49 protein-coding genes (2 of these 49 running past the window's edge) are annotated in these 57397 nt (G+C 62.2%); 32 read left to right on the plus strand and 17 right to left on the minus strand.

Annotation, left to right across the window (positions count from 1 at the left end; genetic code table 11):
- A protein-coding gene (locus tag K0F86_RS14170; RefSeq protein WP_219134962.1) for an IPT/TIG domain-containing protein crosses the window boundary here: on the plus strand, positions 1 to 867 show its 3' end. It extends 1569 nt beyond the left edge of the window; the window shows 867 of its 2436 coding nt (coding positions 1570–2436); its start codon lies beyond the left edge, outside the window; the stop codon is at positions 865 to 867.
- Positions 868 to 930: 63 nt separating this feature from the next.
- Here the strand turns inward: K0F86_RS14170 and fmt are convergent, their stop codons facing one another.
- Positions 931 to 1887 (minus strand): methionyl-tRNA formyltransferase, encoded by a 957-nt coding sequence (fmt, locus tag K0F86_RS14175; protein ID WP_219134963.1) that lies wholly within the window; start codon positions 1885 to 1887, stop codon positions 931 to 933.
- Between the two features lie 96 nt (positions 1888 to 1983).
- Positions 1984 to 2526: a peptide deformylase gene (gene def, locus K0F86_RS14180; RefSeq protein WP_219134964.1), complete on the minus strand. Its 543-nt coding sequence runs from the start codon at positions 2524 to 2526 to the stop codon at positions 1984 to 1986.
- A 304-nt stretch (positions 2527 to 2830) separates the two neighbouring features.
- On the opposite strand from def, the gene dprA reads away from it, so the two are divergent.
- From dprA to K0F86_RS14195, 3 genes are all read left to right on the plus strand, one after another.
- Positions 2831 to 3934 carry a DNA-processing protein DprA gene (gene dprA, locus K0F86_RS14185; RefSeq protein ID WP_219134965.1) on the plus strand — a complete coding sequence of 368 codons (1104 nt, stop codon included), beginning with the start codon at positions 2831 to 2833 and terminating at the stop codon, positions 3932 to 3934.
- Positions 3935 to 4028: 94 nt separating this feature from the next.
- On the plus strand, positions 4029 to 4493 hold the full coding sequence (locus K0F86_RS14190; protein WP_219134966.1) for a DUF494 family protein: 465 nt from the start codon (positions 4029 to 4031) through the stop codon (positions 4491 to 4493).
- A 274-nt stretch (positions 4494 to 4767) separates the two neighbouring features.
- A complete protein-coding gene (locus tag K0F86_RS14195; RefSeq protein ID WP_219134967.1) occupies positions 4768 to 7434 on the plus strand; it encodes a DNA topoisomerase III in 2667 nt (888 codons plus the stop codon).
- 72 nt (positions 7435 to 7506) lie between these two features.
- On the opposite strand, the gene K0F86_RS14200 is transcribed toward K0F86_RS14195, so the two are convergent.
- The 3 genes from K0F86_RS14200 to K0F86_RS14210 form a co-directional block, all read right to left on the minus strand.
- Entirely contained in the window at positions 7507 to 8232 is a 726-nt protein-coding gene (locus tag K0F86_RS14200; RefSeq protein ID WP_219134968.1) for a hypothetical protein, read from the minus strand.
- 76 nt (positions 8233 to 8308) lie between these two features.
- Positions 8309 to 9718, minus strand: coding sequence for an alkaline phosphatase (locus tag K0F86_RS14205; protein ID WP_219134969.1), 1410 nt, complete (start codon positions 9716 to 9718; stop codon positions 8309 to 8311).
- Positions 9719 to 9747: 29 nt separating this feature from the next.
- The gene (locus tag K0F86_RS14210; protein WP_219134970.1) at positions 9748 to 11199 is read right to left on the minus strand and encodes an alkaline phosphatase; all 1452 of its coding nucleotides are present in this window, start codon (positions 11197 to 11199) and stop codon (positions 9748 to 9750) included.
- Between the two features lie 269 nt (positions 11200 to 11468).
- On the opposite strand from K0F86_RS14210, the gene K0F86_RS14215 reads away from it, so the two are divergent.
- The 4 genes from K0F86_RS14215 (at position 11469) to K0F86_RS14230 (ending at position 15127) form a co-directional block, all read left to right on the plus strand.
- Entirely contained in the window at positions 11469 to 12338 is an 870-nt protein-coding gene (locus tag K0F86_RS14215) for an MBL fold metallo-hydrolase (RefSeq protein ID WP_219134971.1), read from the plus strand.
- Between the two features lie 20 nt (positions 12339 to 12358).
- A complete protein-coding gene (locus K0F86_RS14220) occupies positions 12359 to 13015 on the plus strand; it encodes a DsbA family protein (protein WP_219134972.1) in 657 nt (218 codons plus the stop codon).
- 93 nt (positions 13016 to 13108) lie between these two features.
- Positions 13109 to 14572, plus strand: a complete 1464-nt coding sequence (locus K0F86_RS14225; RefSeq protein WP_219134973.1) for a catalase — start codon at positions 13109 to 13111, stop codon at positions 14570 to 14572.
- Positions 14573 to 14740: 168 nt separating this feature from the next.
- Positions 14741 to 15127, plus strand: coding sequence for a hypothetical protein (locus K0F86_RS14230; protein WP_219134974.1), 387 nt, complete (start codon positions 14741 to 14743; stop codon positions 15125 to 15127).
- A gap of 53 nt (positions 15128 to 15180) precedes the next feature.
- On the opposite strand, the gene K0F86_RS14235 is transcribed toward K0F86_RS14230, so the two are convergent.
- The 4 genes from K0F86_RS14235 to K0F86_RS14250 all read right to left on the minus strand — a co-directional run bounded on the left by K0F86_RS14235 (position 15181) and on the right by K0F86_RS14250 (position 21812).
- Positions 15181 to 18759 (minus strand): M1 family aminopeptidase, encoded by a 3579-nt coding sequence (locus K0F86_RS14235; protein ID WP_219134975.1) that lies wholly within the window; start codon positions 18757 to 18759, stop codon positions 15181 to 15183.
- A gap of 10 nt (positions 18760 to 18769) precedes the next feature.
- Complete coding sequence (locus K0F86_RS14240; RefSeq protein WP_096233797.1) at positions 18770 to 19663, minus strand: ABC transporter ATP-binding protein; 894 nt, start codon at positions 19661 to 19663, stop codon at positions 18770 to 18772.
- 169 nt (positions 19664 to 19832) lie between these two features.
- Positions 19833 to 21029, minus strand: coding sequence for an ABC transporter permease (locus tag K0F86_RS14245; protein WP_219134976.1), 1197 nt, complete (start codon positions 21027 to 21029; stop codon positions 19833 to 19835).
- Between the two features lie 3 nt (positions 21030 to 21032).
- The gene (locus K0F86_RS14250) at positions 21033 to 21812 is read right to left on the minus strand and encodes an ATP-binding cassette domain-containing protein (RefSeq protein ID WP_219134977.1); all 780 of its coding nucleotides are present in this window, start codon (positions 21810 to 21812) and stop codon (positions 21033 to 21035) included.
- A gap of 148 nt (positions 21813 to 21960) precedes the next feature.
- Between K0F86_RS14250 and K0F86_RS14255 the strand changes: the two genes are divergently transcribed.
- A complete protein-coding gene (locus tag K0F86_RS14255) occupies positions 21961 to 22392 on the plus strand; it encodes a hypothetical protein (RefSeq protein WP_219134978.1) in 432 nt (143 codons plus the stop codon).
- 87 nt (positions 22393 to 22479) lie between these two features.
- Positions 22480 to 23124, plus strand: a complete 645-nt coding sequence (coq7, locus tag K0F86_RS14260) for a 2-polyprenyl-3-methyl-6-methoxy-1,4-benzoquinone monooxygenase (RefSeq protein ID WP_219134979.1) — start codon at positions 22480 to 22482, stop codon at positions 23122 to 23124.
- Between the two features lie 95 nt (positions 23125 to 23219).
- On the opposite strand, the gene K0F86_RS14265 is transcribed toward coq7, so the two are convergent.
- On the minus strand, positions 23220 to 23642 hold the full coding sequence (locus K0F86_RS14265) for an OsmC family protein (protein WP_071079492.1): 423 nt from the start codon (positions 23640 to 23642) through the stop codon (positions 23220 to 23222).
- A gap of 225 nt (positions 23643 to 23867) precedes the next feature.
- Here K0F86_RS14265 and rplM point away from each other — a divergent pair, with 225 nt between their 5' ends.
- From rplM to erpA, 5 genes are all read left to right on the plus strand, one after another.
- On the plus strand, positions 23868 to 24296 hold the full coding sequence (gene rplM / locus K0F86_RS14270; RefSeq protein WP_010393282.1) for a 50S ribosomal protein L13: 429 nt from the start codon (positions 23868 to 23870) through the stop codon (positions 24294 to 24296).
- A 9-nt stretch (positions 24297 to 24305) separates the two neighbouring features.
- On the plus strand, positions 24306 to 24698 hold the full coding sequence (gene rpsI / locus K0F86_RS14275) for a 30S ribosomal protein S9 (protein ID WP_010393285.1): 393 nt from the start codon (positions 24306 to 24308) through the stop codon (positions 24696 to 24698).
- A gap of 176 nt (positions 24699 to 24874) precedes the next feature.
- Complete coding sequence (gene argC / locus K0F86_RS14280; protein ID WP_219134980.1) at positions 24875 to 25912, plus strand: N-acetyl-gamma-glutamyl-phosphate reductase; 1038 nt, start codon at positions 24875 to 24877, stop codon at positions 25910 to 25912.
- A gap of 90 nt (positions 25913 to 26002) precedes the next feature.
- Positions 26003 to 26392 (plus strand): polymer-forming cytoskeletal protein, encoded by a 390-nt coding sequence (locus K0F86_RS14285; protein ID WP_071079490.1) that lies wholly within the window; start codon positions 26003 to 26005, stop codon positions 26390 to 26392.
- A 94-nt stretch (positions 26393 to 26486) separates the two neighbouring features.
- Positions 26487 to 26849, plus strand: coding sequence for an iron-sulfur cluster insertion protein ErpA (erpA, locus tag K0F86_RS14290; RefSeq protein ID WP_029496047.1), 363 nt, complete (start codon positions 26487 to 26489; stop codon positions 26847 to 26849).
- 64 nt (positions 26850 to 26913) lie between these two features.
- On the opposite strand, the gene K0F86_RS14295 is transcribed toward erpA, so the two are convergent.
- Positions 26914 to 28008, minus strand: coding sequence for an anhydro-N-acetylmuramic acid kinase (locus K0F86_RS14295; protein ID WP_219134981.1), 1095 nt, complete (start codon positions 28006 to 28008; stop codon positions 26914 to 26916).
- Positions 28009 to 28131: 123 nt separating this feature from the next.
- Positions 28132 to 29499, minus strand: a complete 1368-nt coding sequence (locus K0F86_RS14300; protein WP_219134982.1) for a M23 family metallopeptidase — start codon at positions 29497 to 29499, stop codon at positions 28132 to 28134.
- A gap of 154 nt (positions 29500 to 29653) precedes the next feature.
- Between K0F86_RS14300 and tyrS the strand changes: the two genes are divergently transcribed.
- The 11 genes from tyrS (at position 29654) to K0F86_RS14355 (ending at position 38822) form a co-directional block, all read left to right on the plus strand.
- Positions 29654 to 30919 (plus strand): tyrosine--tRNA ligase, encoded by a 1266-nt coding sequence (gene tyrS / locus K0F86_RS14305; protein ID WP_219134983.1) that lies wholly within the window; start codon positions 29654 to 29656, stop codon positions 30917 to 30919.
- Positions 30916 to 31365 (plus strand): D-aminoacyl-tRNA deacylase, encoded by a 450-nt coding sequence (dtd, locus tag K0F86_RS14310; protein ID WP_219134984.1) that lies wholly within the window; start codon positions 30916 to 30918, stop codon positions 31363 to 31365. The genes tyrS and dtd overlap by 4 nt, the downstream gene beginning before the upstream one ends.
- 19 nt (positions 31366 to 31384) lie before the next feature.
- Complete coding sequence (locus K0F86_RS14315; protein ID WP_219134985.1) at positions 31385 to 32017, plus strand: YbhB/YbcL family Raf kinase inhibitor-like protein; 633 nt, start codon at positions 31385 to 31387, stop codon at positions 32015 to 32017.
- Positions 32018 to 32020: 3 nt separating this feature from the next.
- Positions 32021 to 32665, plus strand: a complete 645-nt coding sequence (locus K0F86_RS14320; protein WP_219134986.1) for a histidine phosphatase family protein — start codon at positions 32021 to 32023, stop codon at positions 32663 to 32665.
- A gap of 107 nt (positions 32666 to 32772) precedes the next feature.
- Positions 32773 to 33825 (plus strand): tRNA dihydrouridine synthase DusB, encoded by a 1053-nt coding sequence (dusB, locus tag K0F86_RS14325; RefSeq protein WP_219134987.1) that lies wholly within the window; start codon positions 32773 to 32775, stop codon positions 33823 to 33825.
- Between the two features lie 168 nt (positions 33826 to 33993).
- A complete protein-coding gene (locus tag K0F86_RS14330; protein WP_008445162.1) occupies positions 33994 to 34227 on the plus strand; it encodes a helix-turn-helix domain-containing protein in 234 nt (77 codons plus the stop codon).
- A 102-nt stretch (positions 34228 to 34329) separates the two neighbouring features.
- Complete coding sequence (gene purH, locus K0F86_RS14335; protein WP_071079484.1) at positions 34330 to 35916, plus strand: bifunctional phosphoribosylaminoimidazolecarboxamide formyltransferase/IMP cyclohydrolase; 1587 nt, start codon at positions 34330 to 34332, stop codon at positions 35914 to 35916.
- A 190-nt stretch (positions 35917 to 36106) separates the two neighbouring features.
- A complete protein-coding gene (gene ruvC, locus K0F86_RS14340) occupies positions 36107 to 36646 on the plus strand; it encodes a crossover junction endodeoxyribonuclease RuvC (protein ID WP_141171710.1) in 540 nt (179 codons plus the stop codon).
- Positions 36647 to 36681: 35 nt separating this feature from the next.
- On the plus strand, positions 36682 to 37260 hold the full coding sequence (gene ruvA, locus K0F86_RS14345) for a Holliday junction branch migration protein RuvA (RefSeq protein WP_219134988.1): 579 nt from the start codon (positions 36682 to 36684) through the stop codon (positions 37258 to 37260).
- Positions 37261 to 37266: 6 nt separating this feature from the next.
- On the plus strand, positions 37267 to 38322 hold the full coding sequence (ruvB, locus tag K0F86_RS14350; protein WP_219134989.1) for a Holliday junction branch migration DNA helicase RuvB: 1056 nt from the start codon (positions 37267 to 37269) through the stop codon (positions 38320 to 38322).
- Positions 38323 to 38354: 32 nt separating this feature from the next.
- Positions 38355 to 38822 carry a YaiI/YqxD family protein gene (locus tag K0F86_RS14355; protein ID WP_219134990.1) on the plus strand — a complete coding sequence of 156 codons (468 nt, stop codon included), beginning with the start codon at positions 38355 to 38357 and terminating at the stop codon, positions 38820 to 38822.
- A gap of 51 nt (positions 38823 to 38873) precedes the next feature.
- On the opposite strand, the gene K0F86_RS14360 is transcribed toward K0F86_RS14355, so the two are convergent.
- From K0F86_RS14360 to K0F86_RS14375, 4 genes are all read right to left on the minus strand, one after another.
- On the minus strand, positions 38874 to 40019 hold the full coding sequence (locus K0F86_RS14360; protein ID WP_219134991.1) for an OmpA family protein: 1146 nt from the start codon (positions 40017 to 40019) through the stop codon (positions 38874 to 38876).
- Positions 40020 to 40032: 13 nt separating this feature from the next.
- Positions 40033 to 41808 carry an ice-binding family protein gene (locus tag K0F86_RS14365; protein WP_257572159.1) on the minus strand — a complete coding sequence of 592 codons (1776 nt, stop codon included), beginning with the start codon at positions 41806 to 41808 and terminating at the stop codon, positions 40033 to 40035.
- Between the two features lie 275 nt (positions 41809 to 42083).
- On the minus strand, positions 42084 to 42512 hold the full coding sequence (locus K0F86_RS14370; protein ID WP_374197293.1) for a DUF2147 domain-containing protein: 429 nt from the start codon (positions 42510 to 42512) through the stop codon (positions 42084 to 42086).
- A 152-nt stretch (positions 42513 to 42664) separates the two neighbouring features.
- On the minus strand, positions 42665 to 45472 hold the full coding sequence (locus tag K0F86_RS14375) for a valine--tRNA ligase (protein ID WP_219134993.1): 2808 nt from the start codon (positions 45470 to 45472) through the stop codon (positions 42665 to 42667).
- A gap of 170 nt (positions 45473 to 45642) precedes the next feature.
- Here K0F86_RS14375 and K0F86_RS14380 point away from each other — a divergent pair, with 170 nt between their 5' ends.
- Together K0F86_RS14380 and K0F86_RS14385 are read left to right on the plus strand one after the other, a co-directional pair.
- Positions 45643 to 49464, plus strand: coding sequence for a tetratricopeptide repeat protein (locus K0F86_RS14380; RefSeq protein ID WP_219134994.1), 3822 nt, complete (start codon positions 45643 to 45645; stop codon positions 49462 to 49464).
- Between the two features lie 441 nt (positions 49465 to 49905).
- The gene (locus K0F86_RS14385) at positions 49906 to 50946 is read left to right on the plus strand and encodes a porin (RefSeq protein WP_219134995.1); all 1041 of its coding nucleotides are present in this window, start codon (positions 49906 to 49908) and stop codon (positions 50944 to 50946) included.
- Here the strand turns inward: K0F86_RS14385 and K0F86_RS14390 are convergent.
- Positions 50943 to 53024, minus strand: coding sequence for a bifunctional diguanylate cyclase/phosphodiesterase (locus tag K0F86_RS14390; RefSeq protein ID WP_257572160.1), 2082 nt, complete (start codon positions 53022 to 53024; stop codon positions 50943 to 50945). The genes K0F86_RS14385 and K0F86_RS14390 overlap by 4 nt on opposite strands.
- A gap of 238 nt (positions 53025 to 53262) precedes the next feature.
- On the opposite strand from K0F86_RS14390, the gene K0F86_RS14395 reads away from it, so the two are divergent.
- The 4 genes in view from K0F86_RS14395 to K0F86_RS14410 are tightly spaced (at most 45 nt apart) and all read left to right on the plus strand, a layout consistent with a single transcriptional unit that may run on beyond the window.
- Positions 53263 to 54003: a Crp/Fnr family transcriptional regulator gene (locus K0F86_RS14395; RefSeq protein WP_219134997.1), complete on the plus strand. Its 741-nt coding sequence runs from the start codon at positions 53263 to 53265 to the stop codon at positions 54001 to 54003.
- A gap of 45 nt (positions 54004 to 54048) precedes the next feature.
- Complete coding sequence (locus K0F86_RS14400) at positions 54049 to 56292, plus strand: PAS domain-containing hybrid sensor histidine kinase/response regulator (RefSeq protein ID WP_219134998.1); 2244 nt, start codon at positions 54049 to 54051, stop codon at positions 56290 to 56292.
- Positions 56293 to 56320: 28 nt separating this feature from the next.
- The gene (locus K0F86_RS14405) at positions 56321 to 57127 is read left to right on the plus strand and encodes a response regulator (protein WP_219134999.1); all 807 of its coding nucleotides are present in this window, start codon (positions 56321 to 56323) and stop codon (positions 57125 to 57127) included.
- 39 nt (positions 57128 to 57166) lie between these two features.
- A protein-coding gene (locus K0F86_RS14410; protein ID WP_219135000.1) for a hypothetical protein crosses the window boundary here: on the plus strand, positions 57167 to 57397 show its 5' portion. 24 nt of this gene lie beyond the right edge of the window; 231 of the gene's 255 nt are visible here — the first part of the coding sequence; the start codon lies at positions 57167 to 57169; its stop codon lies beyond the right edge, outside the window.

Genomic DNA, 57397 nt, shown 5'->3' on the forward strand with positions numbered 1-57397 from the left:
CATGAACTGGGCCACAATCACTCGCTGCAGCACGTTCCCTGCGGTAGCCCGGCTGGTGCCGCTGCCGATTACCCGTATGCAAATGGTGAATTGGGCCCGCAACCGCTGTACAACAGCGACTATGCGGGCAACATCGGCCAGCTGAGCAAGGCAGTCAATGGCGGCACGCCGATGAAGGACGTGATGAGCTATTGCAGCGGCGCCTGGTTCTCCGACTACAGTTATGCGCGGGTGCAGCAATTCCTGGAAAAACGCAGCACGCAAATAACGGGCAGCAATGTGCTGGCCGCCAGCATGTCCGTGGCCGAAAATGGCTACCTGACCATTTCCGGCCGCATCACGCCGGCCGGCGTGGGGCTGCGTCCCGCCATTGCCTCGTCCACGCGTGTGGGCGCAGCGGCCAGCGGCAGCGGCCAGGCGTACACGCTGCGGGTTTTGACGGCATCGGGAACGACTATCGACTTGCCCTTCGACGCGGTCACCGTGGCCGACCATGGCGGCAGCGCCATGCGCCACTTCCGCGTCAGTTTCGCCAACCCGGGCGATATCAGCGACGTGGAAGTATTGTCAAATGGTAAGCCATTGCCCCGGCTGGAGCGTTCGGCGCGCCACAGCAAGGCCGCCAACGATGGCAGCTTTGAGGCAGCGCAAAGCGCTGGCAAGCTGGCGCTGGTCTGGGATGCCCAGGCGGAACCGTACGCCGCCGTGCTGCACGTGGCCGCCGATGGCCGCAAGACGGTGGTCGCCAGCGGCTTGACGGGTGGAAATGCCAGCGTCGACGTCAGCGCCTTGCCGGCCGGTGGCCGCTTTGAGGTCAGCCTGTCGTCGTCCGTGGGTGGACGGTTGATGAAGGTGCAGCGCCGCTAAGGCCGTGGCTGGACGTAAAAAGGGCTTGCCGCGGCAAGCCCTTTTTTTTATGGCGCCAGGTTCTTAAACGAAGCGTTTGCCTTCGAGCGGGAAGCCCTTGATGAATTCGGCCGCGGGCAGGCGCTTGCCGCCCGGCTTTTGCAGTTCCGTCAGGCGCAGCGAGCCATTGCCGCAGGCCACGACGATGCCGAGCTGGGCGTCGGCCGCCAGCACCTGGCCCGGCGCTTCCTTGCTGTCCGCTTCGAGTACCTCGGCGGCCCAGATCTTGATGGTCACGCCATCGACCTGGCCGCAGGCGCCGGGAAACGGATTGAAGGCGCGGATTTTCAGGCCCAGTTCCAGCGCGGGCTGGCTGAAATCGAGCGCCGCCTCGTCCTTGGCGATCTTTGCCGCATAGGTGACGCCCGCTTCCGGCTGCGGCACGGCTTCCAGCGGCTGCTGCTGCATCTTGCGCAAGGTCTCGACGATCATCTTGCCGCCCAGCATGGCCAGCTTGTCGTGCAGGCTGGCGGTGGAGTCGCCCGCTTCGATGGGCGTGCGCTCGATGGCCAGCATGGGGCCTGTATCGAGGCCTTCTTCCATTTGCATGATGGTCACGCCCGTTTCATCGTCGCCGGCCTCGATGGCGCGGTGGATGGGCGCCGCACCGCGCCAGCGCGGCAGCAATGAACCGTGGATATTGATGCAGGGTTTGATATCGAGCGTGCTGCGCGGCAAGATCAAGCCATAGGCCGCCACTACCATCACGTCGTAATCGGTGGCCAGCAGGCGCTCGTGGGCCGCCTTTGCCTCGGCGGCGCGCTGCGGGTCCTTGCTGTCCATGCGCAGGGACAAGGGCTGCAGCACTTCGATGCCGTGTTCCTGCGCGTATTGCTTGACGGCCGAGGCGTGCAGTTGCATGCCGCGTCCGGCCGGGCGGTCGGGCTGGGTCAGCACCAGCGGAATGTCGAAGCCCGCTTCGTGCAAGTCTTTCAGGGCCGTGGCGGCGAATTCAGGCGTGCCTGCGAAGATCACTTTCATATGGTTCCTTGACGTGAGGTGCGCAGGCCCGCGCCGGAGGCGCCAGGCTGGCATGGTGTAACGACGACTGTTGCTGCTTAGTCTACCAGCAGTGGCTTAGAAGCGGCGGTTCTGAGCGCGCAGGCTCGCTTCGCGCTCGAGACCACGGACTTCCTTGATCATCTTGGCCTTGATGCGGTTGCGCTTGAGCGGCGACAGGTATTCGACGAATACCTTGCCCAGCAAATGATCCATCTCATGCTGGATGCAGACGGCCAGCAAGCCATCGGCTTCCAGCTCGAACTGCTTGCCGTGGCGGTCCAGGGCGCGCACCTTGATGCGGGCCGGACGCTCGACGCCATCGTAGACGCCGGGCACGGACAAACAACCTTCGTCGTAGACCTGCTTTTCTTCGCTGGCCCAGGTGATCTCCGGGTTGATGAATACTTGCAGCTGGTTTTTCTCTTCGGTGATGTCGATCACCATCATCTGGATATGCGCGTCCACTTGCGACGCGGCCAGGCCGACGCCGGGGGCGTCGTACATGGTTTCGGCCATGTCGTCGATCAGGGTTTGCAGGCGCTCGCCAAATTCGGTGACGGGCTTGGCGATCGTGTGCAGGCGAGGATCGGGGTAACGCAGGATATTTAATATGGACATACGGATTCGACTGGTTAAGGTGGGCGCCGGTGCGCCTGATTATTCATGCCTGGGCCATGCGGACGATGGCAGGGCTATTTTATTTGAATGCGCTACGGTGGGGCGCGTATGGCGCAACGGCGCGGCAGATGCGTTTGCCAGTGCGCTATTCGTTTGCTGCAAAGGGAAATTTTATCACAGACGCCCATGACGCTGTGGATGCGGGGCCGTTTTGCGGCGCCATTGCGCGCATTGTTGCGCGCGTCGGTATCGCGTGCCTGCCAGGGCGCTAGCATGGGAGGGCACAGTACACAGCGAGGTTGTCATGCATGCACTTGCCACAACGGCGGACACGGCCACGGAACTGGCGGGTTGGCTGCGCCTGCAGCATCTGCCCGGCGTGGGGCCGGTGGCGGCGCGCGCCTTGCTGACCCGCTTCGGCTTGCCGCCGGCCATTTTCGCCGCATCATTCGATGCCTTGCGCGAGGTGGTGCCGACCAGCGTGGCGCGCGCCATCGTGCAAGCGCCCAAACCGGTGGCCAACAGCCAGCTGGCGCTCACCCTGCAGTGGCTGCAGCGGCCCGGTAATGCCGTGCTGACCCTGGCCGATGCCGCGTATCCGCCGCTGTTGCTGGAAATCGCCGATCCGCCGCTATTGTTATATGTACGGGGGCGAACGGAACTGCTGTCGCGTCCCGGCGTGGCCATCATCGGCAGCCGCAATGCCAGCGCGCAAGGCATGCAGAATGCGGCCGCTTTTGCGCACGCCCTCAGCGCGGCGGGCTTGACCATCATTTCCGGGCTGGCGCTGGGCATCGACACGCACGCGCACGAGGGCGGCTTGCGCGGCGCGGGCGCCACCGTCGCCGTGATCGGCACGGGCGCCGATTTGGTATATCCGCGACGCAACCTTGATCTGGCACAAAGAATTGCCGAACAAGGTTGCATCGTCAGCGAGTACGCACTGGGCTTGCCGGCCATGCCGGGGAACTTTCCGCGTCGCAACCGGCTCATCAGCGGCCTGGCGCGCGGCGTGCTGGTGATCGAGGCAGCCGCGCAATCGGGCTCCCTGATCACGGCGCGCCTGGCCGGCGAGCAGGGGCGCGACGTGTATGCCTTGCCCGGCTCCATCCATGCGACTTTGGCCAAGGGCTGTCATGCGCTCATCAAGCAGGGCGCCAAGCTGGTCGAGTCGGCCGATGACGTACTGCAAGAGTTGCAGTGGCTGGGCGGCGTTCCCCTCGTGCCGCCAGCGGTGGCAGACGAGACGCCGCTGCAGGCCGCGCTGGGCCACGATCCCGTCGACGCCGATACCCTGGCCGCGCGCAGCGGCCTGGCCATGGGCACGCTGATGGGGGAATTGCTGGCGCTGGAGCTGGCGGGCCTGGTGGAACGCTTGCCGGGAGGATTGTTTCAACGCTGCAAATGACAGCTTGTCACTTGTGTGGCGGCCTTGCCGCACAGGGAGGCTTTGTCGGCGCGCACTCTTGTGTCGTAGCGAACTTAGCTGATAGAGTAGAGCCATGTTCGATATCCTGGTGTACCTCTACGAGACTTACTATCGCCCCGACGCCTGCCCCGAGCCGGCCGTCCTGGCGCGCAAACTGTCGGCCGTCGGTTTCGACGACGTGGAGATTTCCGAAGCGCTGGTCTGGCTGACGGACTTGAACGCCATGGCGGGCGCCGAGCAAACCCTGACGGCCAGCTCCACGGGCACGCGCTTCTATGTCAAGCAGGAAAGCGACGTGCTGGGCACGGCCGCCATCGGTTTCATCCAGTTCCTGGAAAGCGCCAAGGTGCTCTCGCCGCTGCAGCGCGAAATCGTCATCGAACGGGCGCTGGCGCTCGACGAGGCGCCCGTGTCGCTGGGCAAGCTGAAAGTCATCGTGCTGATGCTGCTGTGGAGCCAGGGCAAGGAACCGGACGCGCTGATGTTCGACGATTTATTCGTCGACGACGAAGATCTCCCGCCGCGCCTGCTGCACTAGTATATAAACACCCCCGGTCGTACCTGGCGCCGCTGCCGCGCCATCTCCCTTACTTATATGCGGCGGCACCGCGCCCGCCAGCCCATTGTGTTTGCGCTGGCGCATTCTTGCTTGCAGATAACTTGCCGAATTCTTCAATAGGCGCTTATCATTGGCCGCTTGACAAGACCACAAGTCACAAGGCATTGCGCAGACAAAAGCGTCGGTGCCTGGCAATGCACTGTATGATGCGCATGCTGAAACTATCCTAGAGCATTTTTCGAGACCACAAAATATGACAAAAACCCTCATCATCGCCGAGAAGCCTTCTGTCGCGAACGATATCGCGAAGACGCTTGGCGGCTTCACCAAGCACGATGAGTACTTTGAATCGGACGAGTACGTCCTGTCGTCGGCGGTCGGCCACTTGCTGGAGATCGCCGTACCGGAAGAATTCGACGTGAAGCGCGGCAAATGGAGTTTCGCGCACTTGCCGATGATTCCACCGTATTTCGCGCTGAACCCGATCGCCAAGACGGAAGCGCGCCTCAAAGTATTAAACAAGCTGATCAAACGTAAAGACGTCACCACCCTCATCAACGCATGCGATGCGGGGCGCGAAGGCGAGCTGATTTTCCGCCTGATCGCGCAAAACGCGAAAGCCAAGCAACCGGTCAAGCGCCTGTGGCTGCAGTCGATGACGCCGGGCGCCATCCGCGACGGTTTCTCGCACCTGCGCAGCGATGAAGAAATGCTGCCGCTGGCCGATGCGGCCCGCTGCCGTTCGGAAGCCGATTGGTTGATCGGCATCAATGGCACGCGTGCCATGACGGCGTTTAATTCGAAAGAGGGCGGCTTCTATCTGACCACCGTGGGCCGCGTGCAGACGCCGACCCTGTCCATCGTCGTTGAACGCGAAGACAAGATCAAAAAATTCGTGCCGCGCGACTTCTGGGAAGTGCGCGCCGAATTCGTTTGCGCGGCCGGCATCTATGAAGGCCGCTGGCTCGACACGAAGTTCAAGAAAGACGAGAACGACCCCGAGAAGCGCGCCGAGCGCCTGTGGAGCAAGACGGCTGCCGACTCGATCGCCACCGCCTGCCGCGGCCGCCAGGGCATCGTCACGGAAGAATCGAAACCGACCACCTCGATGGCGCCGGGCCTGTTCGACCTGACCAGCTTGCAGCGCGAAGCGAACTCGCGTTTCGGCTTCTCGGCCAAGAATACCCTGGGCCTGGCCCAGGCGCTGTATGAAAAGCATAAAGTGCTGACGTATCCGCGTACCGATTCGCGCCACCTGCCGGAAGACTACATCCCGACCGTGCTGCAGGCGCTGGAAACGGTCAAGGAAAACAGCAACTACCACCAGTTCGCCAAGCAGATCGTCGACAAGGGCTGGGTCAAGCCGAACAAGCGTATTTTTGATAACACGAAGATCTCGGATCACTTCGCGATCATCCCGACGACGATCGCGCCAAAGAATTTGTCCGAGCCGGAACAAAAATTGTACGACCTGGTCACGCGCCGCTTCATGGCCGTGTTCTTCCCGCCTGCCGAATTCCAGGTCACCACGCGCTACACGGAAGTGTCCGGCCATCAGTTCAAGACTGAAGGCAAGGTCATGACCAATCCGGGCTGGCTGGCCATCTACGGCAAGGAAGCATCGACGGACGCCGACAAGGAAAGCAATGGCAACGGCAACCTGGTGCCGGTCGCCAAGGGCGAGAAAGTACAGACGGAAAGCGTCAACGCCAACGGCCTGGTCACCAAGCCGCCAGCGCGATATACCGAGGCGACCTTGCTGTCGGCCATGGAAGGCGCCGGCAAGCTGATCGACGACGACGAGTTGCGCGATGCGATGGCCGGCAAGGGTCTTGGCACCCCGGCGACGCGCGCGGCCACCATCGAGGGCTTGCTGACGGAACGCTATCTGATCCGCGAAGGCCGCGAACTGATCCCGACGGCCAAGGCCTCGCAGCTGATGACGTTGCTCAAAGGCCTGGGCGTCAATGAATTGACGGCGCCAGAGCTGACGGGCGAGTGGGAATACAAGCTGTCGCAGATGGAAAAAGGCAAGATTTCGCGTGAAGAATTCATGCGTGAAATCGCGCAGATGACGCAAATCATCGTCAAGCGCGCCAAGGAATACGACAACGACACGATTCCCGGTGATTACGCCACCCTGGAAACGCCCTGCCCGAATTGCAGCGGCGTGGTGAAGGAAAACTACCGTCGTTTCGCTTGCACCAAGTGCGAATTTTCGATGAGCAAGACACCGGGTTCACGCCAGTTCGAAATCGCCGAAGTGGAACAATTGCTGAAGGACCGCACCATCGGCCCGCTGCAAGGCTTCCGCTCGAAGATGGGCCGTCCGTTCGCCGCCATTCTGCGCATCGTGCGCGATGAAGAGATCAAGAATTTCAAGCTGGAATTCGATTTCGGCCAGAACGACGAGAGCGAAGATGGCGAAGGCGTCGATTTCACGGGCCAGACGCCCGTGGGACCTTGCCCCAAGTGCAATGCCGGCGTGTACGAAATGGGCCTGGCCTATGTGTGCGAACACAGCATGGCCAAGCCGAAGACGTGCGATTTCCGCAGCGGCCGCATCATCTTGCAGCAGGAAATCTTGCCGGAACAAATGGCAAAACTGCTCAACGATGGCAAGACGGACCTGCTGCCGGGCTTTGTGTCGCAGCGTACCCGTCGCCCGTTCAAGGCTTTCCTCGTGCGCGGCAAGGATGGCAAGGTGAGCTTCGAGTTTGAAGAGCGCAAGGCCAAGCCGGGCGCCAAGGTCAAGGCGGCAGCGACCGAGGTCGAAGGCGAAGAAGGCGCGGCGCCGGCGAAGAAAACGGCCGTCAAGAAAGCGGCAGCCGTCAAAAAGGCGCCAGCGAAGAAAGCCACGGCCGTGAAAAAGCCGGCCGCCAGGAAGGCGCCGGCGAAGAAAGCGGCAGCGGCGGAGTAATCGGGCGCCAGCCAGACAGGCAGACAAAAGCCAGGGATCGCTCCCTGGCTTTTTTTACGTCCCGAGGCTAGCTTAGTCCAGGTAGTCGGAATACTCGCGCTGCGCGTAATTCTGCAAATTCGCCCACGGCTGCGCCTTGCTGACGGTCGGCTGCAGCTTGACGTCGACCCGGCGATAAAAAGTGTTGGCGCGGTCGCCGCTTTCGATGATCAGGGGAATCTGTTTTTGCTCATCCCACAGGATGCGCTGGAACACGCCATTCTTTTCCACTTCGCGCCAGCGCGCGCCCGTCACGTTCGACGCCTGTTTCGACAGTGGCATGGCGGTGATCAGTTTCGGGTCCAGCAAATAAAAACTGTTTTCCCAGGAACCGTCGAAATTGACGTTTTCGTACTCGGCCTTGGGAATCGAGACGACGATCTTGTCGTGTGCATCGATGTATTCCACGCGCACGGTGTTCTTTTCCAGCATCACGTGACGCGGTATCAGCACGGGATTGAAGTGCTTGTGCTCATGCTGCGTGGCCTTCAGCGCGACTTTGGTATTTTCGCCATGCTTGTGGCCGGCATGCGCGTCGGTCGAGGGCGCCAGCACGCGCTCGACCCACACGTGGCCGGGGCGGCGCAGCATTTTTTCTTCGTAGCGGCTTTCGCGCGTCACGCCTTCCGGCGTCAGCACGCGGCTGTAATAAGTGATGCCCAGGTCCAGGTCGGCGGGAGCGGAAGGGGTTGCAGGAGCGGCTTGCGCGCTGGCGGCAAAGCCGGCGGCCAGGAGGACGGCGATCAGGGTCGATTTCATGGTGTTGCCTTTACGTGCAGAGGGGCGGAGGGCAAAACTGCCATCCGCCCCGGTGGGGTTACCGTGTTGATGCAGATCAGAAGCCGAATGCCGCCTTCAGCAAGTCAAATACCTTGGTGTTGTCCAGCGTGCCCTTGAAGGCCTTGGCGCCGGCGCCCGTGGCCAGCAGCTTGACGTCGCCGCCGCCGTGGGTTTCGCTGGCCAGGCGCACGCCTGTTTCTTGCAGGTAGTTGTCGGACAGGGCCGTGGCGCTGTCGACGTTGGTGCGCAGGTCAGGGCGGTTCGGGCCGTTGCCGAACACCAGGGTGGTATAGGTATTGCCGTCTTCATCCTTGCTTGGCGCGTTATCCTTGTAGCTGCGGTTGATGTCGAGGATAGGGTTGCCGCGCTTGCCGTAGCCGTTGAACGCCAAGGTGTGGTCGTGGTCGGCCGTGACGACGATCAGGGTATTTTCCAGCTTCGGATCGGTTTCCCTGACCTTGTCGATGGCCGCCTTGATGGCGTCGTCGAAGGCGATGGTGTCGACCAGCGCGCGCTTGGCATTGATGCCGTGCAAAGCGTGGTCGATGCGGCCGCCTTCGACCATCAGGAAGTAGCCAGCATTGTTTTTCGACAGCAGGTCGATGGCTTTCAGCGTCATTTCCGACAGGCTAGGCTGGTTGGCGCCGTCGGCCGATGGCTTGGACGAGGTGCGGTCCAGTTCATAGTCGAGGTGGCTCTTCGCGCTGTACAGGCCGATGAACTTCTTGTTGGCTGGCGCGGCAAGCATTTCCGCTTTCGTCGCGGCCACGGTATAGCCCTTGGCCGCGAATTCCGTCAACAGGTTGCGGCCGTCGGCGCGGCCGCCCTTGTTGCTGGCCGACCATGGCGTGAAGTGGTTGCGTCCGCCACCCATCAGCACGTCCACGCCGTCGCCCAGGGCCGTGTTGTAGCCGACGCCGCCCGGCGCCGTTTGCGCGGCGATCGCGTATTGCGCATTGCGGTTGCAGATGTGCGAGAAGGTCGTCGCCGGCGTGGCATGCGTCAATTCCGTGGTGGTGATGGCGCCCACGGCCTTGCCCTTGGCTTTCGCCAGTTCCAGGATGGTCGGCACGCTCTTGCCGCCAACCGGGCAGTTGTCCACGCCCAGGTTGCCGTTGGCGTCGCGGCCCGGTTCCTTGGCGATGGTTTCCTGCGCCATCGAGATGACTTCATTGTTCATCTTGACGCCGGTCATGTAGGCGGCCATCGATGGGGCGCTGTCCGTCGTTTGCGCATCGTGCGAGAACGTCTTGATGCGCGCCGTGCGTTCCAGCTTGTCCATGTTCAGGCTGCCCTCTTCCTTGTACTTGAAGATGCGCGCCGCCGTCACGACGGAAGGGCCCATGCCGTCGCCGAGGAAGAAGATGACGTTCTTGGCGTCGGCGGCATAGGCGCTGGCGACGCTGGCGGCCACGAGCGTGGTCAGCAAGGAGAGTTTCAGGGCGGGTTTCAATGCGAGTTTCATGTGCTTGTCCAATTCTTGTCTCTTGGGGATTACAGACCGCCGGCGGTCTTGACCAGGCCGAATACTGTGGTGTTCTCGATGGTGCCCAGGAAGGTTTCCGAACCCTTGCCGATGGCGCCCAGGAAGACGTCGGTGCCGCCGTGGGTTTCATTGCCGACCGAGGTGCGGATCACCGCTTCCTGATGGTAATCATTGGCGCTGGTGACGGTTTCATCGAGGCTGGCCATGGTGGCGCGGCTCGATTGCGTGCGCTTTTCGCCATTGCCGAAGCCGATGATCGAATACGGTGCGCCGTCCAGGTCTTTTTCGACCGCGCCGGTGACGTAATTCTTCACCACGCCCAGCACGCCAGGGTTGCCGGCAGCCGTCTTGCCCGTGCGCTTGGCATAGCCGTTCAGCACCAGGGTGTGGTCATGGTCGGCCGTGACGACGATCAGGGTATTGGCCAGGGTCGGATCGGTGAGCTTGGCTTTTTCGATGGCCGCCTTGATGGCGTTGTCAAAAGCAACCGTGTCTTGCAGGGCCTTCTTGGCCGTCGTTTCGTGCAGCGCATGGTCGATGCGGCCGCCTTCGACCATCAGGAAATAGCCCTTCTTGTTCTTGGCCAATACATCCATGGCCTTGGTGGTCATTTCCGCCAGGCTAGGTTCCTTGGCCGCATCGCGGTCCAGGTCGTAGCTCATGTGGCTGGAGGTGAACACGCCGAACAGGCGCTCCGTCTTGGCCGGATCGACAGCCTTGAAGTCGGTGGCGTTGTTGGCGATGGTGTAGCTCTTCGCTTTCAGCTCGGCCACCAGGTCGCGGTCGTCGGAACGCTTGCCGCCGTTCTTGAATGGCGTAAAGAATTGCGCGCCGCCGCCGAGCACCACTTCCAGGCCGGTGGTGCCCAGGGCGCTGTTGTAGCCCGTGCCGCCTGGCACGAGCGCTGCGGCGATATCGTTTTCCAGGTCGCGGTGGCAGATGTGCGAGTAGGTAGCCGCCGGCGTGGCGTGCGTCACGCGCGTCGTGCTGACGACGCCGGCCGCGTAGCCCTTGGCCTTGGCCAGTTCCAGCAAGGTGGTGGCGGGCGTGCCGTTGCCGGTGCCGCATTTGTTGACCAGCTTGTTGCCGTTGACATCCTTGCCTGGATCGATGGCGAGCGTGTTGGTCGACATGGAAATGACTTCATTGTTCATCTTGACGCCCGTCATGTAGGCGGCCATCGATGGCGCGCTGTCGGTGACTTGCGCATCGTTCGAGAAGGTCTTGACGAAGGCCGTTTCTGGCAAGGTGTCCATGGTCAGTGCGCCCTCTTCGCCTACCGAGTAGATGCGCGCGGCCGTCATGGTGGTCAGGCCCATGCCATCGCCGAGGAAGAAAATGACGTTTTTCGGCGGGGCCTCAGCCACTACCTCTTCTTTTTTTGCATCACTGCCGCAAGCGGCCAGCATCAGGGTGATGGCGACGCTGCAGCCAGCGACGGAAATTTTTCTGCGTGTCATGTGGTTCATCCGGCTAGGTTTGAAAGAGCTAGCAAGATAGCAATCCAATGTGACACCCTGATGACGCTGTGACATGTTTTGTGACGCTGCTGCGCAGGCGCAGGTGGCGCGGCTTTTGCGCACGTCATTGCTGGAAAAATACACCGTATCGTGCCGCCTTCGGTATATTGCATCGAAATATGCAACAAACTATTGCATTTTATTGGGTTTTTCTACCGAATGAAGCAACGTAAGATGCATGTATCCCAATCATCTTGTGAAGGCGCATCATGTTCTCCAAATCCATCAGCAGCGTTCTTGTTTCCACCCTGTTTGCCGCCGGCGCCGCCTCGACCGCCGCCAGCGCCCCCCTGACCCTGGAAGTCTTCAACCCAGGCGAAGCGGCCATCTTCCCCGTCGCTTCCGTATTGGTCGCGGGCAAGCACGACGCCGTGCTGATCGATGCCCAGTTTTCGCGCGCCGAAGCGCAAAAGCTGGTGGAAAAGATCCGCGCCAGCGGCAAGAAACTGACGACGGTGTACATCAGCCACAGCGATCCCGATTTCTACTTTGGCCTCGACGTGATCAAGGCAGCTTTCCCACAGGCAAAAATCGTCGCCACGCCGGACACCGTGGCCGAGATCCGCCGCAAGGCTGACGCCAAGGTCGCCTACTGGGGCCCGATTTTGAAAGACAATGCGCCGCACCGCATCGTCATTCCCGAAGCATTGAAAGGCCAGCGCATCACGCTGGAAGGCCAGTCGCTCGATATCGCCGGCCCGACGCCATCGCGCACCTATGTGTGGATTCCGTCGATCAAGGCCGTCGTCGGCGGCGTGGTGCTGTTTGGCAACCTGCACGTCTGGACGGCCGATACGCAAAGCGTGCAATCGCGCCAGGACTGGCTCAAGACGCTCGATGGCATCGCCGCGCTGAAACCCGTCACCGTCGTGCCCGGTCACTTCAAGGTGGGTTCGCCCCTGACGCCCGACAGCATCGGTTTTACGCGCGACTACCTGGTGACGTTCGAAGCGGAAACGGCCAAGGCCGCCAATTCGGCCGCACTGATCGAGGCCATGAAAATGCGCTATCCGAAGCTGGGCCTCGATGGCGCGCTGGAAACGAGCGCGAAAGTCGCCAAAGGTGAAATGAAATGGTAAGCGGCAACAAGGAGGTCTCCATGCCCACACTGCACTACATTTTCGACCCGCTGTGCGGCTGGTGCTACGGCGCCGCGCCGCTGGTCGAGGCGGCGCGCGCCGTGCCCGGCCTGACGGTGGCCTTCCACGGCGGCGGCATGATGACGGGCAGCAATCGCCGCCAGATCACGCCCGCATGGCGCGGCTATGTGCTGCCGCATGACCGGCGCATCGAGCAACTGTCGGGCCAGCCTTTCGGCGACGCCTATGTCAATGGCTTGCTGAACGACACCACGGCCATGATGGATTCCGAACCGCCGATCACGGCCATCCTGGCGGCGGAAGTCCTGGCAGGCAAGGGCCTGGACATGCTGCAGCGCGTGCAGCGCGCCCATTACGTGGACGGCTTGCGCATCGCCGACCTGCCCGTGCTGCTGGCGCTGGCGCAAGAACTGGGCATGGATGGCGCCGCCTTCCAGGCCGAGTATGCGCGGCAGGCGGGTGCCGCCACGCAGCGGCACATCGACGCCAGCCGCGCCTTGCTGGCGCAGGTGGGCGGCCAGGGCTTTCCCACATTCGTGCTCGACGATGGCAGCGGCAAGCTGTCCGTGATCGATATCGGCGATTATCTGGGCCAGCCGGCGAAGTTGCAGGCGCAACTCGGTGGCGTGTGCGACGCCCATGGCTGTACATTGTAAATATCTATCGATTCGATAAAATCAATTATCTTTTCCTTTGTTGTTGACTTCATTACACTGCTTCCATCAGTCAACAACGAAGGAAAAGCAGTCATGAGTCAACAGCCGCCATTCAGCACCGCCTCGGGCATCCCCGTCGCCGACAACCAGAACTCCATCAGCGCCGGCCCCCGCGGCCCCCTGCTGCTGCAAGACTTTCACCTGATCGAAAAACTCCAGCATTTCAACCGCGAGCGCATCCCCGAGCGCGTGGTGCACGCGAAAGGCTCGGGCGCCTACGGCACCTTTACCGTCACGCACGACATTTCGCGCTACACGAAGGCCAGGCTGTTCAGTGAAGTGGGCAAGCAGACAGCCACTTTCGCCCGCTTTTCCACCGTCGGTGGCGAGCGCGGCAGTGCAGATACGGAACGCGACCCGCGCGGCTTCGCCGTGCGTTTTTATACGGAAGAGGGCAACTGGGACCTGGTCGGCAACAACACGCCGATGTTCTTCATCAAGGACCCGATCAAGTTTCCTGACTTTGTCCACACGCAAAAGCGCGATCCGCAAAGCAACTTGAAATCGGCCGAGATGATGTTCGACTTCTGGAGCCATGCGCCGGAAAGCTTGCACCAGGTCACCATGCTGTTCTCGGACCGGGGCACGCCGGACGGCTACCGCCACATGGATGGCTTCGGCAGCCACACGTATAGCCTGATCAATGCGGACGGCCAGCGCGTGTACGTGAAATGGCACTTCAAGACGCGCCAGGGCATCAAAAATTTACCTGCGGCGGAAGCGGGCCGCCTGGCCGGTGCCGACCCCGACTACGCCCAGCGCGACCTGTTCGGCGCCATCGAACGCGGCGATTTCCCGCAGTGGGAAGTCAAGCTGCAGGTGGCGACGCAGGAGCAACTTGATGCTTGGGAGCAGCGTACGGGCTGGAACCCGTTCGACCTGACGAAAGTGTGGCCGCACGCGGACTTCCCGCTGCTGCCCGTGGGTATTTTCGAGCTGAACCGCAACCCGGACAATTACCACGCGGAAGTCGAGCAGGCGGCGTTTTCGCCGGCCAATGCCGTGCCGGGCATGGGATACTCGCCGGACAAAATGCTGCAAGGCCGCTTGTTCGCCTACCACGACGCCCAGCTGTACCGCGTCGGCACCAACCACCAGCATCTGCCCGTGAATGCGGCCCGCTGCCCCTTCCATAACCAGCAGCGCGACGGCGGCATGGCGATCCACAATGGCAGTTCGGCGCAGAATTACGCCAACGTGGCGGCGGCAGGCACGCAGCCGCAAGGGCTGGGCCATGGTGAACCGGCGCTGGCGCTCGACGGCGGCGCGGCCCGTTATGATGGACGCGGCGTGGAAGACGATTACACGCAGGCCGGCAATCTGTTCCGGTTGATGTCCACCCAGGCGCAGCAAAACCTGTTCGACAACCTGGCAGGACCGTTGAGTCTGGTGCGACCGGAAACCTTGCAGCGCCAGCTGGCCCACTTCGACCAGGCTGATGCCGCCTACGGTGCCGGCGTGCGGGCCGCCTTGCAGGCACGCGGCGTCTCCCTGTAATGGAGTGTTGCAGGCGGAACAAGCTTGTTCCGCCTGTTTGATGCAGCACAAATTAGTGCTCGATATAAAATATTGCCGTATGGACATATTTGCCTTGCATGCGTAGACTTGTCGGTCTGATGATCGCGCCGCCTTCCTGGCGGCGTCCTGACTAGAAAGTCTTGCAATATGAATATGGTGAAGCTGTCGGTGCATGGGGACGATCCCACGCTCAAATCCATTCTCGAAGTCTTGCCCACCGATCCGGAGCGGCAATGGCGCAAGGGCGAGGCGAAGAGCACGGCGGGTCGCGTGCATCTCGATTCCGGCTTCGAAGTCGTCATCGCGCAGGCCACCAAAGCGCAAGTGTTGCCCTCGCGCATACGCAGCTACCTGGCCGAATGCCGTTCGCGCGGCGTCAGCTTCACCATGCCGCGCATCGTGGCCGAGCTGCAACTGGAGTTGAACGGCGACGACACGGTCGATGCACCGCTGGACCTGACCCTGGCCGACATGCAGCACCTGACGGAGATGGGCATCAGCCTGAGCCTGGTGACGCGCTGCGCCGCGGCCTGATTCCCGTGCGACACTGAAAAAAATGGCCACCTGTCCAGGGTGGCCATTTTTCGTCACGGTTCGTCGAGCTCGACGGTGACCATATTGTCATCGGGCTTGCGGTCGATCAACTTGTTGTCGGGGTCGATGCCCGCCTTGCCGGGCCGGCTGCCGACGATGACGGTATAGCTCGCTTCGCGCGCCGTCATGCGCAGGCGTTCGCGCAGCAGCGGTTGGCCATTCGCATCGTCGACGCCGATCTCGATCCAGTCATGCAGGGGCGCATCGTGTTCCTCTCCCTGTTCGCCGGCCATCAATTTGCTCGCCTGCACCTTGAGGGTGACGGCGTACTTGCCATCGCCGCGTTTGGTGGCCTTGGCCGACAGGGCGCGGTTGTCGAACAGCACGATTTTCTCGAACAGGTCGTCGATCAGGTAAGCCTGCTCGGGCGGCGTGACCTGGCGCAAGCCCTGGACCAGCGCCGTCACGCTCGCATACGGCGGTCCCTTCTGGCCGTAGGTCTTCAGCAGCTCGCGCAGCACGCCGTTGACCTTGTCTTCGCCGATCATGTCCTGCAGCAAATACATGGCCAGGCTGCCCTTGTGGTAATGGATGTAGGCCTGGTTTTCATTCTCGGCCAGCGGCAGCTCCTTCTTGCTTTCTTCGCTGCGTCCCATCAGGTATTGATTCAGGTCATAGCGCAGGAAGCGGCGCATCTTGGCCGGTCCCGTGGTTTTTTTCATCACCATCAGGGCCGAATATTCGGCCAGGGTTTCGCTGAGCACGGTGGCGCCACGCGTGTTGCCGCCCACCAATTGATGCGCCCACCACTGGTGCGCCACTTCATGCGCCGTGACGTAGAACGGATAGTCGAGGTCCTTCGGATTCTTGTCGTCCACCTTGGCGATGAAACCCAGGCCTTCCGAGTATGGAATCGTGTTCGGGAACGACTGCGCAAACGTGGCGTAGCGGGGGAATTCCACGATGCGCAGGACCTTGTGCTGGTAGGGGCCGAAGTTTTTCGTGTAGTAATCGAGCGCTTCCTTGCTGCCACGCACGAAACGATCGAGGTTGTATTCATGGCCAGGATGGTAATACACGTCGATGGCCACGTCCTGCCAGCGCTCGTGCCTGACGGCGTAGCGCGCCGACTGGAACGCGTAGAAATTCAGGATAGGCTGGTCCATCGTGTAATGGAAGTAATGGCGGCCCTTGGCGATCCAGTCGTTGTCCAGCATGCCCGGCGCGATGGCCGTCTGGCCGTCGACGGTGCTGACGGTGGCGTCGAAGTTGATGCGGTCGGCGTCAATGCTGACGTAATTGTCGGCCAATCCCTTCGCATCGTCGCGCGGCAAGGCCCGTTCGCGCGCCGGCAAGCCGTGTTTCTTGCGGTCGCGCGGGTCCGTCAATTCCAGCTGCGCCTGGTAGCCGATGTGCGGCAGCACGGCATTCGTGAAGAAGGTGCCGTTGGCCACGACGGGCGTGTCCTGGCCCAGGCCGAAGATGCCGCGCGGCGCATAGGCAATGTCGAAATCGAGGCCCAGGCTGGCGCCCGGCGCCAGCGGCGCGGCCAGGCGGTAGCTGTAAAAGCCCAGCTTGCCGTCATCGATGCCGGGGTGCACGCGCGCATCGAAACGCAGCCGCATGGTGGCGGTCGGGTCTTGCTGCACAAAAATGTGGCTGATCGGCAGGCTAGTCTTGTTTTGCAGCAGATAGCGGCCCGTGACGGCCAGGGTGCGCTGCGCCGGGTAGATGGCTACATCGAGTTTCACGTCGGTGATTTTCGGCTGCGGCGTGGCGGCAAACTTGCGGTACTGGCGCTCGACACTGGCTCGGTCCGCATCGCGGGAAAATTCGGACTTGTAATCGTTGGCCACGTGAAAGACGTAGAACAGCACGCCGCCGGCGCCGACGAAGATCAGGGCGCCGATGGCAAAGCTGGCCAGCACGCCTTGCGTCAGGCCGTGGCGCGCCAGGCGCAATCGGATGCGCCAGCTATCCTGCGCGCCACGGGGCCAGAACAGCAGCGACAGCAGCGTCAGCATGACGGCCGCGCCGCTCCAGTACAGCAAGTACCAGCGCTCGCGCAACACATAGTGGCCGGCGCCGTTCATGGCTGAATAGATGAAGTCCGGCGTGCTGCCGTACAGCAGCAGCGGGTCGCCCAGGCCCAGCGAGGCAAAGCTGATGCTGGCGATGTGGTACAGAATCATGGCGAAATACGCCAGGTACTTGTGATTGATCACTACCTGCAAAAAGATGGCCAGCACGGCGATCAATGCGTAGTAGGGCAGGTGCGACAGGAACAGCGATTCCAGGTACAGGCCGGGGTCGAGGCGGTAATAGCCCTTGAAGACCTGGATCGACATGCCGCACAGCATGATGACCAGGCTCAGCAATGCTTGCAGGCCGATCAGGGCGAACAGCTTCGACAGCAGGGGCAGCCAGTTTGGCACGGGCAGGGCGTCGAGCATCAGCTCGATGTGCGTTTCCCGTTCGCGCCACACCAGTTCGCCCGCATAGAAGGTGGTAATGACCAGCATGAACAGGGCGAACGAGGCGCTGACCATGTCCAGCACTTTTTCCGTTACGGGATAGGTATTCGTGCCGTACATGGAACCCATGTCCAGCGCGCCCGCATACATGGTCAGCACGCCAGCGAGCACGATGACGACAAAATAGATGTTCTTGATGGTTTCGCGCAGGTTCAGCCAGCTCATCTTGACGAGCAGGGCGGCCAGGTTGCGCTGCGCAAAATCAGGTGCTTCCTGCGTGGACAGCGAAGCGCTCGACAGGCGCAGCGGTACATCGCCCTCGCTGCGGCGCTTGCTGGCGCCCGCGTCCGTCGTGGCGTGGAACTGGAAGCGCCAGTAGCCGAGCAGCAAGGCCACCAGGGCGAAGCCGGACCAGATGGCGCGGTTCAGCAAATACACGCCTTCCAGGGTCACCAGGCGCGTGTTGCGCTCCGCATTCGGCCAGTATTCCGTCAGGCGTATCAGCGCCGTGGTACCGAAGGGGTCGATCAGGGCGGCCAGGGTCTTGTAGTCGAGGTCGCGCGCCAGCGAGGGCGCCACCAGGTAGCCGATCAGCATGACCACCGAGCTGATGTACACGGGCAACATGCGCCGCGTCAGGGCCGCGATGACGAAGAAGATGGCGCCGAAGATGAACAGGTTCGGCAGCAGGGTAAATACATATGGCATCAAATAGGCCAGCGCGCGCTGCGGCCCCAGCCGTTCGGGATCGATGCCGGGCAGCCAGGCGCCCAGCCAGGCCCCGATGACGATGCTGGAAAACACCACGGCCAGCACCAGATAAGCGCCGAGGAAGCGACCGAAGACATACTGGTATTTTTTGATCGGCGCGCTGAAGAAGAAATGCTGCATGCCGTGCTCGAAATCCTGCTGTACCGAGCGGCCCATCATGGCGGCCACCACCACGGCGCCGAAGCAGCCCAGCACGCTGCACGTGAATGCCAGCGAGCGGGGCGCGTTGATCAGGAACTTGCCGCCGAAGCTGATGCTCGCTTCCTTGAAGACACCGCCGGCGGCGGCCATCCACAGCATGGCCAGCGCCAGGAACATGGCGAAATACACCCAGGTGGACAGCAGCTTGAGCCGCTGTCGCGCTTCAAATCGGGCGATGGCAAACATGGCCGCCCCCTCAGTCGCACTGCGGGGCGACGCGGTGGCGCCCGGCAATGGTGGCGAAATACAGGTCTTCCAGGTCGCCGATGGCTTCCTCGAAGCCGTCGCCCGGGTCGTCGTCGCTGTAGACGTGGATCAGGGTGCGGCCCGACAGCAAGCGCGTGGAAATGACGGCGTGGCGCTGCTGGAAGCTGGCGAGTTCCTTTTTTTCGACAAAGCGCGCCCAGATCTTGCAGCTGACTTCATCGATCAGTTCCTGGGTCTTGCCGCACAGCAGCAAATGCCCTTTGTTGATGATGGCCATGTTGGCGCACAGATCGGCCACGTCGGAGACGATGTGGGTCGACAGGATCACCGTCTTGTCTTCGCCGATATCGGACAGCAGATTATGGAAGCGCACGCGCTCCTGCGGGTCGAGGCCGGCCGTCGGCTCGTCGACGATGATCAGTTTCGGGTCGCCCAGCAGGGCTTGCGCGATGCCGAAGCGCTGGCGCATGCCGCCGGAAAAGCTGCCCAGGCGCTGGTGGCGCACGTCGAACAGATTGGTTTGCTGCAACAGGCCATCGACGACCTCGCGCCGGCGCGCCCGCTGCGACAGCCCTTTTAGCATGGCGAAGTGGTCGAGCAATTCGTAGGCCGTCACTTTCGGGTACAGGCCGAAGTCTTGTGGCAGGTAGCCCAGCATGCGGCGGATCTCGTCCTTGTCGTCGAGCACGTCGTAGTCGCCGAAGAAGATGGAGCCGGAATCGCATTCCTGCAGGGTGGCCAGGGTGCGCATCAGGGTCGACTTGCCCGCGCCATTCGGGCCCAGCAAGCCAAACATTCCGGGCGGTATCGTCAGCGACACGTTATCCAGCGCCACCACGCCATTCGCGTAGGTTTTCGACAATTTGCGAATCTGCAATTCCATACAACTCCTGACTCATGCGTTGCTGCCCGATGCTACAGGGCTACTCTATGCTGGCATTGTATTGAATTTACGACGTACTGGGCAGTTGCATGCGATACACGGCATTTTCGCGTGGCCAGAGTGCGGATGGGCGGGGTGGATGGCACCCCGCCGCGAGTCATTTGCAAGCTTAATTGCGGAACAGAACCGATTCGCGGTTAAACCACCAGCGGCACAGCATCAGCAGCGCGCCCGCGATCACCGTGGTCGAGGCCAGGATGACGCCGAACATGCGGTAATCCATGGTGCCCTTGACCAGCTCCTTCATGGCCAGCGATACATTCGTCAGCGGCACCATGGCCCACATCCAGTTCAGCTCGACGCCTGGCAGCATGGCCGCCACCGTGGGCAGGATGACGAACAGCATCAATGGCGTGATCATGCCGGCTGCTTCCTTGTAGCTTTTCGCGTAGATCGAGATCGACAGCAGCAGCGAGGCGAAGATGGCGGCCGTCGGCACCAGCATCAGGGTCACCATGGCCAGGTCGGGCAAGCCGATGCTGCGCACCATGACGGCCATGTTGCCTTCGAGCGAACTGCCGAAGATGGCCAGCAGGGCGCCCATGCTGCCCACCATCAGCACGGCCGAGGTCATGCCCACCGTAAACAGCACGAGGAACTTGGCCAGCACGATGGCGCTGCGCGGCACGGGCGCCAGCAGCAGGGTTTCCAGCGTGCCACGCTCCTTTTCGCCGGCGCCCAGGTCGATGGCCGGATACATGGCCGCCGTCAGGCATACCATCAGCAGCAGATAGGGCAGCATGCCGCCGACGATGGCGCCCATCTGCTCGCGCTCGTTGGCCGTCGACTGCTTGTCGAGCACGATGGGGTGCAGGGCGAAGGCCAGCTGGGCCGGACTCAGGTTCAGTGCCGACAGCGCCCCTTCGCGCAGGCTGGCGTTGTAGGTATCGATAATCTCGCGCACCCGCTGCTGGGTCACGTCGACCGTGCTGGCGCTGTTGTAGTGCAGTACCACCTTGGCCTGTTGCCGTTGCTGCAGCGCCTCTTCAAAATGCGGCGGGATGACGACCGCGAACTTGATGCTGTCGTCGCCGATGGCGCGGCGAATCTCCGCCTCGCTGGCCAGCGGCACTTCGCGCAAGTTGTGCTGCTGCGCAAATCGCGCGCTCAGGCCCGGCGAATAGTCCTTGCCGAACAGCGCATAGCGCATTTCCGCCGTCTTGGCATTCTTGAACATATTGTTCGAGACATAGGCGAAGCCGCCAAAGATCAGCGGCATGGCAAAGATGGGGATGAGGATGGTGAAAATCAGCGTCTTGCGGTCGCGCGTGAGTTCCAGCAACTCTTTCAGATAAATGGTCCACATGGCTCAGGTTCCCTGGTTGATGACGCTGACGAAGGCATCGTACAGATCGGCACTGCCGCCCAGGTGGCGCAGTTCGTTGACCGTGCCATGGAAGGCGGTGGTGCCGCGGTTGATGATGCAGACGCGGTCGCACAGCTTTTCCACCTCGTGCAGATGGTGCGTGGAAAAGATCAGCGGCACGCGCAGCGCCTTGTAGCTGGCGATGAAGTCGAGCAGGATCTTGGCCGACATCACGTCCAGACCCGTGGTCGGCTCGTCGAGGATCACCACCTGCGGCTCATGCACGACGGTGCGGGCGATCGCGCACTTCTGTTTCATACCCGTCGACAACTGATCGGCCCGCTTATTGCCGTACTCTTCCATTTGCAGCAGGGCAAACAGCTCGTCGCAGCGGCGTTTCAGCTTGTCGGCCGGCATGCCGTGCAGGCGGCCAAAATATTCCACGTTCTCGCGCGCCGTCAGGCGCCCATACAAGCCCGTCGAGCCGGACAGGAAGCCGATGCTCTGGCGCGCCACCAGGGGTTGCAGCAGCACATCGACGCCGTTGACGAGGGCGCTGCCCGCGTCCGCTTGCAGGGCCGTCGACAGCAGGCGCAGGGTGGTCGTCTTGCCGGCGCCATTCGGACCCAGCAAGCCCAGCACCTCGCCCGGGGCGCAGCTGAAACTGACGTCGCGCACGGCGTGAAACCAGCCCTCATGCTCGCGCGGATCGCTGACGTGCACGCCCTTGCCCTTCTGGGGCGGCATGCGAAAACGTTTTGCCAGGTGCTTGACTTCAATCATGTGCTTCATCCATTTGACGGTGAAGAACGAGAGTAGCATGCAAAAAATGTAACTTGCAAGATGGAAATATCGTTTGGTCTATTGAAAAAAGCAGCATCTTCATGCAAGCTGGCCTGGTGGGCGCCGGCGGACGGCGCGGGAGAGTGCAATGCGAACGATCGATCAGGCGATGCAGGACAAGGTACTGGCCGTGGCGCGCGCCGGCATGACCAGTGCCGAAGCCATCGGTTTCTTCCGTGTCAGCCTGGGCTTGTACTACCTGGCCGGCCTGATGACGGAGGAAACGCTCGATTTCAAGCAGATCGATGCCAGGTACAACCGCTTTATTTATCACTCGATTGGTGGCGGGCACAGCATCGCCAGCGTGCTGCAATTCATGAGCGGCGAGAAAGTCTTGCGCGTGCTGCAGTCGGAGCGTTTTCGCGCCGCGTTTGCCGAATACTGCCCGGACATCCCCGTCGACAGCATTTCCTTCCTGGTTTCACTGAACCTGGGCGTGGCGAAAAGCCTGTCCGGCCTCGATGCCGTCGGCCCCGTGGTCGACTGGATCGAGCAGGAAAAAACGCGCACAAGTCAATAAAGCCCCGTTCGCCCTGCGCGCGGCGTGGGGGCTGCTGGCCGCTATCGTCCTATAATTCATGCTTTACTACTCATGAGCATAGCCACGATGACCGCGAACCGCCATTTTGACCCCCTGGATCGTTTGATTGTCGGCGCCGACAAGGCCCTGCGTGTGATCGCGGGCGTGGCCTCGGCCTCGCGTCCCTCGCCGGCCGCGCACGCGCCCGATGCACAGCTGAGCGCGGCCGAGCAGCGCCACAGCGCCGGCTTGATGCGCGTCAACCATGTGGGCGAAGTGTGCGCCCAAGCCCTGTACAACTCGCAGGCGCGCTATGCGCACAGCCCGGCCATCCGCGCCCAGTTCGATGAGGCGGGACGCGAAGAGGAAGACCACCTGGCCTGGACGGCGCAGCGCCTGACGGAGCTGGGCTCGCGTCTGAGCCTGCTCAATCCCCTGTGGTATGCGGGTTCGTTTGCGCTGGGCACCATCGCCGCGCGCATGGGCGACGGCCGCAGCCTGGGTTTTGTGGTGGAAACGGAGCGCCAGGTGGAAGCGCACCTGGCCAGCCACTTGCAGGAATTGCCGCCGCAGGACGCGAAATCGCGTGCCATCGTCATGCAGATGGCCCTCGACGAAGTGGAACACGGCGCCGCGGCGCAGCGCCTGGGCGCCATCGATACGCCGGCGCCCGTCAAGGCGCTGATGGGCATCATGGGCAAAGTGATGACGAAGACAGCGTATTACCTGTAGGTCGGATTAGCGCGGCAATGCCGCGCGTAATCCGACACATTGTTGGCGTTACGGGTATTGTCGGATTACGCGCTGGCGCGCTAATCCGACCTACCTCATTCCTCGATGATTTCGAACGAGTGGGTGATCTCGGCAGTTTTCGCCAGCATGATCGACGCCGAGCAATATTTGTCGTGCGACAAAGTCACGGCCCGTTCCACGGCCGTCGGTTTCAGGGCCTTGCCCCGCACGGTGAAATGGAAGTGGATCTTGGTAAACACTTTCGGGTCGGTGTCGGCGCGCTCGGCCTTCAGGGTCACTTCGCAGCCACTGACGGCTTCGCGCCCCCGTTTCAGGATCAGCACCACGTCATAGGCGGTGCAGCCACCCGTGCCCAGCAAGACCATTTCCATGGGGCGCGGCGCCAGGTTGTGGCCGCCGCCATCGGGCGCGCCATCCATGGTCACCAGGTGGCCGGAGCCGGTTTCTGCCCGAAAACTCATGCCCGACGGGCCATTCCAGCTGACTTTGCATTCCATCGTACTCTCCGAAAATTGTAGGCGTTTTGTATTGTAATAGAGGAATGCCTGTCCATGTGCCGCCCGCCGGCCCGCAGCCGGTCCGCATCGTGGCTTGACGCGGCAAGGCAAAGCCGCTTATACTTGTCGGCTTTCCGTTCGCTCAGGAAAAGTAAATAAGGCAGAGTCCGCACAGCAGCATCGGCGGAACCACCATTTGAGCGTGTAATCTATTAGGAAGTCAACATGAAAACATTTTCCGCTAAAGGACATGAAGTCCAGCGCGATTGGTTCGTGGTTGACGCGACGGACAAAGTCCTCGGACGTGTTGCCAGCGAAGTGGCACTCCGACTGCGCGGCAAACACAAACCAGAATTTACTCCTCACGTCGATACCGGCGACTTTATCGTCGTCATCAACGCAGGCAAACTGCGTGTGACCGGTACCAAAGCTACTGAGAAAATTTACTACCGTCACTCTGGCTATCCAGGCGGCATCTACGAAACCAACTTCCAGAAAATGCAACAGCGTTTTCCAGGTCGCGCGCTTGAGAAAGCGGTCAAGGGCATGCTGCCTAAAGGCCCACTCGGCTACGCAATGATCAAGAAGCTGAAAGTGTACGCGGAAGGTTCCCATCCGCACGCTGCTCAGCAACCTAAAGCACTTGTTCTCTAAGGAACTGACATGATCGGTAATTACAATTATGGAACCGGCCGTCGCAAAAGTGCAGTGGCTCGGGTTTTTATCAAAGTTGGCACAGGCTTGATCGTTGTTAACGGCAAACCAGCAAACGAATACTTTTCGCGCGAAACAGGTCTGATGGTCATCCGTCAACCTCTGGAACTGACCGGCAATGTCGAGCGTTTCGACATCAAAGTCAACGTCCATGGCGGCGGTGAGTCGGGCCAGGCTGGTGCAGTTCGTCACGGCATCACCCGCGCTCTGATCGACTACGATGCAGCGCTGAAACCGGAACTGGCGAAAGCCGGCTTCGTGACCCGCGATGCACGTGAAGTCGAGCGTAAAAAAGTTGGTCTGCGCAAAGCACGTCGCGCAAAGCAATTCTCGAAGCGTTAATTCTTACGCTACAGTACCTTTCGAGGTGCTGCTCGAAAAGCCGCTGGACTTCGGTCCCGCGGCTTTTTTGCATTTCAGCGGGATGCGCCGTTGCGCTGTAAAATACGCGGAAAACCCGCAGGGGTAGCGTTTCACTTCATCTTTATGCAATCTCAATCTATACACAAGGAAAGAACATGATCAAAGTTGGCATCGTCGGCGGCACTGGATACACGGGCGTGGAATTGCTGCGCTTGCTGGCTACCCATCCAGATGTTGAGTTGACGGCGATTACCTCGCGCAAGGAAGATGGCTTGCCCGTTGCTGACATGTATCCTTCCCTGCGTGGCCACGTCAAACTGGCGTTTACTTCGCCGGAAAAGGCGAATCTGGAACAGTGCGACGTGGTCTTCTTTGCCACTCCGCATGGTGTTGCCATGGCACAAGCACCAGCCTTGCTGGCCGCCGGCGTGAAAGTCATCGACCTGGCCGCCGACTTCCGCCTGAAAGACCAGGCCAAGTTCGAGCAATGGTACAAGATTGCCCACACGGCGCCCGAGTTGATCGAGCAAGCCGTGTATGGCTTGCCGGAACTGAACCGCGAAGACATTAAAAAAGCCAGCCTGATCGCCAACCCCGGTTGCTACCCGACCACCATGCAACTGGGCTTTTACCCGCTGCTCAAGGCGGGCCTGGTCAACGCGGGCGGCTTGATCGCCGACTGCAAGTCGGGCGTGTCCGGCGCCGGCCGCAAGGCGGAAATCGGCATCCTGTTTTCGGAAAGCAGCGACAGCTTCAAGGCCTACGGCGTGGCCGGTCACCGCCACCTGCCGGAAACGACGGCGCAATTGCAGCGTTTCACGGACGACAAAGTGGGGCTGACCTTCACGCCGCACCTGGTGCCGATGATCCGCGGCATGCACTCGACCCTGTACGCGCAGCTGAACAAGGATGTCAGCAATGAAGAATTGCAATCCTTGTTCGAAGAGCAATACAAGGATGAACCTTTCGTCGACGTGATGCCATTCGGCTCGCACCCGGAAACGCGCTCCACGCGCGGCTCGAACATGCTGCGCCTGGCTTTGCACCGTCCCGAAGGCGGCAATACCGTCATCGTGCTGGTGGTGCAGGATAACCTGGTCAAGGGCGCATCGGGCCAGGCCGTGCAGTGCATGAACTTGATGTTTGGCTTGAAAGAAACGGCCGGTTTGCAACATATCGCCCTGCTGCCATAAAAATAGGCAGCCGTGCTTGCGCAGGTGCGGCGCCTTTTTGCCGGACCTGTGCTAAATTGGACTGCCACGTACACCAACAGGATGACGTTCATGTTCGAGCGCAACGCGAAAAACCCCATCGACACCCTGATCGGCGCCTCCACGCGGATCGAGGGCGACTTGCTGTTTTGCGGCGGCTTGCGCATCGATGGCCATGTGCGCGGCAATGTCACGGGCGAGCCGGGCGAGCCTACGCATGTGGTGCTGGGCGAGGCGGGGCGCATTGATGGCGAAGTGCGCTGCTCCAGCCTGGTCGTCAGCGGCGAGATCAATGGCCCCGTGTATGTGTCCGAAATGCTTGAAATCCAGCCGAAAGCCCGCATTGTAGGGGAGGTGTATTACAAGGTGCTGGAAATGCACAGCGGCGCCTTGGTGCAAGGAAAGCTCAGTCGCCACGACAGCGCCGACCCCGTGCTGCACCTGGCCGTGTCGGAAATGTGAGCAGGAACAACACCGCCCAGCGGCATCAGCGGCGGCCGCAGCGCGAGTTGTGCCAACAGTCTATAATGAGGCTATGTTTTCTGAGGAGTCTGAAATGAATGCAGTCGCTGAAATGCAAGATGTGATCCCTTCGCCTATCATCTTTACCGATAGCGCCGCCGAAAAAGTCGCGCAGCTGATCGAGGAAGAAGGCAATCCCGACCTGAAATTGCGCGTCTTCGTGCAGGGTGGCGGCTGTTCCGGCTTCCAGTACGGCTTCACCTTCGACGAAATCGTCAACGAAGATGACACCACCATGGTCAAGAATGGCGTCCAGTTGTTGATCGATTCCATGAGCTACCAGTATCTGGTCGGCGCGGAAATCGATTACAAGGATGACCTGGAAGGCGCGCAGTTCGTGATCAAGAATCCGACGGCGACGTCTACCTGTGGTTGCGGTTCTTCGTTCTCGGTATAAAGTAGTTTTACCGGAATGTAAAAATAGCGGATCATCGATCCGCTATTTGTGTTTCTACATCCTCTCAACGCGGATACAGCGCACCCAGTACGCGTAAGCCCTGCGCACCCGTCACGGCCGGCAAGTTGCCTGGTTTACGCTGCGTAAAGCGCCAGGCCAGCCAGGCAAACGCCAGCGCCTCGACCTGGCTGGGCGCCACGCCCAAGGCTTGCGTAGACTCTACCGCCATGCCCGGCAATGCAGCGGCCAGTGCTGCCATCAAGCTGGCGTTCTGCGCGCCGCCGCCACATACATACACGGTTTCCGCCTGCGCCCCGTCGCGCGCGATGGCATGCGCCAGGCTGGCGGCCGTCAGTTGCGTCAGGGTGGCCTGCACGTCGGCAGCTGTGGCATGCGGATAGCTGCGCAGCTTGTCCTGCAGCCAGTCGGCATGGAACAGGTCGCGTCCCGTGCTTTTCGGCGCCGGCAAGTTAAAAAATGGTTCATTGAGCAATTCCACCAGCAGGGCAGGCAAGACTTTACCCGTGGCGGCCCAGGCGCCGTTGGCGTCATACGGCTGTCCCAGGTGCCGCAGGGCCCAGCCATCCATCAGCGCATTGCCGGGGCCCGTGTCGTAGCCCGTCACCGTGCCGTCCGCGTGCAGCACGCTGATATTGCTGATGCCGCCGATATTGGCCAGTACGCGCGTGTGGCCGGGCAAATTGAAAATGGCCTGGTGAAAAGCGGGCACCAGTGGCGCGCCCTGGCCGCCGGCCGCCACGTCGCGGCTGCGCAAGTCGGCGATGACATCGATGCCCGTCAGTTCGGCCAGCAGGGCCGGGTTGTTCAACTGGCGCGTAAAGCCCAGTTCGGGGCGGTGGCGGATGGTCTGGCCATGCGCGCCGATGGCGGCGATGGCGTCCGGTCCGATGCCCGCGTCGCTCAACAGCAGGGCGACGCAGTCGGCGTAATGGCGTACCAGTTGATTGGACGCCAGCGCTTCGCGTTCGATTTCATTCTGGCCGGCACTTTGCAATGCCATCAGGTCAACGCGCAGGCTGGCGGGGAAGGGAATATACGCATCGCCCAGGCTGCGCACGCCGCCATCGTCGGAAAAGTCGACCAGGGCGCCGTCGACGCCATCCAGGCTGGTGCCCGACATCAAACCGATATACAGCATGGGTGTTTCCTTGAGTGCGTCAGTGATGGGTGCATTGTGCCGCATTTTCCGGCGGACATAAAACAAAGGCACCGGCCATTTGCATGGGCGGTGCCTTTATATATTGCCAGAATGCAATTTCGTTTAACGCGACGCCAGTGCCGTGTCGTTCGGACGCAGCAGGGTGAAGCGGTGCATCATGTCGGCCGAGACCATGCGGAAGCGGCTCAGCTCGGATGCCGTCAGCGGCGCCTGGGCTTGTACATTCAGCTTGCTTGGATCTTGTGCCACGCCGCCGACGCGGAATTCATAGTGCAAATGGGCGCCCGTGGACCAGCCGGTGGTGCCGACGTAGCCGATCACATCGCCCTGGCTGACTTTTTGACCTTTTTTCAGGCCCGAAGCGAAGCGGCTCATGTGGGCATAGGCCGTGGTGTAGTTGGCCCAGTGTTTCAGGACAACAACATTGCCGTAGCCGTTTTGGCTGCCGACGGTATCGACCACGCCGTCGCCCGAGGCGCGTATAGGCGTGCCTGTTGCTGCCGCGAAATCGATGCCCTTGTGCGCTTTCCAGTTGCCGGAAATCGGATGCACGCGCATGGAGAAGCCGGACGAGATGCGGGAGAATTCGAGGGGGGATTTCAGGAAGGCTTTTTTGAGGGACTTGCCATCGAAACTGTAGTAACCGCCGCCTTGCTTGCTGGCTGGGTCTTCGAACCAAACGGACTGGTAAGTCGTGCCGCGGTTGGTGAATTCACCGGCCAGGATGCGGCCCGCTCGGACAAATTCGCCATCTTGCCAGAACGTTTCGTAGACGACATTGAATGCGTCGCCGCGTTTCAGGTCGGAGCGGAAATCGATATTGGTGGAGAACATTTCCACGATTTGCGCGGAAATCGAGTCTGGCAGGCGGGTGCCGTCCAGGCTGGAGTCGGTGGCGGCGAACAGGGTGGAGGTAATCTTGCGCGCGTGCATTTCAACGCGGCGTTCCAGTTGGGCTGCCACTTCCGTGGCCACGAACTTGTCGCCCTTGCGGGTGATCAGGATGTTCTTGACCGATTTGTCCGTGCCGTCGACGAGGGTGGCGCGCATCCAGTTGAGGTCGCCGTTTTCGGTCGTTTGCGCTTGCACGCGCTTGCCCGATTTCAGCAACATCACGCCGCGCGCGATCTTGTCGGTCTTGATGAAATTGGCGGCCGCCGGATCATCCACGCCGAGACGGGTCAGCAGGGTGGCGAGGGTATCGCCGGCGCGGACTTTTTCTTCGTGGGTGAAATTCTGGTCTACCTGCTCCATCGCGGAAATTTGCGAAGCGAGATCAGGCATTTCCAGGTTCTGGGCGATGGACGTGACCGGCAAGTCCGATGCGTCGGGTGCCATGGGCGACACAGCGACTGCGCCGAAGGCGGCCACGGCGAGCAGCACTGCCGACGCGCCGAGAATGCGTGCCTTGCGTGTCGTCGTCAGCTGTGTGTACAAGCGTGAGCCTGTGATTTTATGTATAGGGTTCATGCAATCAGTTAAAATTTGCCCTTGAACGTGACCTGAACTAATGCTCTTTGTTATTGTTATTTTGGTTCGTTTTCATACGGCAAGATTGATGGGATCGAGCATTATAGCAAACTCCGCAAACCTACTACCATTTTGAGATCTACAGTCAAATTTTATGGAAATCAACACCACCGCATCGCCTACAAAGGCTAACGCCGCTCAGACCGCACTTCCACTGTCGGACAGAGTACAAGAAGCCCTCGCGATTACCAAGCGTGGCGTCGACGAACTCTTGATCGAAAGCGAATTTGCGCAAAAATTAGCGCGTTCCGAGAAAACCGGTGTTCCACTGCGCATCAAACTGGGCCTGGACCCGACTGCACCCGACTTGCATCTGGGTCACACTGTCGTACTGAACAAGATGCGCCAGCTGCAAAACCTCGGCCATCAAGTCATTTTTCTGATCGGCGACTTCACTTCCATGATCGGCGACCCTTCGGGCCGCAACGTCACGCGCCCGCCGCTGACCAAGGAACAGATCGAGATTAACGCGATGACGTATTTCGCGCAAGCATCTTTAGTGCTGGATGCCAGCAAGACGGAAATTCGCTATAACTCCGAGTGGTGCGATCCGCTGGGCGCGCGCGGCATCATCCAGCTCGCTTCCCACTACACGGTGGCGCGCATGATCGAGCGCGACGACTTCACCAAGCGCTTCCAGGGCGGCATTCCTATTTCCGTACACGAATTCCTGTACCCGCTGATGCAAGGTTACGACTCGGTGGCCCTGAAATCGGACCTGGAACTGGGCGGCACGGACCAGAAGTTCAACCTGCTGGTGGGCCGCGAACTGCAAAAGCAGTATGGACAGGAGCAGCAGTGTATTTTGACCATGCCGCTGCTGGAAGGTTTGGACGGCGTGGAAAAAATGTCCAAGTCGAAGAATAACTACATCGGCATCACGGAACCGGGCAACACCATGTTCGCCAAGCTGATGAGCATTTCCGACGTCATGATGTGGCGCTACTACGAGTTGCTGTCGTGGCGCTCGATCGCCGAACTGGCCCAGCTGAAGCGCGAAGTCGAAGAAGGTCGCAATCCGCGCGACGCCAAGGTTGCGCTGGCGCAAGAGATCGTCGCCCGTTTCCACTCGCAGCAGGCGGCCGAAGATGCGCTGGCCGACTTCGTCAACCGCTCGAAGGGCGGCATTCCCGACGATATTCCTGCAGTGACCCTGGCCGGCGCCCCGCTGGGCATCCCGCAATTGCTGAAACAGACTGGCCTGTGCCCGTCGACGTCGGAAGCCATGCGCAAGATCGACCAGGGCGGCGTGCGCATCGACGGCACCGTCATCAGCGACAAGGGCTTGCAAGTGGCGGCGGGCGAATTTGTGTTGCAAGTTGGCAAGCGCAGTTTCGCGCGCGTCACCTTGACGGCATGATCGCGCTGCTGCAGCGCGTCACGCAGGCGAAAGTCGACGTTGCCGGCGCCACCATCGGCGCCATCGACGCCGGCCTGATGGTGCTCGTGTGCGCCGAGCGGGGCGATACGCAGAAGGAAGCGGACGCCTTGCTGACCAAGTTGCTCGGCTATCGCGTGTTTGCCGACGAAGCGGGCAAGATGAACCGCAGCGTGACGGACGTGGCCGGCGGCTTGCTGCTGGTGCCCCAGTTCACCTTGGCGGCCGACACCAAGTCCGGCACGCGCCCGTCGTTCACGCCAGCGGCCGCGCCGCAGGACGGCTTGCGCCTGTTCACGCATTTCGTGGAGCAGGCGCGCAGCCGCCATGCGAACGTGCAAACGGGGCAGTTCGGCGCCGACATGCAGGTGTCGCTGACGAATGATGGCCCCGTCACCTTCTGGCTACAAGTGAACGCAAAACAATAACGATAAAGAGGAGCAAGCGATGAAATTGTGGAGCGAGACGTTTCGTGATGGCGGCCTGATGCCGGCCGAGAATGCTTTTGCCGAGATCGATCCGGCCAGCCGCGTGCGCCTCGCCGGCAACCGCAATCCCCATCTGGCCTGGGACGAGGTGCCGAACGGCACCGAGTCGCTGGCCCTGTTCTGCATCGACCCCGATGCGCCGCAGGACGGCAGCCTGGTCAATGTTGAAGGCCAGGTCTTGCCGCTGACGGCGCCGCGCGGCGACTTTTATCACTGGAGCTTGCTCGATTTGCCGCCCGCCATGCGGGTGATTGCCGCCGGAGAATTTTCCAGCGGCATCACGCCGCGCGGCAAGGCTGCCAGTGCGGCGCTGCGCCAGGGCCTCAACGACTACACGGGCTGGTTTGCCGGCGATGCCGCCATGGCCGGCGATTATTACGGTTATGATGGTCCGTGCCCGCCGTGGAATGACGAGCGCATCCACCACTATATTTTCCGCCTGTATGCGCTCGACGTGCCACAGTTGGCCTTGCCCGAACGTTTTACGGGGCAGCAAGCCCATGCCGCGCTCTACGGCCACATCCTCGACGAAGCCCAGCTCGTCGTCGCTTACTCGCTCAACCCCGAGCTGGCACTTACCCTGAAGAAATAAAGCATGAGCACCACGATTTTACTGATACGCCATGGCGAAACGGCCTGGAATGCGGGCCGCCGCCTGCAGGGCCATATCGACATCGCGCTGAACGAGGCGGGCCTGGCGCAAGCTTGCGCGCTGGGGCAGGCGCTGGCCGATGAGCCGCTGGCGGCCATCATCGCCAGTGATTTGCAACGCGCGCAGCAGACGGCGCAAGCTGTGACCGATGTGAAAGATTTACCCGTGCAGACGGACCCCTTGCTGCGCGAGCGCTGCTATGGCGCGTTCGAAGGCTTGCTGTATGCCGATATTGCCGCGCGCTATCCGCACGAGTATGCGCAATGGCAATCGCGGCAGATCGATGCCGTGATGCCGTCGGGCGAGCGCGACGCCGAGAGTTTTCGCCAGTTTTACGCACGCGCGAACGGCGCCATCGCCCGCTGGGCCGAACGCTATGACGGCCAGACGATCGCCATCGTGGCGCATGGCGGCGTGCTCGAATGTGCTTACCGCGAGGCGGTCGGCATGACGCTCGACAGTCCGCGCGACTTCCAGGTGAAAAATGCCAGCGTCAACCGTTTTTCGTATGCGGCCGGCAAGCTGCATTTAGTGCACTGGGGAAATGTCGAACATCTGAGCGCCCCTGCGATGGACGAGCTGGGCTAAGCGGCCTCATCGTCACTCTGACGCACTGATCGAAAAAAATAGTGCTTATTAATTAGGCAGGGAATCGGTTAAAATAGCAGGTTCCTCCGTCCATTCCAGGTTCTTCAGTGCAAATCGGCCCTCACATTCTGCGCAACAACGTTTTCGTCGCTCCCATGGCGGGCGTGACGGATCGGCCTTTCCGCCAGTTGTGCAAGCAGCTGGGTGCCGGCTATGCCGTGTCGGAGATGGCGGCGTCGAATCCGCGCCTGTGGGCGACGGAAAAAAGCGCGCGCCGCACGGACCACGAAGGCGAAATGGAGCCGAAAGCCGTGCAAATCGCCGGTGCCGATCCGCAGGACCTGGCCGACTGCGCCAGGTTCAACGTGGACCGGGGGGCGCAGATCATCGACATCAACATGGGTTGCCCCGTGAAGAAGGTATGCAACAGCTGGTGCGGTTCGGCCCTGCTGCAAAACGAAAGCCTGGTCGAAAAGATCTTGCATGCCGTCGTCAATGCCGTCGACGTGCCCGTCACCCTGAAATTTCGCACGGGCTGGAACCGCGAAAACAAGAATGCCCTGAAAATCGCCCGCATCGCCGAGCAAGCCGGCATCCAGATGCTGACCTTGCACGGCCGCACGCGGGCCGATGGCTACAAGGGCGATGCCGAATATGAAACCATTGCCGCGGTGAAAGCATCGGTGGGCATCCCCGTGGTGGCCAATGGCGACATTACTACTCCTCAGAAGGCCCGCTTTGTGCTGGATCAAACGGGCGCCGATGCCGTCATGATCGGCCGCGCGGCGCAGGGCCGGCCGTGGATTTGCCGCGAGATCGACCATTTCCTGCGCACGGGCACTTTGTTGCCAGCGCCGTACGTGGATGAAGTGCGTACCTTGATGGACGAGCATTTGCGCGCCCATTACGCGTTTTATGGCGAATTTCTCGGCGTGCGCACGGCGCGCAAGCACATCGGCTGGTATGTCAAGGATCTGGAAGGCGGCGAGGCGTTCCGACAGCAAATGAACTTGCTGGAGTCGACGGACGCGCAATTGCTGGCCGTGGATCAATTTTTTGAGTCGCAATGGAAATTTGGCGAACGGTTACAATACCGCCTCTCCGAATCGAGTGAAAGTGGCCTGATCGATGTGATCAAACCTACGGCCACGGCAGCATGAGCAGATAGCAACAAGCAGGGTAAATCAGTTACCAGCAGTACAAGGGCGAGCGCCTATACAGAGCGTCATGCAATATTAATTACAACACCGAGGCAAGAGGGCAGCACGCGGACCGCATGAGCGGCGCGGCGCCGGATGGCCAGGTGTTCAGCCGGTTGAAGCATAAAAATGAGCAAAGAAAGCATTCAGGAAGTCGTACAGAAAAGTCTAGAAGATTACTTCAATGACCTGGGCGAACAGCAAGCGTCGAATATCTATGACATGGTCGTGCTGACCGTGGAAAAGCCCATCCTGGAAGTCGTGATGACACGCGCCGATGGCAACCAGTCGCACGCCGCGCAGATGCTGGGCATCAACCGCAACACCCTGCGCAAGAAATTGCAGGAGCACGGTTTGCTGTAATGCCGGCATGCAAGTGACGCCAAGATTTGAATCCGCCGCCGCTTCGGTCAGACGACCGAACGGTGCCATTCGCCAAGAACACTTAACCACCTAGCCACAGCCATGATCAAACAAGCTCTCCTCTCCGTTTCCGACAAGACCGGCGTTCTCGAATTCGCCCGTGCCCTGTCCGCCCTCGGCGTCAACCTCCTGTCCACCGGCGGCACCGCCAAATTGCTGGCAGACAACGGTGTTCCCGTCACGGAAGTTGCCGATTACACGGGTTTCCCGGAGATGCTCGATGGCCGTGTGAAGACGCTGCACCCGAAAGTGCATGGCGGTATCCTGGCGCGCCGCGATTTCCCTGAGCACATGTCGAAACTGGTCGAGCACGACATGCCGACCATCGACATGGTGGTGGTCAACCTGTACCCGTTCCAGGGCACGGTCGCCAAGGCCGATTGCACCCTGGAAGACGCGATCGAAAACATCGATATCGGCGGCCCGACCATGCTGCGTTCGGCAGCCAAGAACCACAAGGACGTGGTCGTCATCTGCGATCCGACCGACTACGACGCGGTGCTGGCGGAGCTGCGCTCGGCCGACGGCACGGCCGGTACGGTCAGCTACGACACCAAATTCATGCTGGCGAAAAAAGTCTTTGCGCACACGGCGCAATACGATGGCGCCATCACCAACTACCTGACCAGCCTGGGCCCGACGAAAGTGCACGCCGAGCGCGGCGCTTATCCACAAGTGTTGAATGTTGCATTTGAGAAAGTGCAAGACATGCGCTACGGTGAGAATCCACACCAGAGCGCCGCCTTCTACCGCGACCTGGTCACCATCGATGGCGCGCTGGCCAACTATCGCCAGTTGCAAGGCAAGGAATTGTCTTACAACAACATCGCCGATGCCGATGCGGCCTGGGAATGCGTGAAAAGCCTGGGCGGCTTCGAGCAAAGCGCGGCCTGCGTCATCGTCAAGCACGCGAACCCATGCGGCGTCGCCCTGGGCAAGAATGCGGCCGAAGCGTACGCGCGCGCCCTGCAGACGGACCCGACTTCCGCGTTTGGCGGCATCATCGCTTTTAATACCGAACTGGACGGCGCCACCGCCGGCGAAATCGCCAAGTTGTTCGTCGAAGTGCTGATCGCCCCATCGTTCTCCGCCGAAGCGAAACAGATTCTGTCGAGCAAGCAAAACGTGCGCATGCTGGAAATCCCGCTGGGCAGCGGCGTCAACGCCATGGACTTCAAGCGCGTCGGTGGCGGCTTGCTGGTGCAATCGCCGGACGCGAAAAACGTCGGTATCGGCGACTTGCGCGTGGTCAGCAAGCTGCAGCCGACACCGCAGCAATTGTCCGACCTGATGTTCGCCTGGAAAGTGGCGAAATTCGTCAAGTCGAACGCCATCGTCTTCTGCGGCAATAACATGACCCTGGGCGTGGGCGCTGGCCAGATGAGCCGCATCGACTCGGCCCGCATCGCCTCGATCAAGGCGCAAAACGCGGGCCTGTCGCTGGCCGGTTCCGTGGTGGCGTCGGACGCCTTCTTCCCGTTCCGCGACGGCCTCGACGTCGTCGTCGATGCGGGCGCGACGTGCGTCATCCACCCGGGCGGCTCCATGCGCGACCAGGAAGTGATCGATGCGGCGGACGAGCGCGGCGTCGTCATGCTGTACACGGGCACGCGTCACTTCCGTCATTAATAAGGCGGCCTAAACCTACGGCGCGGCGCGGGGCGCGGCCTGCGATGCTCACTGTGCTCTAGCACAGTTGCGCTTCTCGGCCACGCCGCATCGCCGCTCGCTGCGGTTTATCCCACCTTATTGAAAGGTGGCCAAACGGCAGGCACTGGTTATTCACCGGTGCCTGCCGTATTCATTATAGAATCTGGCGATGATTATTCTTGGCATCGATCCTGGCCTGCGCACGACGGGCTTTGGGGTCATTGAAAAACACGGCAACAAGCTGCGCTATATCGCGTCGGGGACCGTCAAGACGGGTTCCGAAGGGGAATTGCCGCCGCGCCTGAAGATCATCCTGCAGGGCGTGAGCGAAATCGTCGGCACCTACCAGCCCGATTGCGCCGCCATCGAAAAAGTGTTTGTCAACGTCAATCCCCAATCGACCCTGCTGCTGGGCCAGGCGCGCGGCGCGGCCATTTGCGCGCTGGTCCACGCCGACCTGTCGGTGGCCGAGTACACGGCGCTGCAAGTGAAACAGGCCGTCACGGGGCACGGCAAGGCGGCCAAGGAGCAGGTGCAGGACATGGTTTCCCGGCTCTTGTCACTACCCGGCTTGCCCGGCACGGATGCGGCCGATGCCTTGGGCGTGGCCATTTGCCACGCCAACAGCATCGATGCGCTGGCCATGCTCGGCGCGCTGGCGCCACAACTGCAGGGCTTGCGCATGAAGCGCGGCCGTCTCGTTGGATAAAGCAGCACTCTGAAATTTAACATTAGGAACACGCGATGATAGGTCGTCTCTCCGGTATTTTGCTTGAAAAGAATCCGCCACAATTGCTGGTCGATTGCCAGGGCGTCGGCTATGAAGTCGACGTGCCGATGAGCACGTTTTACAACTTGCCCCACGTGGGCGAAAAAGTCGTGCTGTTCACGCACCAGGCCATCCGCGAAGATGCGCACCTGCTGTTTGGCTTTGGCAATGCGGCTGAGCGCGCCGTGTTCCGCCAGTTGATCAAGATCACGGGTGTGGGCGCGCGCATGGCGCTGTCGATTCTCTCTGGCATGACGATTGCCGACCTGGCGCAGGCGATCACCCTGCAGGATTCGGGCCGCCTGGTGAAAGTGCCGGGCATCGGCAAGAAGACGGCGGAACGCCTGCTGCTGGAATTGAAGGGTAAGATCGGTGCGGATCTCGGCCCGCTTGGCGCACACGCTGCGCCCGATGCGCAGTCCGATATCCTCAATGCTCTGCTGGCGCTGGGCTACTCGGACAAGGAAGCAATGGCGGCCGTGAAAAACGTGCCGGCCAGCAGTGGCGTGTCGGACGGCATCAAACTGGCGCTGAAAGCGCTGTCGAAAGGCTGATAAGGCATGAGCATCCAGACCGACAGCTTCACGGAACAGCGCATAATCGACGCGGCGCCCATCTCGCATAACGAAGAGGCGATAGAACGGGCTTTGCGCCCGAAGCAACTCGACGAGTACGTGGGACAGGAAAAGATCCGCGACCAGCTGGAAATCTTCATCACGGCCGCGCGCCAGCGCAAGGAAGCGCTCGACCATACCTTGCTGTTCGGCCCGCCGGGCCTGGGCAAGACGACTTTGGCGCACATCATCGCGCGCGAAATGGGCGTCAATTTGCGCCAGACGTCCGGCCCCGTGCTGGAACGCCCGGGCGACCTGGCGGCGATTTTGACGAACCTGGAAGCGAACGACGTCCTGTTCATCGATGAAATCCACCGCCTGTCGCCTGTCGTGGAAGAAATCCTGTATCCGGCGCTTGAGGATTATCAAATCGATATCATGATCGGCGAAGGCCCGGCCGCCCGTTCCGTGAAACTCGATCTGCAACCGTTTACATTGGTCGGCGCCACCACGCGCGCCGGCATGCTGACGAACCCGCTGCGCGACCGTTTCGGCATCGTCGCGCGGCTGGAGTTTTATAACACGAGCGAACTGACGAAGATCGTCACGCGCAGCGCCGCCTTGCTGAAAGCCCCGATCGACCCGGAAGGCGCGCACGAAATCGCCCAGCGCGCGCGCGGCACGCCGCGCATCGCCAACCGCCTGCTGCGCCGCGTGCGCGATTTCGCGGAAGTCAAAAGCAATGGCGAGATCACCAAGGTGGTGGCCGACCGCGCGCTGGCCATGCTCGACGTCGATTCCGCCGGTTTCGACGTGATGGACCGTAAATTGCTCGAAGCCGTGCTGTTCAAGTTCGGCGGCGGCCCCGTCGGCATCGGCAACCTGGCGGCCGCCATCGGCGAAGCGGCCGATACCATCGAAGACGTGCTGGAACCGTATCTGATCCAGCAAGGTTTCTTGCAGCGCACGCCGCGTGGCCGGGTCGCCACGCCGGCCGCCTATCTGCACTTCGGCGTCAGCGCGCCGCGCATGGGCCCGGGCGGCGAAGCGTGGGAACTGTGATGGCGGACGGCAGCCAACAGGCTATCCAAGGCATGCAGATCTGGATCGACGCCGATGCCTGTCCCGTCGTCATCAAGGAAATTTTGTACCGCGTGGCCGACCGCCTGGAGTTGCCGCTCACCTTGGTCGCCAACCAGGGCTTGCGCGTGCCGCCGTCGCGTTTCATCCGCACCGTGCAAGTACCGTCCGGTGCGGACGTGGCTGACCAGGAAATCGTGCGTTTGCTCAATCCCGGCGACCTGGTCATCACGGGCGACATTCCGCTGGCGGCCGACGTGCTGGCCAAGGGCGGCTTTGCGCTGAACCCGCGCGGCGAGTTTTATACGAAAGATAATATCGCCCAGCAACTGACGATGCGCGCCTTCATGGAAGAATTGCGCAGCGGCGGCGTCGACACGGGCGGCCCGGCCGCCTTCAGCCAGTCGGACCGGCAGCAGTTCGCCAACAGCCTGGACCGGCATCTGAGCAAGCATCACCGCAAGCCGGCGCCAGCGCCATAATCGATGGACGAAAAAAAAACCGGCAAGCCGGTTTTTTTATGCGCGTAAAACTTAACGCATGACTTTTCTCGTGCCCACCACTTCCACCGTTACGCGGCGGTTCTTGGCGCGGCCGGCGGCACTCGTGTTGTCGGCCACGGGCTGCTTTTCGCCCTTGCCTTCCGTGTAGACGCGGCTCGTCTCGACACCTTGCGCCACCAGGTAAGCCTTGACGGCTTCGGCGCGGCGCTGCGACAGCTTCTGGTTGTAGGCGTCGGAACCGACGGCATCCGTATGGCCGACCGTGACGATCACTTCCAGGTCCATGCCGGTCAACTGGCCCACCAATTGGTCCAGCGCCGCCTTGCCTTGCGGCTTGAGCGTCGATTGATCGAAATCAAACAGCGCTTCGGAAGCAAACGACACTTTTTCCGACACGGGCGCCGGCGCCGGCTTCACCTCGGCCACAGGGGCCGGCATGGTTTCGCTGATGGGTGGCAATGCCGCTGGCACCGGCTGGTAGGCTGGCGTGGCGCTGGCCGGGCGGCCCAGTTTATACACGAGGCTGACGGAATACAGGTCGGCATCGCCGCGGTTGCCGACGGCGTCGTTCAGGCGATAACGCTCGACTTCGCCGCGCAGGGCCAGCGCTTCGCTGAACTTGTATTCGAGGCCCAGGCCCAGCTTGGCGTTGAGCTTGCGTTCGCTGGCATGCGTGTTCGTCGAACCCAGCAGGCGGTTGCCGCTGAATTCCGTGTTCGTCTTCGTGTAATGCATGCCGACACGGCCCAGCAAGGACAGGCGCTGCGACAGCGGCAGCTGGCCCAGCAAGTCCAGGTTCACGCCGCGAAAGCCCGCTTCCCCATTCAGCACGCCATTGCCGCTGGTGGTCGACTTGAAGTCGAACTTGCCCAGGTCAAAGTAACCGGCTTCCACGGCGAAATACTGGTTCAGTTGCCGGCCGACAAACAATTTATAGCCGGTGTCGCGCTGGTCCTTGGTAAAACCGGTGACCGTTTCGCCGTTGGCGGCCAGGCTGGCGCGCAGGCGCGGTTCGTCGATGGTGGCGCGCGACTGGCCCACGCCCGCGCCGATGTACCAGGCGCTGTTGGCCCAGTCCGGGTTGATGAAGGTGTTGTCCTGCGCCTGCGCCGATTGGGTTGCCAGCAAGGCGCCGGCCATCACGCTCAGGGCGCCCAGTGTGTGTGCGATCGTCATGGTCATGTCCCGTTTATTTGGTGATCTGGTTGTTGCGCAGGGTGACGGCAGCGGCCGTCAGCACGCGGCCATTGAGCAGGGTCGTGTTGTCGCCCACCGTGATGGCGGCCGACTGGCCCAGGATATTGCCCTTGAAGACGCTGTTCGCGGCCAGGGTGGTCGGGCCGACGGGCAGCCAGCTGACATTGTCGGCTGTGGCGCCGTTGTTCAGGGCAACGATGGAGTTGACGGTCGAATCGAGCGTCAATGCCGTGCGGAAGATGTAGACGCCGGGACCGTTCAGGGTCAGGGTGCCCGTGATACTGATGGCGCCCGCATAGCAATACACGCCGGGACCGAAGGTCTGGCCGCCCAGGTCGATGCCGCCGGCAAAGCTGACGTCGCAGGTCCGGCTATTGCCGTCCGTGATCGCCGCTTGCAAATCCGTCATCGCGCCGGCCAGGATGGCGCCCGACTTGTAGTTATTGAAACCGGCCGCCTGGGTCGGATCGACCGTTTGCGATGGCGCACCGACGTCGCCCGTGATCAGGGTGGTGCCGCCCGAATTATTGGTGATCGAGGTGCCTGCCAGTACGCCGAACGGTGCCGCGCGGCCCAGGATGATCGGGTTGAGGACGGGCGGGATGACTACCGCAGTGACAGTCAGCAGCGCGCTGCCCGACTTGCCGCCGGCCGTGGCCGTGATATTGCTGGTGCCGGCCGTGATGCCAGTGGCGATGCCCGTGTTCAATACCGTGGCGGTGGCGATGGTGCCCGAAGTCCAGCTGGCGCCGTTGGTGATGATGGCGTTCGAGCTATCGGAATAGGTTGCCGTGGCAACGAATTGCTGCTGGGTACCGACAGCGATGCTGGCGGTGGCTGGCGTGACGGCGATGCTGACGATGGTGGCGGCAGGCACGGTGACGGTAGTGCTGGCTGTCTTGCCGTTGAAGCTGGCATTCATGACGCTGGAACCAAAGGCGACGCCGGTGACGAGGCCATTGCTGGCGACGCTGGCGAAAGCGGGCGTGACGGCAAGGAAGCTGCTGCCGGCCGTGACGTCAGCGGTGCTGTTGTCCGAGTAGGTGGCAATGACGGCCAACTGGCGCGTCGCGGCCACTGACACGATGGGGTTTTGCGGCGTGACGGCGATCGACAGCAAGGTGGCCGGGTTGACGGTCAAGACCGTACTGGCCGTGAGCGTGCCCGTGGTGGCCGTGATCTGCGTCGTACCGGCAACCTTGCCCAGTGCCAGGCCGCCGGCGGCGATGCTTGCCGTGGCTGGCGTCGCCGAGGCAAATGTCGACACGGCCGTGACGTCGCGCGTGGCGCCGTCGCTGAAGCTGCCCGTCACCGTAAATTGCTGCGTGGCGCCGATGGCGATGGCTGGCGTGAGCGGCGTGATGGCGATGGCTCGCAAGGTGGCGGGCGAGACGGTCAACTGGGCCGCTGCGCTCTTGCCGCCGAACGCGGCGCTGATGCTGCTGTTGCCGGCAACGATGCCGCTGCTCAAGCCCGTGCCCGCATTGACGGTCGCGCTGGCCGGCGTGGCCGACGTCCAGGTCGCCTTGGCGCTGACGTCTTGCGAAGAGCCGTCGCTATATGTGGCGATGGCCGTGAATTGCTGACCGGCGCCGATGGCGACCGTCGCCGTGGCTGGCGTGACGGCCAGGCTGGACAAGGTGGCAGCCGGCAAGCCGAGGATGGGATCGCGTCCCTGGTCGCCGCCGCCGCAACCGGCGAGGGCGGCCATGGCCAGCAGCCCTGCCGAGACGAGCAAGGGGTTCAGATATCGTTTGAAGAGGTTCATGTGTTTCCTTTGTGCATGGCAGTCACTGCCGGGCATCCGCGGATGAGGTCATCCGGCAGAGCCATGTCGCCCTTCGCTACAGGGCGATGGCGTCACAGGCATGCACTATTTCATTTAGGAAACTGGAGGTATGTGCGCTGGCGCGCTTAGCTTGTCGGCAATTGGAAAACTGTTCAAAAAGGAGTGATTCGGCCTGAAAAACAACGGCCGTGTGCGGAAAACAGACACAAAAAAGCCGGCGCGGGCCGGCTTAGGTCGGGCAGGGCGTGCCTTGCTTACTCTGCGCGCACCCACGTCTGCGAGCGGCCAAACATCGGCACGCCGACATAGCCGCGTACTTGCAGCTTGGTGCCGCCTTCAATCAGTTCGGCCTTGCTCTTGTAGGTCTTGCCATTGGCCGGGTCCGTGATTTCGCCGCCCGTCCATTCCTTGCCGTCATATTTCAGGCCGGACAGGATGACCATGCCGACGATGGGCTGGTCCTTGTTGGCGCCCGTGCACTTGTCGCACTTGGGATTTTGATCTTCGTCAGGACCGCGGAACAACTTGTCGATCTTGCCTTGCAAGACGCCGTTGTTTTCCGTGATGACGATGAGCGATTTCGGCTTGCCGCTGGCGTCGTCGATGGTTTTCCACGTACCGACGGGGGTGTAGTTGCCGTCGCGCGCGATGGCGCTGCCGGCGATGGCCAGGGCGGCCACCATGATGCTTGCTGTGATGCTTGCTTTGAATATTGTATGCATTGCCAGTCTCCAATGGTTTTTTTGATCGGGTCACGAACAGTTATATACCAAGGCAAGACCAGGAGTGCTGCGCGGCGTCACTGGGACGGCCGCGCAATCCTTCCAAACTTGCCTTATGCGCTGGCTAGTTTAGCAAACTGTTCGCGCATTTTTTCAATTGTGGCCGAAAAACTGAGCAAACGCTCGTTTTCTTGCGCAACGATGGCGGCCGGGGCGCGCGCGACGAAGCTTTCATTGCCTAATTTGCTATTCACTTTGGCAATTTCTGCTTCGATACGGGCGATTTCCTTGCCCAGGCGCTCGCGTTCGGCGGCCACGTCGATTTCCACTTTCAGCATCAGCTTGGTGGTGCCGACGATGGCGACGGCGGCAGGCGAGTCCGGCAAGGCATCGACGATCTGCACCTCGGCCAGTTTGCCCAGCGACTGGATGTACGGTGCGTACGAGGCCAGCGCGGCCTTTTCCGTCGCATTGCCCGCTTCGACGATCAGCGGCACGCGCACCGATGGCGAGATTTGCATTTCGCCGCGCAGGTTGCGCGTCGCGTCCGTCAAGGCTTTCAGCTGCTGCATCCACGCTTCGGCCGACTCGTCGATCTTGTCGGTGTTGGCGATCGGGTACGGTTGCATCATGATCGAATCACCCTCTGGCTTGAGCGTCTTGCCGGCCAATGGCGCCACCGTCTGCCACAGCGCTTCCGTGACGAACGGGATGATCGGATGGGCCAGGCGCAGCACCACTTCCAGCACGCGCAGCAGGGTGTGGCGGGTGGCGCGCTGCTGGCCTTCCGTACCTTGCTGCACTTGCACCTTGGCCACTTCCAGGTACCAGTCGCAATATTCGTCCCAGACGAATTTGTAGATGGTGGCGGCGATATTGTCGAAACGGAAGTCTTCAAAGCCCTTGGCCACGTCCAGTTCAGCGCGTTGCAGCAAGGAGATGATCCACTTGTCCGCCTGCGACAGGTCGGCGTCGTTCGGCGTGCAATCCTTGCCTTCCGTATTCATCATGACGAAACGGGTGGCGTTCCACATCTTGTTGCAGAAGTTGCGGTAGCCTTCGCAGCGGCCCAGGTCGAAATTGATGTTGCGGCCCAGCGAGGCATAGCTGGCCATGGTGAAGCGCACGGCGTCCGTGCCGTAGGCCGAAATGCCGTCCGGGAATTCCTTGCGCGTCGCCTTGGTGATCTTTTCCGCGTCGCGCGGGTTCATCAGGCCCGTGGTGCGCTTGACGATCAAGCCTTCCAGGTCGATGCCGTCGATCAGGTCGATCGGGTCCAGCGTGTTGCCCTTCGACTTGGACATTTTCTGCCCTGTCGAATCGCGCACCAGGCCGTGCACGTAGACGGTTTCAAACGGCACCTTGCCCGTGAAGTGCGCCGTCATCATGACCATGCGCGCGACCCAGAAGAAGATGATGTCGAAACCCGTCACCAGCACGGACGACGGCAGGAAAGCCTTCATGTCCGGCGTTTCTTCAGGCCAACCCATGGTCGAGAACGGCACCAGGGCCGACGAGAACCACGTGTCGAGCACGTCGTCGTCGCGCTTCAACGGACCCGTGCTGCCGGCGGCCAGTGCTTTCGCTTCCGCTTCGGCTTGCGTCTTGGCAACGAAGATATTGCCGGCGTCGTCGTACCACGCCGGAATCTGATGGCCCCACCACAGCTGGCGCGAGATGCACCAGTCCTGGATGTTGTTGAGCCACTGGTTGTAGGTGGTGCTCCAGTTTTCCGGCACGAACTTGATTTCGCCATTGGCGACCTTGTCCAGCGCCGTTTCCGCGATCGACTTGCCTGGGAAGAAGGTGCCTTCCGGGGCCGGTTTGCTCATGGCGACGAACCACTGGTCCGTCAGCATCGGTTCGATGACGACGCCCGTGCGGTCGCCGCGCGGCACCATCAGCTTGTGCGGCTTGACCTGTTCCAGCAAGCCTTGCGCGTCGAGGTCGGCGACGATCTGCTTGCGCGCGGCGAAGCGGTCCAGGCCCCGATACGCTGCCGGCGCGTCGTCGGTGATCTTCGCGTCCAGGGTCAGGATGACGATCTGCGCCAGTTTGTGGCGCTGGCCGACGGCGTAATCGTTCATGTCATGCGCCGGGGTGATCTTCACGCAACCGGTGCCGAATTCCTTGTCGACGTATTCGTCGGCGATGATGGGGATTTCGCGGTCCGTCAGCGGGAGTTTGAGCATCTTGCCCACCAGCGCCGCGTAGCGCTCGTCCGTCGGATCGACGGCCACGGCGACGTCGCCCAGCATGGTTTCAGGACGCGTGGTGGCCACCGTCAGGAAGCCGCTGCCATCGACCAGCGGGTACTTGATGTACCACATCGAGCCGTCTTCTTCCTCGGACACCACTTCCAGGTCGGACACAGCCGTGCCCAGCACGGGATCCCAGTTCACCAGGCGCTTGCCGCGGTAGATCAGGCCTTGCTCGAACAGGCGCACGAAGACGTCGGTGACGACTTTCGAGCGCGGCTCGTCCATCGTGAAGTATTCGCGCTGCCAGTCGGCCGAGGCGCCCAGGCGGCGCATCTGCCCGGTGATGATGGAACCGGATTTTTCTTTCCATTCCCACACTTTTTCCACGAATTTTTCGCGGCCCAGGTCATGGCGCGAAATCTTTTGCGCGTCCAGCTGGCGTTGCACGACGATTTGCGTGGCGATGCCCGCGTGGTCGGTGCCGGGTATCCAGGCCGTGTTGTGGCCCAGCATGCGGTGGTAGCGGGTCAGGCCATCCATGATGGTCTGGTTGAACGCATGGCCCATGTGCAGGGTGCCGGTGACGTTCGGCGGCGGCAACTGGATGCTGAAGGAAGGTTTTCCCGCATCGAGGGTGGCGGTAAAGTAACCGCGCTGTTCCCACTCGGTGCGCCAGAATTGTTCAATGTCGGCGGGCTCGAAAGACTTGGCTAATTCCATGATTTGGCGTGTGCTTGGCAAAAGGAACCATTATAAGGGGTGCATAAAGCATGCGCACCAAATAGCGGGCCTGGATGGCCCGAAAAGCCGCGCACGATTGCGCAATATTGCTGCATTGTATTTTTTTCAAGCTATCATCTTTGCAACATTATTTGAAAGCTCAGGCAATCATGAAAAAATTGTGGCAATTGGCCGTGCTCGGCGCCGGATGGGCTGCCGGAGGCGCGTGCGCCGGCGTCCCGGAAGGGATGGCGTTGTTCCAGCGCGGGCGCTGCGTTGACGCCGCGGCCCAATTGCGCGGACCGGCACTGGGCGGCAATATCAAGGCACAAAAGGTTCTCGGCGATATCTACATGGGCGAGCAGCGATGTTCGGACCTGGCGCGCAGCGATGCCGATGCCGGGCGCTGGTATCTGCTGGCTGCCAACGGTGGCGATCGCCTTGCGCAGGAGAAACTGGTTTCCTTGTATACGAGCTGGTCGGGCAGCATGCAGGATCCAGCGCGCGCGCTGCCCTGGCTGCGCCGCCTGGCGTCGCGGGGCGCCGGCGAACCGATGGCGCAACTGGCGCAAATGTATGAACGGGGCGAAGGCGTGCCGGTCGACAGGGTGGTGTCGTATGCGCTCAGGCTGCTGGCGCTGCAAGACAAGGAATGGCGCGGCGCGGCCGAGCTGGAGACATCTCTGCCGGCGCGCCGCCGCGCGATGTCGCCGGACCAGGTCGACGAGGCGCAGCGTTTGGCCAAGCGCTGGAAGCGCGGCGCGCCCCTGCCGGCGACGTCGCTGACGGGACGGCGCGCGCCCGAGCAGTGGTATCGCCGCGCCGCCGAGGGCGGCGACATGGACGCCGCCTACCAGCTGGGCATGCTGTGCTGCAACGAGGCAGGCGGCCTCGATGACATGCAGGCCGCCCGCTGGCTGCGCAAGGCCGCCGAAAGCGGCAACGCCAAGGCCCAGCTGCAGCTGGCCGTGATGTACGGCATGGATCGGGGCGTGCCGCAGGACTATGTGCTCGCTTCCATGCTGAGCCAGCTGGCGGCGGCGGGCGGGGAGCCGGGGGCCGCCGCCAGCGTGGCCGGCTGGGCAAAGGCGATGAATGCGGCGCAAAACGCCGAGGCGGATCAGCTGGCGCGGGCGTGGAAAGCCGGCATGCCGCTGCCGCAGGTCTCGGTGCACGGCATGGAGCGCGTGATCCATTATGTGCGCGAGGCGCGCGACAAGCTGCCGCCGACGCCCGAGGTGAGGGCGCTGTTCGCCGCCGCCAGCGAGGGCGATGAAGCCGCCTTTGGCAAACTGCTCGCCGGCGTCGCCCTGCCGGGCGCCTACCGGATCGGCGAGCGCACCTTGCTGCACGCCTTGATCTTGCCCGCGTACAGCCTGGTCGAAGCCGAATCAGCATGGCAGAAGGCGCAACCGCGTCTGGACGACCCTCTGCTGCAACAGGTGCAGCGGCGGGCGCACCGCGAGGCGCAACGCGCGCGGCACGCCGCGCTGCTGCCCGCCAGGCTGCGCATGATGACGCTGCTGTTGCAGCGCGGCGTGCCGGTCGGCGAAGGCACCGGGGGCAGTAGCGTCGCGCCCCTGCATCTGGCGGCCATGTACGGCAACGCCGCGATGGTGCGCCTGTTGCTGGCCCATGGCGCCGATGTGCGGCACTACGGCGCCGGAAATGAAACGCTGGCGCCGCTGGAATACGCGCTGCAACAGGAAGATGCGGGCACTCTGCCGGAATTGCTCGACGCGGATGAGCGTACGGCGAACATGATCGCCTTGCTGGACGCAGGTTCGGGCATGCCCTATCTGGTGGGCGATCAGCGCATGGCGGAGCTGCGCCATTCACAGAAAAAGACGGTGAAAGACGGCGCGGCGCGGCCAGCCGAGCGGCCGCTGGCCGATCACATGCTCTGGAGCCGCTTGCTGGGCATGACGCGCGGCACCGAAGTGCTCGATAAAATGCTGGCCACCGGCACCACGCCGTCTATCGAAGACACCGGCAAGTCGCTGTACGCCTACGCCGCCGAGGCGGGCAACGCCGGCGCGCTGGACTGGCTCAAGCAGCGCGTGCCCCGGCATGACGCGAAGGGAAGGGACCGCTGGCTCGATGCCGCGATGCGCGCCATGTACAACCACCAGCCGGCGTCCGAGGACGTGCTGCGCCAGCTGGTGATGCCCGGCATGCCATGGCAGCAAGCTGGTCCCGCAGCCGAAGGGTTGCACATGAGAGCGCTGGCGACGCTCGATGCGCTGCACCTGCAAACGGAGACGCTGCTGTGGCATGCGGTGCGCAGCCAGCGACCTGACTGGGTCGCCCGCCTGGCCGCGATGGGCGCGTCCGTCGTCAGCGATGGTGATCGCGCGCCCTTGCTGGCGGCCGTCGAAAATAGCGACGCGGCGATGGTCCAGCTGTTGCTGGGCTTGGGCGCCGATCCGCTGGGCGGCGAGTTCCCCGTATTGAAGATGGCGCTGAAACTGCCGCCGACGCCGGACAATAATGCCGTGCTGTCATTGCTGCTGGCGGCCGTCGCGGCGCGCCAGCCGCCGACCGCCATCGAGTGGTCGCCGCTGGACGAGGCGCTGCGTGCCGTGCGCGATGCGGCCGGCGTCGAGCGGATACGCCTGATGCTGGCGGCCGGCTTGCCGGCCAGCCAGTTGAGCAATAAGGCCGCCATGCTCGCCGTGCGGTCGCCGCAGCGCGCACTGGCGCCGCTGTTGCTGGAACACGGCATGTTGCGGCGCGCCGACGGTGAGCGGCGCGCGCCGGGCGATGCGGTGGTGCTGCAGCAGGCGCTGCGCGCGCAGCGCGACGACCTGCTGCCGCGCCTGCTGGACCTGGGGCTGGACCCGAACTGGCGCGGCGCCAATCAGAAGAGCGCGCTGGAACAGGCCATTCTCAACGGCGATACCGGGGCCGCGCGCCTGTTTATCGCGCGCGGCGCGCGGATCGATGAAAGCTCAGGGTACCCATGGGGTGGCGCGCTGGACCTGGCTGCCGCCAGCCTCAATCCCGCTATGCTGGCCCTCGTCACGCGCGACTGGACGCTGTCGCTGGACAAGGTATGCCTGCCGGACACGCCGAATCTGGTCAACATCGCCTTGCACGCATCCGATGCGTATTGGAACTTGTTGCTCAAGCATGGCTTTGCCGCCGCGCCGCAACAGTGCGACCCCGGCATGGCGCCGCGCCTGATCGCCGCCTTTGCCGATGAGCCGAAGCATATGCTTGCCGGCTGGCTGGGCCAGCGCTTTGCTGCGCGCCTGCCGCGTCTGGCCGGCAGCCTGCGCCAACTCGCGCCCCAGGACTGGAGCGCGCTGCGCGCTGCGGGGCGCGATGACATGCTGGCCATCCTGGCGGCGGGCGGCTGGCGGGTGCCGCCCGCCAAGGTTGCCGCTGCGCCCGCGCACAAGGACAAGGCTGCCGACCTGGCGCTGCAACGGCGCTTGCCGGGACGCTATGCGCTGGGGCGCAGGACCGAGGTCGCGTCGCAGATCGTGCTGCGCGCCGACGGGCGTTTCAGTTACCGGATGCTGTACGGCGCCGATGAGCAAGCGGCGCAGGGACGCTGGTCGGTGCTGGACGGCGAGCTGCTGCTGCGGGGCGATGGGGCGTCGCCCGATGCGCCCTTTGCGCTGTTGCCGCCGCGCCCCGGCGACGCCACTACCGGTCCGGCCCGCATCATCGTCGAATATCGCGGCGAAGCCGTGCCCGATATCGCTCTGGCGGCGTTGGGCGATGCGCCCGCGTTGGCCCAGGGCGTCAGCGGCAAGCAGCCGTGGCAGGTGCCGTTGGCCGGGCCGCTACGCCACCTGGTGCTGTCTCATCCGGAAACAGGCTTTGCCACGGTAAAGCTGCCGGCCCGTCAAGGCCTGTTGCGTTTTGCGCTGTATCCGCCGCACTTGGGCATGCGCGATTTCCACGCCGTCATCGGCATCGAGGATGACAAACTGACCTGGGATCGCGACGGGCAAATGTTGTCGTACGATAAGGTGAAATGAACGCGGCCGCATGGCCGTGTTTTGGCGGCCTGGCGAGTCGTTTTCCCGCAACAGAACGGGGAAAGCGGTGTCGCCGATGCTATAATGCCGGCCTCGGCGCCTCCTGCCCCATCCTTGCGGACGGCGCCAGCAGACGCGGTTGTATAACGTTTCATATCCAGCACTCGTCCGCGTCTCAAGGCCAGCGCATCTGCGATGCCAGCCACCTTCAGTGCGTCCCCTCCGGGCCGGGCGCCTGAGCCACGCGCACCGCCAGCGGTGCACCATTCACGGCGGAATCAAAGCGGCGCGTCCATTGCACGCCGCTGCCGCCACAGCTTAGCCAGGATCTTTTGTCCGGCGCGTCGTCTTTTGATACGGCATCCCCCGCATGGCGCCTTGCCGCTAGTGGTCTTGCCGTGGCCGCCGCTTTCCTGGTGTCGCTTTTACAAGGAAATCATCATGAAAAAAATCGCCATCTTTGCCGGCCTTGCCACCACCCTCGGTGCCTTGCCTGCCGCACACGCCCAGTCGTCCGTCGAAGTGTATGGGCTGATGGATGCGGGCCTGGTGCAGGAAGGCGGCATCAGCAAGCTCACCAGCGGTATCTCGGCCGGTTCGCGCCTGGGCGTGCGCGGCACGGAATCGCTGGGCAATGGCTTGCAAGCCGTGTTCACCTTGGAAGCGGGCGTGCAGGGCGACACGGGCCGCTCCGACCAGGCGGGCCAGTTGTTCGGCCGCCAGGCTTTTGTCGGCCTCAATAGCCCGCTGGGCATGCTGACCATGGGCCGCCAGTACAACCTGCAAAGCCAGGCGCTGACGGACGTGGCCGATCCCTTCGAGGGCGGCTTTGCCGGCGCGGCGACCAATCTGGCCGGCTATTCGGCCACGCGCATCGACAATACCGTGCGCTACACCTCGCCCGAGCTGCGCGGCGTCACCGCCACCGTCATGTACGGTGCCGGCGAACACACGGGTGTAGCGGCAGATCAACGCTCGCTGGGCCTGGCCCTGGGCTATGTCAACGGTCCATTGACCCTGCGCCTGGCGCGCCAGAGCCGTGCCGGCGAGCCGGGCAAGGCCGCCGCCAATAACACCATTCTGGCCGGCAACTACAACTTCGGCGTGGCCACGGCGTTTGGCGGCTATGGCCGCAACACGGGCGATGGCAGCAGCATGTTCTTTGCGGAAAACCCGTATGGCGCGGCGCAGGCGCCGGCCCAGTCCACGGACAGCCGCGACGCCATCGTCGGCGTGTCCGTGCCGCTCGGTGCGACCACCGTGCTGGCCTCGTATGTGTACAAGGACGACCGCAATGCAGCCAACCGCGATGCGCAGCAATTGGCCATCGGCGCTACGTATGCCTTGTCCAAGCGCAGCAAGGTCTATGTGGCCTACGCGCACATCCGCAACCGCAACGACGCCGCCTACATGGTGGGCAATGCGACGGAAGTGGGCACGGGCAACCGCGCCTTCAACGTCGGCCTGCGCCACGCTTTTTAAGCGGACAGCATCTTGCCTTGCAGTAATAGTTCCTCGAAGGCGGGCGCGGTCAGCGGGCGGCTGAACAGATAGCCCTGCATCTGGTCGCAGTCGTGCTGGCGCAGGAAGGCCAGCTGCTGCGCCGTTTCCACGCCTTCGGCGATGACTTTCAGGCGCAGACTGTGCGCCAGCGAAATGATGGCGCGCACGATGGCGGCATCGTCGCCGTGCGTGATGTCGCTGACGAAGGTCTTGTCGATTTTCAGTACGTCGATGGGAAAGTGGCGCAGGTAGGCCAGGCTGGAATAGCCGGTGCCGAAGTCGTCGATCGACAGTTGCACGCCCAGCGCCTTCAGGTTGGCCATGATGGCCGTGGCTTGTTCCACGTCATGCATGACCATGCTTTCGGTCAATTCCAATTCCAGATGGGCGGCGGCCAGCCCCGTTTCAGCCAGCGCCTGCGCCACCGCGTGCAGCAGATTCCTTTGCTTGAATTGTCGCGCCGACAGGTTGACGGCCAGGCGCAGCGGGCCATGGCCGGCCAGCTGCCAGGCGCGCGCCTGGGCGCATGCGGTGTGCAGCACCCAGTCGCCGATGGGGATGATCAAGCCCATTTCCTCGGCCAGGCCGATAAAGCTGGCCGGTGGAATGCGCCCCAGTTGCGGATGTTGCCAGCGCAGCAGCGCTTCCATGCCCACCACCTTGCCGCTGGCCAAGTCCAGCTGGGGCTGGTATTCGAGGTGGAACTGCCCCCGTTCCAGCGCGTGGCGCAACTCGCTCTCCAGGCCCAGCCGCTCCAGGGTGCCCGCATTCATGCTTGAGGCATAGAATTGCCAGTGGCCCCGTCCCTGTTCCTTGGCGCGGTACATGGCGATGTCGGCGTGCTTGATCAGGGTGTCGGCGTCCAGGCCGTCGTCGGGATACACGGCCACGCCCATGCAGCAGCTGAGAAAAAATTCATATTCGCCCAGTTGCAGCGGCTGCGCCACGGCGTCCTGGATGCGCTGCAGGATGGCCGCGCCCGGTTCGCCATTGCCATGCTGGGGCAGCAGCAGCACGAATTCGTCCCCGCCCAGGCGCGCCACCGTGTCGACTTCGCGCGTGGCTCCGCACAGGCGCTCGGCGACGCTTTTCAGCACCAGATCGCCCGCATCGTGGCCCAGGGTATCGTTGACGAATTTAAAGCGGTCGAGGTCGATGAACACTACCCACAAGGGCAGGCCGCTGCGCCGTGTCACGGCCATCGCCTGCTGCAGCCGTTCGCGCAGCAGCAGGCGGTTGGCCAGTCCCGTCAGAATATCGTGCCGCGACTGGAATTCCAGCTCCTGTTCGAAGCGCATGACGGTGCTGATGTCGTATTGCGCCACGACAAAGTGGCTGACGGCGCCATCGCCATCGTCGCGCACGGGCGCGACGAACAGCTCGCTCCAGTAGCAGCTGCCATCCTTGCGAAAATTGCGCACGATGGCCTTGCCTTCGCGCTGTTCGCGCAGGGCCGCTGTAATCTCATGCATGTCTTGCCGCCCCTGTTCGGGTCCCTGCAAGTCTTCCAGGCGCTGGCCGATGACTTCGCCGGCCGCATAGCCGGTGATGCGCTCGAAGGCGGGATTGACGTATTCGATCAGGTAGCCCGGCGCGTCGGCGCTGCACAGGATGATGGCATTGGCCGACACTTCGATGATGCGTTCGCGCAAACGCAGCGACTTTTCGGTGTGCATGCGCGCGGCGATGTCTTCGGACAGGCGCAAATTGGCAAACTGCAAGGCCGCCGTGCGTTCGCCCGTGATGCGGGCAATCACGGAGTTGCGCGACACGAGCTGAAACACATACGCCGTTGCCAGCAGGCTCGACAGCAGTCCGCCCAGCAGCACATACAGGGAGCCGCGATGGTTCGCATCCAGGCTCATGCCGTTGGCGGGCAGCATGGCGGCGCGCAGCGTGTGACCGCTGGCGTGGTACTGCAGCAGCAGCCGGGTGCTTTCCGATTCGATCTGGCGCGCCGAGGCGTAGCACAGGGCCGTCAGGCACAACCCGACCGCCAGCGTGATCAGGGCCGAGGTGGAAACGGAAATGGAGATGCGTTTGAAGAATGATTGCATGATGGCGTCCGGTAAGCAGCGCCGGCGCCGATCCGTGATCCGGCAGCCCTGGCAGTGACTGACTGTAGGGCACGGGACACGTGGCCGTCCGTTCGCTGCCGAACAGACGGCCATGCCAGCAAGAAATATAGTGGCGGCATTGTGCAGGCGCTGTGTTACGCTCCAGCATATGGCGGCCCTCGTTCGGACGTCTTACCTCTATCCCCTAGCTGACGACTGGAAACCAGGAAAACTGCCCATGTCGAGTCCGCATGCCCAGCTGCACAACCCGAATCAAAACCATTTGCTTGCCGCCATGCTCGACGCCGATTTTGCGCGCCTGGCGCCCCACCTGGAGCAAGTCTCCATGTTGCTCGGTGACGTGATCTACGATTCGGGCGACAAGCTGCAGCATGTGTACTTCCCCACCACGGCCATCGTTTCTATCCACTACCTGCTGGAAAACGGCGGCTCGTCCGAGATCGCCGGCGTGGGCAACGAGGGCATCGTGGGCGTGTCGCTGTTCATGGGCGGCAACTCGACCCCCAGCCGCGCCGTCGTGCAGACGGGCGGCATCGGCTATCGGCTGAAGGCGCATTTGCTGATGGAAGAATTCGACCGCGCCGGCCCCGTCATGCGTTTGCTGCTGCGCTATACGCAAGCGCTGATCACGCAAATGTCGCAGACGGCCGTGTGCAACCGCCACCATACGGTGGAGCAGCAACTGTGCCGCTGGCTACTGCTGACCATGGACCGCCTGCCGAACCGCGAGCTGACCATGACGCAGGAACTGATCGCCAACATGCTGGGCGTGCGCCGCGAAGGCGTGACGGAAGCGGCGGGGCGCTTGCAGCAGCGCGGCTTCATCAGTTACCGGCGCGGCCATATCTCCGTGCTGGACCGCGCAGGCCTCGAAGGCCATGTGTGCGAATGCTATGGCGTGGTCAAAAAGGAATTCACGCGCCTGCTGTCGGACGTGCGCCAGCGCCAAAGTTCCTGAACACCGCATCAATTCTCTTATCGTTGTCACAGCCCAGGCTACCTCATGCAATCTGTTGAAAACATTCCTCCGCGCGCACCGTCGCGCTGGCCCATGGCACTGGCGTTTTCATTCAGCGCCATCGTGCTGCTGGCCATCGGCGTGCTGGCCTGGCGCGCGCCGTTCGAGACGGCCTGCGTGATTGACTCGCTGGTCTTCCTGTTGCTGATGCTGCTCGTGGCGCTGTACCGGCGCACGGTGTCGGCCAGCCTGCCGCGCCAGTTGCTCAAGGCGGGCGCCTTGCAGGACGCGATTTTCAATAGCGCCAATTTCTCGTGCATCGCCACCGATGCACAGGGCGTGATCCAGATTTTCAACGTGGGCGCCGAACGCATGCTCGGCTACGAAGCGAGCGATGTGGTCGACAAGCTGACCCCGGCCGGCATTTCCGACGCGCAAGAAATCATCGCGCGCGCCGCCGCCCTCAGCGCCGAACTCGACACCGTCATCACGCCCGGCGTGGAAGCGCTGGTGTTCAAGGCCACGCGCGGCATCGAAGACATCTACGAATTGACGTATATCCGCAAGGATGGCAGCCGCTTCCCCGCCATGGTCTCCGTGACGGCCCTGCGCGACGCGCAGAGCAAGGTCATCGGTTACTTGCTGATCGGCACCGACAACACGGCGCGCAAGCAGGTCGAGGCGGAACAGGCGCTGCTGGACCAGCGCTTGCGCGAGCAGCAGTTCTACACGCGTTCGCTGATCGAGTCGAATATCGACGCGCTGATGACGACGGATCCGCGCGGCATCATCAGCGACGTCAACCAGCAGATGGAAGCGCTGACCGGTTGCACGCGCGACGAACTGATCGGCGCACCGTGCAAGAATTATTTTACGGAACCGGAACGGGCCGAGGAAGCCATCGCGCGCGTGTTGCGTGAAGGCAAGTTGACCAATTACGAGCTGACGGCCCTGGCGCGCGACGGCAAGCAGACGGTGGTGTCGTACAACGCCTCGACCTTCCACGACCGCGACCGCAAGCTGCAGGGCGTGTTTGCCGCCGCCCGCGACGTGACGGAACGCAAGCAGTTCGAGCAAGCCTTGCAAGACACGAATATCGAAATGGAAAAGGCCCGCCAGGCGGCGGAAAAAGCGAATCTGGCCAAGTCCGAGTTTCTGTCGAGCATGAGCCATGAGTTGCGCACGCCCTTGAATGCCGTGCTGGGCTTTGCCCAGCTGATGGCGTCCGAGACGCCGGCACCGAGCTTGCCGCAGCAGCGCTCGATCGACCAGATCCTCAAGGGCGGCTGGTATCTCTTGCGTTTGATCAATGAAATCCTCGACCTGGCCATGATCGAGTCGGGCAAGGTCACCATGTCGGAAGAGGCGATGTCCTTGCTCGACGTGTTGCAGGATTGCCAGGCGATGATCGCGCCGCAGGCGGAAAAACGCGGCATCAGCATGCATTTCCCCCGCTGCGGCAAGGCTTTCTATGTGCATGCCGACCGCACGCGCGTGAAACAGGTGATGATCAACCTGTTGTCGAACGCCATCAAATACAACCAGAGCGGCGGCAGCGTGAAGGTCGAATGCACGCGCCATGCCGACCGCGTGCGCGCCAGCGTCACCGACAGCGGCGCCGGCCTGAATGCCGAACAGATGAGTCAGTTGTTCCAGCCCTTCAACCGCCTGGGTCAGGAAAGCAGCACGGAAGAGGGCACGGGCATCGGCCTGGTCGTCACCAAGCAGTTGGTCGAACTGATGGGCGGCACCATCGGCGTCGACAGCACGGTGGGCGTGGGCACCACCTTCTGGGTGGAATTCAAGGCGTCGCGCGCGCCCGAACTGCACCTGGAAGAGGGCGTAGCCTTGCCCGTGGTGGAGGAAGACCAGGAAAGCCAGCGCACCTTGCTGTACGTGGAAGACAATCCCGCCAACCTGGCGCTGGTGGAGCAATTGATCGCCCGCCGCAGCGACTTGAAACTGCTGACGGCCATCGATGCGCACCTGGGCATCGATCTGGCGCGCACCTACCAGCCGGACGTGATCTTGATGGATATCAATCTACCCGGCATCAGCGGCTATGGCGCCCTGAATATCCTGCATGATGATCCCCTCACCAGCCACATTCCCGTCATGGCCCTGTCCGCCAACGCCGTGCCACGCGACATCGAGAAGGGCCTGGAAGCGGGCTTCTTCCGCTATCTGACCAAGCCCATCAAGGTCGTCGAATTCATGGATGCGCTCGACGTGGCCCTGCACCATGCGGCCTCGCACGGCCTGGCCGACGACACTCACACAGTACGCTAATTCAGCATTTAATTTTAGGAATACCGCCATGCTTCAAGCCACCGAGATCCTGAACGCCAGCATCCTCATCGTCGATGACCAGGAGGCCAACGTCATGCTGCTCGAACAGGTGCTGCGTAATGCAGGCTACACGCACATCACCTCCACCATGGACCCGCAAGCCGTGCGCGCGCTGCACCAGCAGCACCGCTACGACCTGATCCTGCTCGACTTGCAGATGCCGGAAATGGATGGCTTCGAAGTCATGGAAGGCTTGCGCGACATCGAGGCGGGCAGCTATCTGCCCGTGCTGGTGATCACGGCCCAGCCCGGCCACAAGCTGCGCGCGCTGCAAGCGGGCGCCAAGGACTTCGTCAGCAAGCCTTTCGACCTGGTGGAAGTCAAAACGCGCATCCACAACATGCTGGAAGTGCGCCTGCTGTACCAGAAACTGGCCGAATACAACAAGTCGCTGGAACAGATGGTGGAAGAGCGTACGGCGGAGTTGCGCGAAAGCGAAGCGCGCTTCCAGCGCTTCACGGAACTGTCGTCCGACTGGTACTGGGAACAGGATGCGCAGGGCAACCTGACGCGCTTTTCCGGTCCCGTGGCTGAAATGCTGGGCATCGGCAGCGAAGAAGAGCCGCAGCGCTGGAACGCCACCGAACGCGCCTTGCTCGACGCCAAGATCGCCGCGCGCGAACCGTTCCTCGATTTCATCTACAGCCGCGCCAACCTGGACGGCAGCACGCAGTACCTGCAGGTCAGCGGCGAACCGATGTTCGACAATGGCAGCCGCTTTATCGGCTACCGCGGCATCGGCCTCGATGTCACGGAGCGCTTGCGGGGAGCGTGATTTATACTTGGTGTCATCGACATCGACAAGGAATGCATCATGGCTGATAAATCTCCCTCCTACTGGTTTCCCGCCAAGACCTATGGCTGGGGCTGGGGCTTGCCCATCACCTGGCAAGGCTGGCTGGTGTTTCTGGCCGCGCTGGTGCTGTTCGCCTGCGGCGCCTTCCTGTTCCCGCCGCAAACCATGTTCGTCGGCTACATCGTGTATGAAGTGGCTGTCGTCGCCGCGCTCATTTTCATCTGCCTGCTGAAGGGCGAACCGACCGCC

The sequence above is a fragment of the Janthinobacterium sp. UMAB-60 genome, from assembly GCF_900095235.1.
Lineage (GTDB): Bacteria > Pseudomonadota > Gammaproteobacteria > Burkholderiales > Burkholderiaceae_D > Janthinobacterium.

Bases quoted from the DNA above. Each gene is read 5' to 3' on its own strand.
- fmt (WP_219134963.1), bottom strand. From the start codon at position 1,887: ATGAAAGTGATCTTCGCAGGCACGCCTGAATTCGCCGCCACGGCCCTG.
- def (WP_219134964.1), bottom strand. From the start codon at position 2,526: ATGTCCATATTAAATATCCTGCGTTACCCCGATCCTCGCCTGCACACG.
- dprA (WP_219134965.1), top strand. From the start codon at position 2,831: ATGCATGCACTTGCCACAACGGCGGACACGGCCACGGAACTGGCGGGT.
- K0F86_RS14190 (WP_219134966.1), top strand. From the start codon at position 4,029: ATGTTCGATATCCTGGTGTACCTCTACGAGACTTACTATCGCCCCGAC.
- K0F86_RS14195 (WP_219134967.1), top strand. From the start codon at position 4,768: ATGACAAAAACCCTCATCATCGCCGAGAAGCCTTCTGTCGCGAACGAT.
- K0F86_RS14200 (WP_219134968.1), bottom strand. From the start codon at position 8,232: ATGAAATCGACCCTGATCGCCGTCCTCCTGGCCGCCGGCTTTGCCGCC.
- K0F86_RS14205 (WP_219134969.1), bottom strand. From the start codon at position 9,718: ATGAAACTCGCATTGAAACCCGCCCTGAAACTCTCCTTGCTGACCACG.
- K0F86_RS14210 (WP_219134970.1), bottom strand. From the start codon at position 11,199: ATGACACGCAGAAAAATTTCCGTCGCTGGCTGCAGCGTCGCCATCACC.
- K0F86_RS14215 (WP_219134971.1), top strand. From the start codon at position 11,469: ATGTTCTCCAAATCCATCAGCAGCGTTCTTGTTTCCACCCTGTTTGCC.
- K0F86_RS14220 (WP_219134972.1), top strand. From the start codon at position 12,359: ATGCCCACACTGCACTACATTTTCGACCCGCTGTGCGGCTGGTGCTAC.
- K0F86_RS14225 (WP_219134973.1), top strand. From the start codon at position 13,109: ATGAGTCAACAGCCGCCATTCAGCACCGCCTCGGGCATCCCCGTCGCC.
- K0F86_RS14230 (WP_219134974.1), top strand. From the start codon at position 14,741: ATGAATATGGTGAAGCTGTCGGTGCATGGGGACGATCCCACGCTCAAA.
- K0F86_RS14235 (WP_219134975.1), bottom strand. From the start codon at position 18,759: ATGTTTGCCATCGCCCGATTTGAAGCGCGACAGCGGCTCAAGCTGCTG.
- K0F86_RS14240 (WP_096233797.1), bottom strand. From the start codon at position 19,663: ATGGAATTGCAGATTCGCAAATTGTCGAAAACCTACGCGAATGGCGTG.
- K0F86_RS14245 (WP_219134976.1), bottom strand. From the start codon at position 21,029: ATGTGGACCATTTATCTGAAAGAGTTGCTGGAACTCACGCGCGACCGC.
- K0F86_RS14250 (WP_219134977.1), bottom strand. From the start codon at position 21,812: ATGATTGAAGTCAAGCACCTGGCAAAACGTTTTCGCATGCCGCCCCAG.
- K0F86_RS14255 (WP_219134978.1), top strand. From the start codon at position 21,961: ATGCGAACGATCGATCAGGCGATGCAGGACAAGGTACTGGCCGTGGCG.
- coq7 (WP_219134979.1), top strand. From the start codon at position 22,480: ATGACCGCGAACCGCCATTTTGACCCCCTGGATCGTTTGATTGTCGGC.
- K0F86_RS14265 (WP_071079492.1), bottom strand. From the start codon at position 23,642: ATGGAATGCAAAGTCAGCTGGAATGGCCCGTCGGGCATGAGTTTTCGG.
- rplM (WP_010393282.1), top strand. From the start codon at position 23,868: ATGAAAACATTTTCCGCTAAAGGACATGAAGTCCAGCGCGATTGGTTC.
- rpsI (WP_010393285.1), top strand. From the start codon at position 24,306: ATGATCGGTAATTACAATTATGGAACCGGCCGTCGCAAAAGTGCAGTG.
- argC (WP_219134980.1), top strand. From the start codon at position 24,875: ATGATCAAAGTTGGCATCGTCGGCGGCACTGGATACACGGGCGTGGAA.
- K0F86_RS14285 (WP_071079490.1), top strand. From the start codon at position 26,003: ATGTTCGAGCGCAACGCGAAAAACCCCATCGACACCCTGATCGGCGCC.
- erpA (WP_029496047.1), top strand. From the start codon at position 26,487: ATGAATGCAGTCGCTGAAATGCAAGATGTGATCCCTTCGCCTATCATC.
- K0F86_RS14295 (WP_219134981.1), bottom strand. From the start codon at position 28,008: ATGCTGTATATCGGTTTGATGTCGGGCACCAGCCTGGATGGCGTCGAC.
- K0F86_RS14300 (WP_219134982.1), bottom strand. From the start codon at position 29,499: ATGAACCCTATACATAAAATCACAGGCTCACGCTTGTACACACAGCTG.
- tyrS (WP_219134983.1), top strand. From the start codon at position 29,654: ATGGAAATCAACACCACCGCATCGCCTACAAAGGCTAACGCCGCTCAG.
- dtd (WP_219134984.1), top strand. From the start codon at position 30,916: ATGATCGCGCTGCTGCAGCGCGTCACGCAGGCGAAAGTCGACGTTGCC.
- K0F86_RS14315 (WP_219134985.1), top strand. From the start codon at position 31,385: ATGAAATTGTGGAGCGAGACGTTTCGTGATGGCGGCCTGATGCCGGCC.
- K0F86_RS14320 (WP_219134986.1), top strand. From the start codon at position 32,021: ATGAGCACCACGATTTTACTGATACGCCATGGCGAAACGGCCTGGAAT.
- K0F86_RS14330 (WP_008445162.1), top strand. From the start codon at position 33,994: ATGAGCAAAGAAAGCATTCAGGAAGTCGTACAGAAAAGTCTAGAAGAT.
- purH (WP_071079484.1), top strand. From the start codon at position 34,330: ATGATCAAACAAGCTCTCCTCTCCGTTTCCGACAAGACCGGCGTTCTC.
- ruvC (WP_141171710.1), top strand. From the start codon at position 36,107: ATGATTATTCTTGGCATCGATCCTGGCCTGCGCACGACGGGCTTTGGG.
- ruvA (WP_219134988.1), top strand. From the start codon at position 36,682: ATGATAGGTCGTCTCTCCGGTATTTTGCTTGAAAAGAATCCGCCACAA.
- ruvB (WP_219134989.1), top strand. From the start codon at position 37,267: ATGAGCATCCAGACCGACAGCTTCACGGAACAGCGCATAATCGACGCG.
- K0F86_RS14355 (WP_219134990.1), top strand. From the start codon at position 38,355: ATGCAGATCTGGATCGACGCCGATGCCTGTCCCGTCGTCATCAAGGAA.
- K0F86_RS14360 (WP_219134991.1), bottom strand. From the start codon at position 40,019: ATGACGATCGCACACACACTGGGCGCCCTGAGCGTGATGGCCGGCGCC.
- K0F86_RS14365 (WP_257572159.1), bottom strand. From the start codon at position 41,808: ATGAACCTCTTCAAACGATATCTGAACCCCTTGCTCGTCTCGGCAGGG.
- K0F86_RS14370 (WP_374197293.1), bottom strand. From the start codon at position 42,512: ATGGTGGCCGCCCTGGCCATCGCCGGCAGCGCCATCGCGCGCGACGGC.
- K0F86_RS14375 (WP_219134993.1), bottom strand. From the start codon at position 45,472: ATGGAATTAGCCAAGTCTTTCGAGCCCGCCGACATTGAACAATTCTGG.
- K0F86_RS14380 (WP_219134994.1), top strand. From the start codon at position 45,643: ATGAAAAAATTGTGGCAATTGGCCGTGCTCGGCGCCGGATGGGCTGCC.
- K0F86_RS14385 (WP_219134995.1), top strand. From the start codon at position 49,906: ATGAAAAAAATCGCCATCTTTGCCGGCCTTGCCACCACCCTCGGTGCC.
- K0F86_RS14390 (WP_257572160.1), bottom strand. From the start codon at position 53,024: ATGCAATCATTCTTCAAACGCATCTCCATTTCCGTTTCCACCTCGGCC.
- K0F86_RS14395 (WP_219134997.1), top strand. From the start codon at position 53,263: ATGTCGAGTCCGCATGCCCAGCTGCACAACCCGAATCAAAACCATTTG.
- K0F86_RS14400 (WP_219134998.1), top strand. From the start codon at position 54,049: ATGCAATCTGTTGAAAACATTCCTCCGCGCGCACCGTCGCGCTGGCCC.
- K0F86_RS14405 (WP_219134999.1), top strand. From the start codon at position 56,321: ATGCTTCAAGCCACCGAGATCCTGAACGCCAGCATCCTCATCGTCGAT.